The organism is Haloarcula mannanilytica, from assembly GCF_005406125.1.
Lineage (GTDB): Archaea > Halobacteriota > Halobacteria > Halobacteriales > Haloarculaceae > Haloarcula > Haloarcula mannanilytica.
Genome location: NZ_BIXZ01000001.1, coordinates 1282292 through 1336283, shown reverse-complemented (window position 1 = coordinate 1336283; position 53992 = coordinate 1282292). Strand labels below are relative to the sequence as shown.

General features: G+C 65.6%; 66 protein-coding genes (2 of these 66 cut by a window edge). 39 read left to right on the top strand and 27 right to left on the bottom strand.

Translation table 11 applies throughout. From position 1 onward, the window contains the following. The 3 genes from Harman_RS06855 to Harman_RS06845 all read right to left on the bottom strand — a co-directional run. On the bottom strand, positions 1–487 hold the 5' portion of the coding sequence (locus tag Harman_RS06855) for an ABC transporter ATP-binding protein (RefSeq protein WP_137683045.1). 446 nt of this gene lie to the left of the window's left edge; the window shows 487 of its 933 coding nt (coding positions 1–487); its start codon is at positions 485–487; the stop codon falls past the left edge of the window. A gap of 94 nt (positions 488–581) precedes the next feature. Then, entirely contained in the window at positions 582–857 is a 276-nt protein-coding gene (locus tag Harman_RS06850; protein WP_137683044.1) for a hypothetical protein, read from the bottom strand. A 56-nt stretch (positions 858–913) separates the two neighbouring features. After that, on the bottom strand, positions 914–2281 hold the full coding sequence (locus Harman_RS06845) for a right-handed parallel beta-helix repeat-containing protein (RefSeq protein ID WP_268812792.1): 1368 nt from the start codon (positions 2279–2281) through the stop codon (positions 914–916). A gap of 237 nt (positions 2282–2518) precedes the next feature. Here Harman_RS06845 and Harman_RS06840 point away from each other — a divergent pair, with 237 nt between their 5' ends. The 5 genes from Harman_RS06840 to Harman_RS06820 are packed head-to-tail and all read left to right on the top strand — an operon-like array spanning position 2519 to position 9366. Beyond that, positions 2519–5299: a transglutaminase TgpA family protein gene (locus Harman_RS06840; RefSeq protein ID WP_137683043.1), complete on the top strand. Its 2781-nt coding sequence runs from the start codon at positions 2519–2521 to the stop codon at positions 5297–5299. After that, positions 5299–5898 (top strand): DUF7269 family protein, encoded by a 600-nt coding sequence (locus Harman_RS06835; protein ID WP_137683042.1) that lies wholly within the window; start codon positions 5299–5301, stop codon positions 5896–5898. Before Harman_RS06840 ends, Harman_RS06835 begins: the two co-directional genes overlap by 1 nt. Positions 5899–5900: 2 nt before the next feature. Beyond that, on the top strand, positions 5901–7286 hold the full coding sequence (locus Harman_RS06830) for a DUF58 domain-containing protein (RefSeq protein ID WP_137683041.1): 1386 nt from the start codon (positions 5901–5903) through the stop codon (positions 7284–7286). A 2-nt stretch (positions 7287–7288) separates the two neighbouring features. Then, positions 7289–8902: a DUF7519 family protein gene (locus Harman_RS06825; protein ID WP_137683040.1), complete on the top strand. Its 1614-nt coding sequence runs from the start codon at positions 7289–7291 to the stop codon at positions 8900–8902. 44 nt (positions 8903–8946) lie between these two features. After that, a complete protein-coding gene (locus Harman_RS06820) occupies positions 8947–9366 on the top strand; it encodes an SHOCT domain-containing protein (RefSeq protein WP_137683039.1) in 420 nt (139 codons plus the stop codon). Between the two features lie 3 nt (positions 9367–9369). Here the strand turns inward: Harman_RS06820 and Harman_RS06815 are convergent, their stop codons facing one another. Further along, positions 9370–10323 (bottom strand): AAA family ATPase, encoded by a 954-nt coding sequence (locus tag Harman_RS06815; RefSeq protein WP_137683038.1) that lies wholly within the window; start codon positions 10321–10323, stop codon positions 9370–9372. Between the two features lie 143 nt (positions 10324–10466). Here Harman_RS06815 and Harman_RS06810 point away from each other — a divergent pair, with 143 nt between their 5' ends. From Harman_RS06810 to Harman_RS06800, 3 genes are all read left to right on the top strand, one after another. Beyond that, positions 10467–11753 (top strand): O-acetylhomoserine aminocarboxypropyltransferase/cysteine synthase family protein, encoded by a 1287-nt coding sequence (locus tag Harman_RS06810; RefSeq protein ID WP_137683037.1) that lies wholly within the window; start codon positions 10467–10469, stop codon positions 11751–11753. Then, positions 11750–12958, top strand: a complete 1209-nt coding sequence (metX, locus tag Harman_RS06805; protein WP_137683036.1) for a homoserine O-acetyltransferase MetX — start codon at positions 11750–11752, stop codon at positions 12956–12958. Before Harman_RS06810 ends, metX begins: the two co-directional genes overlap by 4 nt. Before the next feature lie 119 nt (positions 12959–13077). Then, positions 13078–13380 carry a DUF7130 family rubredoxin-like protein gene (locus tag Harman_RS06800; protein WP_137683035.1) on the top strand — a complete coding sequence of 101 codons (303 nt, stop codon included), beginning with the start codon at positions 13078–13080 and terminating at the stop codon, positions 13378–13380. A 22-nt stretch (positions 13381–13402) separates the two neighbouring features. On the opposite strand, the gene Harman_RS06795 is transcribed toward Harman_RS06800, so the two are convergent. Beyond that, the gene (locus Harman_RS06795) at positions 13403–13960 is read right to left on the bottom strand and encodes a hypothetical protein (protein WP_137683034.1); all 558 of its coding nucleotides are present in this window, start codon (positions 13958–13960) and stop codon (positions 13403–13405) included. Between the two features lie 86 nt (positions 13961–14046). Here Harman_RS06795 and Harman_RS06790 point away from each other — a divergent pair, with 86 nt between their 5' ends. The 3 genes from Harman_RS06790 to Harman_RS06780 all read left to right on the top strand — a co-directional run bounded on the left by Harman_RS06790 (position 14047) and on the right by Harman_RS06780 (position 17102). After that, positions 14047–14931 (top strand): ketopantoate reductase family protein, encoded by an 885-nt coding sequence (locus tag Harman_RS06790; protein ID WP_137683033.1) that lies wholly within the window; start codon positions 14047–14049, stop codon positions 14929–14931. Positions 14932–15144: 213 nt separating this feature from the next. Then, complete coding sequence (gene dgoD, locus Harman_RS06785) at positions 15145–16320, top strand: galactonate dehydratase (RefSeq protein WP_137683032.1); 1176 nt, start codon at positions 15145–15147, stop codon at positions 16318–16320. A 122-nt stretch (positions 16321–16442) separates the two neighbouring features. Then, positions 16443–17102 carry a DUF502 domain-containing protein gene (locus Harman_RS06780; protein ID WP_137683031.1) on the top strand — a complete coding sequence of 220 codons (660 nt, stop codon included), beginning with the start codon at positions 16443–16445 and terminating at the stop codon, positions 17100–17102. A gap of 17 nt (positions 17103–17119) precedes the next feature. On the opposite strand, the gene Harman_RS06775 is transcribed toward Harman_RS06780, so the two are convergent. After that, on the bottom strand, positions 17120–18052 hold the full coding sequence (locus Harman_RS06775; RefSeq protein WP_200830838.1) for a branched-chain amino acid transaminase: 933 nt from the start codon (positions 18050–18052) through the stop codon (positions 17120–17122). A 206-nt stretch (positions 18053–18258) separates the two neighbouring features. Between Harman_RS06775 and Harman_RS06770 the strand changes: the two genes are divergently transcribed. Further along, positions 18259–18495 (top strand): hypothetical protein, encoded by a 237-nt coding sequence (locus tag Harman_RS06770; RefSeq protein WP_137683030.1) that lies wholly within the window; start codon positions 18259–18261, stop codon positions 18493–18495. Positions 18496–18508: 13 nt separating this feature from the next. On the opposite strand, the gene ribB is transcribed toward Harman_RS06770, so the two are convergent. The 4 genes from ribB to Harman_RS21445 form a co-directional block, all read right to left on the bottom strand. Then, a complete protein-coding gene (gene ribB / locus Harman_RS06765; protein WP_137683029.1) occupies positions 18509–19183 on the bottom strand; it encodes a 3,4-dihydroxy-2-butanone-4-phosphate synthase in 675 nt (224 codons plus the stop codon). Then, on the bottom strand, positions 19170–19868 hold the full coding sequence (locus Harman_RS06760) for a DUF120 domain-containing protein (RefSeq protein WP_137683028.1): 699 nt from the start codon (positions 19866–19868) through the stop codon (positions 19170–19172). Before Harman_RS06760 ends, ribB begins: the two co-directional genes overlap by 14 nt. A 371-nt stretch (positions 19869–20239) precedes the next feature. Further along, positions 20240–21220 (bottom strand): 4-demethylwyosine synthase TYW1, encoded by a 981-nt coding sequence (gene twy1 / locus Harman_RS06755; RefSeq protein ID WP_137683027.1) that lies wholly within the window; start codon positions 21218–21220, stop codon positions 20240–20242. Positions 21221–21289: 69 nt separating this feature from the next. Continuing rightward, positions 21290–21427: a hypothetical protein gene (locus Harman_RS21445; protein WP_200830837.1), complete on the bottom strand. Its 138-nt coding sequence runs from the start codon at positions 21425–21427 to the stop codon at positions 21290–21292. Between the two features lie 143 nt (positions 21428–21570). On the opposite strand from Harman_RS21445, the gene Harman_RS06750 reads away from it, so the two are divergent. After that, a complete protein-coding gene (locus Harman_RS06750) occupies positions 21571–21738 on the top strand; it encodes an FmdB family zinc ribbon protein (protein ID WP_137683026.1) in 168 nt (55 codons plus the stop codon). Positions 21739–21761: 23 nt separating this feature from the next. Here Harman_RS06750 and Harman_RS06745 read toward each other — a convergent pair whose 3' ends face one another. Then, positions 21762–22334 (bottom strand): peroxidase-related enzyme, encoded by a 573-nt coding sequence (locus Harman_RS06745; RefSeq protein WP_137683025.1) that lies wholly within the window; start codon positions 22332–22334, stop codon positions 21762–21764. A gap of 148 nt (positions 22335–22482) precedes the next feature. On the opposite strand from Harman_RS06745, the gene Harman_RS06740 reads away from it, so the two are divergent. Beyond that, positions 22483–22956 (top strand): DUF6789 family protein, encoded by a 474-nt coding sequence (locus Harman_RS06740; RefSeq protein ID WP_137683024.1) that lies wholly within the window; start codon positions 22483–22485, stop codon positions 22954–22956. Positions 22957–22972: 16 nt separating this feature from the next. On the opposite strand, the gene Harman_RS06735 is transcribed toward Harman_RS06740, so the two are convergent. Then, entirely contained in the window at positions 22973–23497 is a 525-nt protein-coding gene (locus Harman_RS06735) for a helix-turn-helix domain-containing protein (RefSeq protein WP_137683023.1), read from the bottom strand. A gap of 144 nt (positions 23498–23641) precedes the next feature. On the opposite strand from Harman_RS06735, the gene Harman_RS06730 reads away from it, so the two are divergent. The 6 genes from Harman_RS06730 to Harman_RS06705 all read left to right on the top strand — a co-directional run bounded on the left by Harman_RS06730 (position 23642) and on the right by Harman_RS06705 (position 27779). Then, positions 23642–24016, top strand: coding sequence for a NifU family protein (locus Harman_RS06730; RefSeq protein ID WP_137683022.1), 375 nt, complete (start codon positions 23642–23644; stop codon positions 24014–24016). A 120-nt stretch (positions 24017–24136) separates the two neighbouring features. Further along, positions 24137–24682, top strand: coding sequence for a CDP-2,3-bis-(O-geranylgeranyl)-sn-glycerol synthase (locus Harman_RS06725; protein ID WP_137683021.1), 546 nt, complete (start codon positions 24137–24139; stop codon positions 24680–24682). Positions 24683–24734: 52 nt separating this feature from the next. Further along, positions 24735–25007, top strand: coding sequence for a hypothetical protein (locus Harman_RS06720; protein WP_137683020.1), 273 nt, complete (start codon positions 24735–24737; stop codon positions 25005–25007). A gap of 56 nt (positions 25008–25063) precedes the next feature. Next, positions 25064–26215: a hydroxymethylbilane synthase gene (gene hemC, locus Harman_RS06715; protein ID WP_137683019.1), complete on the top strand. Its 1152-nt coding sequence runs from the start codon at positions 25064–25066 to the stop codon at positions 26213–26215. Next, positions 26215–26976, top strand: coding sequence for a uroporphyrinogen-III C-methyltransferase (gene cobA / locus Harman_RS06710; protein ID WP_137683018.1), 762 nt, complete (start codon positions 26215–26217; stop codon positions 26974–26976). The genes hemC and cobA overlap by 1 nt, the downstream gene beginning before the upstream one ends. Next, positions 26976–27779, top strand: a complete 804-nt coding sequence (locus Harman_RS06705; protein WP_137683017.1) for a uroporphyrinogen-III synthase — start codon at positions 26976–26978, stop codon at positions 27777–27779. Before cobA ends, Harman_RS06705 begins: the two co-directional genes overlap by 1 nt. Positions 27780–27812: 33 nt before the next feature. On the opposite strand, the gene Harman_RS06700 is transcribed toward Harman_RS06705, so the two are convergent. Beyond that, on the bottom strand, positions 27813–28538 hold the full coding sequence (locus Harman_RS06700) for a PspA/IM30 family protein (protein WP_137683016.1): 726 nt from the start codon (positions 28536–28538) through the stop codon (positions 27813–27815). 215 nt (positions 28539–28753) lie between these two features. On the opposite strand from Harman_RS06700, the gene Harman_RS21215 reads away from it, so the two are divergent. From Harman_RS21215 to Harman_RS06680, 5 genes are all read left to right on the top strand, one after another. Continuing rightward, positions 28754–28903 carry a hypothetical protein gene (locus Harman_RS21215; RefSeq protein ID WP_160140677.1) on the top strand — a complete coding sequence of 50 codons (150 nt, stop codon included), beginning with the start codon at positions 28754–28756 and terminating at the stop codon, positions 28901–28903. Between the two features lie 4 nt (positions 28904–28907). Then, positions 28908–29456 (top strand): hypothetical protein, encoded by a 549-nt coding sequence (locus Harman_RS06695; RefSeq protein ID WP_137683015.1) that lies wholly within the window; start codon positions 28908–28910, stop codon positions 29454–29456. 78 nt (positions 29457–29534) lie between these two features. Further along, positions 29535–30995, top strand: a complete 1461-nt coding sequence (locus tag Harman_RS06690; RefSeq protein ID WP_137683014.1) for a single-stranded-DNA-specific exonuclease RecJ — start codon at positions 29535–29537, stop codon at positions 30993–30995. 96 nt (positions 30996–31091) lie between these two features. Beyond that, positions 31092–31325, top strand: coding sequence for a hypothetical protein (locus Harman_RS06685; protein WP_137683013.1), 234 nt, complete (start codon positions 31092–31094; stop codon positions 31323–31325). Between the two features lie 42 nt (positions 31326–31367). Continuing rightward, entirely contained in the window at positions 31368–31685 is a 318-nt protein-coding gene (locus tag Harman_RS06680) for a DUF5783 family protein (protein WP_137683012.1), read from the top strand. A 78-nt stretch (positions 31686–31763) separates the two neighbouring features. Here the strand turns inward: Harman_RS06680 and Harman_RS06675 are convergent, their stop codons facing one another. Together Harman_RS06675 and Harman_RS06670 are read right to left on the bottom strand one after the other, a co-directional pair. Next, positions 31764–32855, bottom strand: coding sequence for a DUF4350 domain-containing protein (locus Harman_RS06675; protein WP_137683011.1), 1092 nt, complete (start codon positions 32853–32855; stop codon positions 31764–31766). A gap of 1 nt (position 32856) precedes the next feature. Next, positions 32857–33783, bottom strand: coding sequence for a S49 family peptidase (locus Harman_RS06670; RefSeq protein ID WP_137683010.1), 927 nt, complete (start codon positions 33781–33783; stop codon positions 32857–32859). A gap of 123 nt (positions 33784–33906) precedes the next feature. On the opposite strand from Harman_RS06670, the gene Harman_RS06665 reads away from it, so the two are divergent. Continuing rightward, positions 33907–35946 carry a heme-binding protein gene (locus tag Harman_RS06665; RefSeq protein ID WP_137683009.1) on the top strand — a complete coding sequence of 680 codons (2040 nt, stop codon included), beginning with the start codon at positions 33907–33909 and terminating at the stop codon, positions 35944–35946. Positions 35947–35971: 25 nt separating this feature from the next. Here Harman_RS06665 and Harman_RS06660 read toward each other — a convergent pair whose 3' ends face one another. The 6 genes from Harman_RS06660 to Harman_RS06635 form a co-directional block, all read right to left on the bottom strand. Then, positions 35972–36733 carry a methyltransferase domain-containing protein gene (locus tag Harman_RS06660; RefSeq protein ID WP_137683008.1) on the bottom strand — a complete coding sequence of 254 codons (762 nt, stop codon included), beginning with the start codon at positions 36731–36733 and terminating at the stop codon, positions 35972–35974. An 83-nt stretch (positions 36734–36816) separates the two neighbouring features. Then, positions 36817–37245: an iron-sulfur cluster assembly scaffold protein gene (locus tag Harman_RS06655; RefSeq protein ID WP_137683007.1), complete on the bottom strand. Its 429-nt coding sequence runs from the start codon at positions 37243–37245 to the stop codon at positions 36817–36819. 242 nt (positions 37246–37487) lie between these two features. Then, positions 37488–38735 carry an aminotransferase class V-fold PLP-dependent enzyme gene (locus tag Harman_RS06650; protein WP_137683006.1) on the bottom strand — a complete coding sequence of 416 codons (1248 nt, stop codon included), beginning with the start codon at positions 38733–38735 and terminating at the stop codon, positions 37488–37490. 72 nt (positions 38736–38807) lie between these two features. Continuing rightward, the gene (locus Harman_RS06645; protein WP_137683005.1) at positions 38808–39263 is read right to left on the bottom strand and encodes a hypothetical protein; all 456 of its coding nucleotides are present in this window, start codon (positions 39261–39263) and stop codon (positions 38808–38810) included. 64 nt (positions 39264–39327) lie between these two features. Further along, complete coding sequence (locus Harman_RS06640; RefSeq protein ID WP_137683004.1) at positions 39328–39618, bottom strand: DUF424 domain-containing protein; 291 nt, start codon at positions 39616–39618, stop codon at positions 39328–39330. Then, complete coding sequence (locus Harman_RS06635) at positions 39615–40343, bottom strand: tetratricopeptide repeat protein (RefSeq protein WP_137683003.1); 729 nt, start codon at positions 40341–40343, stop codon at positions 39615–39617. Before Harman_RS06635 ends, Harman_RS06640 begins: the two co-directional genes overlap by 4 nt. A 174-nt stretch (positions 40344–40517) precedes the next feature. Here Harman_RS06635 and thpR point away from each other — a divergent pair, with 174 nt between their 5' ends. Next, positions 40518–41081: an RNA 2',3'-cyclic phosphodiesterase gene (gene thpR / locus Harman_RS06630; RefSeq protein WP_137683002.1), complete on the top strand. Its 564-nt coding sequence runs from the start codon at positions 40518–40520 to the stop codon at positions 41079–41081. A gap of 13 nt (positions 41082–41094) precedes the next feature. Here the strand turns inward: thpR and Harman_RS06625 are convergent, their stop codons facing one another. After that, complete coding sequence (locus Harman_RS06625; RefSeq protein ID WP_137683001.1) at positions 41095–41280, bottom strand: hypothetical protein; 186 nt, start codon at positions 41278–41280, stop codon at positions 41095–41097. Between the two features lie 250 nt (positions 41281–41530). On the opposite strand from Harman_RS06625, the gene Harman_RS06620 reads away from it, so the two are divergent. Continuing rightward, positions 41531–42343 (top strand): ZIP family metal transporter, encoded by an 813-nt coding sequence (locus Harman_RS06620; protein ID WP_137683000.1) that lies wholly within the window; start codon positions 41531–41533, stop codon positions 42341–42343. On the opposite strand, the gene Harman_RS06615 is transcribed toward Harman_RS06620, so the two are convergent. Continuing rightward, positions 42340–42792 (bottom strand): hypothetical protein, encoded by a 453-nt coding sequence (locus Harman_RS06615; protein ID WP_137683140.1) that lies wholly within the window; start codon positions 42790–42792, stop codon positions 42340–42342. The two genes, Harman_RS06620 and Harman_RS06615, sit on opposite strands and share 4 nt — an antisense overlap. A gap of 186 nt (positions 42793–42978) precedes the next feature. Between Harman_RS06615 and Harman_RS06610 the strand changes: the two genes are divergently transcribed. The 3 genes from Harman_RS06610 to Harman_RS06600 are packed head-to-tail and all read left to right on the top strand — an operon-like array spanning position 42979 to position 44077. Beyond that, positions 42979–43131 (top strand): 50S ribosomal protein L39e, encoded by a 153-nt coding sequence (locus tag Harman_RS06610; protein ID WP_004518346.1) that lies wholly within the window; start codon positions 42979–42981, stop codon positions 43129–43131. Then, on the top strand, positions 43131–43409 hold the full coding sequence (locus Harman_RS06605; RefSeq protein WP_137682999.1) for a 50S ribosomal protein L31e: 279 nt from the start codon (positions 43131–43133) through the stop codon (positions 43407–43409). Before Harman_RS06610 ends, Harman_RS06605 begins: the two co-directional genes overlap by 1 nt. A 2-nt stretch (positions 43410–43411) precedes the next feature. Then, the gene (locus tag Harman_RS06600; protein WP_137682998.1) at positions 43412–44077 is read left to right on the top strand and encodes a translation initiation factor IF-6; all 666 of its coding nucleotides are present in this window, start codon (positions 43412–43414) and stop codon (positions 44075–44077) included. 31 nt (positions 44078–44108) lie between these two features. Here Harman_RS06600 and Harman_RS21440 read toward each other — a convergent pair whose 3' ends face one another. After that, positions 44109–44273, bottom strand: coding sequence for a hypothetical protein (locus tag Harman_RS21440; RefSeq protein WP_200830836.1), 165 nt, complete (start codon positions 44271–44273; stop codon positions 44109–44111). 96 nt (positions 44274–44369) lie between these two features. On the opposite strand from Harman_RS21440, the gene Harman_RS21435 reads away from it, so the two are divergent. The 7 genes from Harman_RS21435 (at position 44370) to Harman_RS21210 (ending at position 51198) form a co-directional block, all read left to right on the top strand. Beyond that, positions 44370–44507 (top strand): hypothetical protein, encoded by a 138-nt coding sequence (locus tag Harman_RS21435; RefSeq protein ID WP_200830835.1) that lies wholly within the window; start codon positions 44370–44372, stop codon positions 44505–44507. A gap of 147 nt (positions 44508–44654) precedes the next feature. Beyond that, entirely contained in the window at positions 44655–44828 is a 174-nt protein-coding gene (gene rpl18a, locus Harman_RS06595) for a 50S ribosomal protein L18Ae (protein ID WP_004594032.1), read from the top strand. Next, complete coding sequence (gene pfdA, locus Harman_RS06590; protein ID WP_137683139.1) at positions 44828–45289, top strand: prefoldin subunit alpha; 462 nt, start codon at positions 44828–44830, stop codon at positions 45287–45289. The genes rpl18a and pfdA overlap by 1 nt, the downstream gene beginning before the upstream one ends. Before the next feature lie 6 nt (positions 45290–45295). After that, positions 45296–46591: a signal recognition particle-docking protein FtsY gene (gene ftsY, locus Harman_RS06585; RefSeq protein ID WP_137682997.1), complete on the top strand. Its 1296-nt coding sequence runs from the start codon at positions 45296–45298 to the stop codon at positions 46589–46591. Positions 46592–46821: 230 nt separating this feature from the next. Beyond that, complete coding sequence (locus tag Harman_RS06580; RefSeq protein ID WP_137682996.1) at positions 46822–48561, top strand: nitrite/sulfite reductase; 1740 nt, start codon at positions 46822–46824, stop codon at positions 48559–48561. Continuing rightward, the gene (locus Harman_RS06575) at positions 48554–50137 is read left to right on the top strand and encodes a Coenzyme F420 hydrogenase/dehydrogenase, beta subunit C-terminal domain (protein ID WP_137682995.1); all 1584 of its coding nucleotides are present in this window, start codon (positions 48554–48556) and stop codon (positions 50135–50137) included. Before Harman_RS06580 ends, Harman_RS06575 begins: the two co-directional genes overlap by 8 nt. A 551-nt stretch (positions 50138–50688) precedes the next feature. After that, entirely contained in the window at positions 50689–51198 is a 510-nt protein-coding gene (locus tag Harman_RS21210) for a cell wall anchor protein (protein ID WP_160140676.1), read from the top strand. Between the two features lie 60 nt (positions 51199–51258). On the opposite strand, the gene Harman_RS06565 is transcribed toward Harman_RS21210, so the two are convergent. The 3 genes from Harman_RS06565 to Harman_RS06555 are packed head-to-tail and all read right to left on the bottom strand — an operon-like array spanning position 51259 to position 53294. Beyond that, positions 51259–51909, bottom strand: coding sequence for a bifunctional 4-hydroxy-2-oxoglutarate aldolase/2-dehydro-3-deoxy-phosphogluconate aldolase (locus Harman_RS06565; protein ID WP_137682993.1), 651 nt, complete (start codon positions 51907–51909; stop codon positions 51259–51261). Between the two features lie 56 nt (positions 51910–51965). After that, the gene (locus tag Harman_RS06560) at positions 51966–52340 is read right to left on the bottom strand and encodes a cupin domain-containing protein (protein WP_137682992.1); all 375 of its coding nucleotides are present in this window, start codon (positions 52338–52340) and stop codon (positions 51966–51968) included. A gap of 45 nt (positions 52341–52385) precedes the next feature. Continuing rightward, on the bottom strand, positions 52386–53294 hold the full coding sequence (locus Harman_RS06555) for an AEC family transporter (RefSeq protein ID WP_137682991.1): 909 nt from the start codon (positions 53292–53294) through the stop codon (positions 52386–52388). 130 nt (positions 53295–53424) lie between these two features. On the opposite strand from Harman_RS06555, the gene Harman_RS06550 reads away from it, so the two are divergent. Beyond that, a protein-coding gene (locus Harman_RS06550) for a signal recognition particle protein Srp54 (RefSeq protein WP_137682990.1) crosses the window boundary here: on the top strand, positions 53425–53992 show its start. 845 nt of this gene lie beyond the right edge of the window; 568 of the gene's 1413 nt are visible here — the first part of the coding sequence; the start codon lies at positions 53425–53427; its stop codon lies off the right edge, out of view.

Below are 53992 nucleotides of genomic sequence, written 5' to 3'. Positions count from 1 at the left end.
TGGGGTCGAGCCCGGTCGTCGGCTCGTCCAGAATGAGGAGATCCGGTTCGCCGACGAGCGCCATCGCCAACACGAGGCGCTGTTGCATCCCTTTGGAGTAGCCCCCGGCCTTGCGGTCGATTGCATCGGCGATGCCGACCCGCTCGGCTAACGTGTCGGGGTCGTTGTCTGCGCCTTTCGATTCGATGACAAAGGAGAGATGCTGGCGACCGGTGAGCCGGTCGTACACGTCGTAGCCTTCGGGGAGGACACCAGTGCGGGCACGGATCTGCTTCGGTTCTTCGTGGATGTCGTGGCCGAGCACCGTCGCCGACCCGTCGGTCGCGCGGACGAAATCTAGGAGGATGTTGATCGTCGTCGACTTCCCGGCCCCGTTCGGGCCGAGGAAGCCGAAGATTTCGCCCTCCTCGACGGTGAGGTCGACCCCTTGCAGCGCGGTGAGACTCCCGAACTGCTTGGTGACGCCATCCAGTTCTATCGCTGCCATACGGCCGGTTTGTGACGGCCGCGTGTATAGTCTTTCGTGTTCCAGTTATCACGCAAAAAAGTCAGAACGCGGGCTCAGCCCGTCTCGGGGCCGCTTACACTTCGGCCTCGGGGTCGTGGCGCTCGGCCATCCGCTGGGCCTCCGTGGCATAGCGCTCCCGGGTCTCCTCGTCATTTATCGGTTCCAACCGTTCGGGTTCGACATCGATGGCCGCCGTAATCCGTTTGCGCCTGAGCAGGTTCGGCGAGAGCTGTTTGGTCAGGTGGCGGTCGCCCTCGGGCGGCGCGTAGATGAGCGTCACCATGCGCTCGTCGCCGAAACTAGAGCGTTCGACCAGCCAGCACTGGACCGTCTCCTCGTCGTCGGTCATTGCCGTGTCGTTTGCGGGCCGGCGGTTTATATCTTACAACCCCCTCCCGAACCGCCTCAACGGGTGACGTTCAGTCCCTGCTCGATGCCTGCAGTGTACTCCGTGTCGATGTCGATAGCAGTCCCGGCGTTGCGGACCGTGTTCGTCGCCACCACGCCAGCGTCGCCCGAGCGGAGTCGGATGCCGGCCGCCGACGCGTCGGTGACCGTGTTACCCGTGATTGTGAAACTGTACGGTCGCTTCTCGGTCCGTGCCTCGGTGTTGTCCGCGTCCGCCGGGACCGTCCGCGCGAGGATGCCGACCGGACAGCTGTCGACCTGATTGCCCGAGATCGTGATGTCTGACGACCGGGCTTCGGGGGTTCCGGCCACCTCGTCTCGGAGGTGCGTTTCCTTGTACTCGATTTCGATGCCGGCCTCGCCGCCGGGGTCGGGCGCGAACTCGGTCAGGTCCCGACAGACGTTCCCGACGATGGTTCCGCGCTGGGCCGGCGAGCAGGCGATGAGGCTGTGGCCGCCGTCGACGGCGACGTTCCCGATGACGGCGAAGTTCGAGACGTTGTACGGGGCGATGTTGTTGAACTTCACGCCGACGACGCGGTTGCCGGCGATGACAACGTCGCTGGATTGCCGGAGGTCCCGGTCGCTGCCGGTCGGTGCGGCACGGCTGGTGATGCCGTACCAGTTCGGATTGAGGACTTCGTTGTGCGCGACGGTTACGCCCGTACAGCGCGTGAACGACAGCGCCATCTGGAAGCCGTTCACCGTGCGGTTGCGGGCGATGTAGACGCTGTCACACTGGTCGGCCTGGATGGCCTGATTGCTCAGTTGCGTGCCGTTGGCGTCGAACTCGATGTCGGTGACAGCAGTGTTGTTACCGCGCACGCGAATGAGGTCGTGCCCGGTCGCCAGCGGGTTCGACTGGGACTCCGACGGCGCGGGGTCCTCGTCCGTTCCGGTCTGTGTGGCGACGAAGCGAGTCCCCTGCTGACCGGTCAGCGCGGTGTTGTCGCCCATCGTCGCCGGCCCACCGAAGTGGAAGGTGTCGGCGCTGGCGATGACGGCTCCGCCGCTGTCCGGGACGTTGTCGAAGGCGTACTGAAACGCCTCGTCAGCGGTGCCGCCGGTCGTGAACGCGACCTTGCCGCGGCCGCTGTCGAGTACCAGATACTCCGTGCCGTTGCCGTTCCCGTTTCCGTTGCCGTTGGCATTTCCGTTCCCTCCCCCGTTCGACTGTCCGGCTCCGGTCGTGACGAAGAACAGCGCCCCTGCGCCCGGTAGTCCAGCGCCCGCCTGTGCCTGCTCGCTGCCGCTGAACAGTCCGATGCCCGCCGCGGCACCGATACTCGATAGCACGGACCGGCGCGACGCCTGCCAGTCCGATTGTCGCGACGCAGTACCAGCTCCGTTGGTGTCAGTCTGCATGCACGTTCGGCTGCCCGGCCGCCCGCAATAACCGCTTATAATACTCGTCTGACCGGTACGTACCCCTTAATACCTGAACTGTCCGGTCCGACACAGTGGGTCAGTCCGCCGGCGTGTGGCTCGTTCGATGCCGGCCGACACGGGACGCCCGTCTCCAGAACGCGACGAGCGGTACGCCGTCCCCGCCACTGACAGCAGATTTATGCCGACAGCGCCGGGACGATACGGTAATCCGACGTGGTCTCCGACGACTCGCCCTTCGAAGATGTATCGGCAGACAGGGACTACCTCCGGGTCCTGCTCACCGCCGTGTGTGTCGTCGCCGTGGTGCTGGCGACGGCGATGCTCCCGGTTCTGTCCCCCGGTGGGACACAGAGCCCGATGGAGTCCCTTATCCCCCTCCCACAGGAGAACCCGTTCGGGGAGGCCGGGGGGACCTCGACCGGGGGCAGCGGGGGCCAACTCGGCGCACTGAACCCAGGAAGCCAGACTAGCGTCGGTGGCTCACTCGACAGCGGCGACAGTCCGTACCAGTCTCAGAACACGGAGCCACATTTCACCGTCACGAGCTCCGAACCGGCCTATTGGCGGACGGGCGCGTACGAAACCTACACCGGCACGGGATGGGACGGCCGTGCGGACCCGCAGGCCTACGAGGGGGCGATGGCGGTCGATGGAATGACCGACTCGACGGTCGATTACGAGGTGCGACTGGCCAAGTCCGCCACGTCGTTGCCGACCGTCTGGCGGCCGAAATCCGTCTCGCGTGAGAACGTGCTGGTCACCGAGTACGGCGCAGTCACGTCCGAACGACCGCTGCCAGCCGGAACGACCTACAGTGCGACCAGCGTGACGCCGCCCGACGACCCCGAGGTGCTACAGACGAGTGGCCGTGACTACCCCGACGAAATCGAATCGCGCTACACGGGCGTGCCGGCGTCGACCTCGGCCCAGGTGGGACCGTTCACCGACCGGCTGACCGAAGACAGCGACTCGCCCTACGAGACGGCGGTGACCATCGAGCAGTGGCTGGAGGCGAACAAGAACTACTCGCTGAACGTCAGCCAGCCGCCCGAGGACGACGTGGCCACTGAGTTCATCTTCCAGATGGACGAGGGGTACTGCGAGTACTTCGCCACCTCGATGGCGGTGATGCTGCGGAGCCAGGACATCCCGGCCCGATACGTCGTCGGCTACTCGACCGGCGAGCGGACCGGCCAGAACGAGTACACCGTCCGCGGGATGAACGCCCACGCGTGGGTCGAGGTGTACTTCGAGGGCGTCGGCTGGGTGCAGTTCGATCCGACGCCGGGCCGGGAACGCCTGGAATCCGAACAGCAGGCGATGCAAAACAGCAGCCAGGAATACAGCGCCTCTGAGTCCGGAAGTCCCGGCGAGGAGTTCGCCGTCGGCACGCCGACGGACGAGACGCCGACAGACGAGACAACGACCGGTGTGGACGGCCAGGAGTCACAGAGCGAGGAATCGACGGGCACTGAGACGAGTGCAGACGAGACCGGTGATGGCGATGGAGCCAGCGACTCGGGCGAGGGACAGACCGTTTCCGAGTCCGGCGAGTTCGTCGTCGAACTCAACCGGACGGCGACACCGGGTGCGGCGGTGGCAGCGACGGTGACCCGTGACGGCGCGCCGGTCGAAGGTGCCGACGTGTCCTTCAACGGCGAGCCGGTCGGGACGACGGGACCGGACGGCACCGTCTCCGGGACGGTCCCCTACGATGACGAACTGACGATAACCGTCGATGCACCCGATGACGAGGCATCGCTCGCCGTTCCGTCGGTACCGCGGGATAGCGGACGCTCCTTTGCTGTCGCTGGTCCGCAGGCCCAGCAGTCGACGAACGCGAGCTACGAACTGAACACCACCGTGTCGGTGAGTGTCACCGGCGAGCAGGTCACCGGTGGCGAGGTGACCGTCACCGCAACCGTCGACGGCGTCCCGGTGCGTGACGGCGACGTGTTGCTCGACGGCGAGCAGGTAGCGACGACGGACCGGCAGGGGCGTGCAGCGGTCACGCTTCCGACCGAACCCGGTAACGTCTCGATTGCCGTCGAGCGGGAGGCCGTCAGTGGCAACACGACCGTCGCGCTCGAACGGCTCTCCGTGGCGACGACGCCGACGCTGCCCCTGGCGCTGCCCGTCAGCGGCCAGACGGTGAACGCGACGATGGGCGGCGAGCCGGTCACGAACGCCACGGTCGCGGTCGGCGGGGAGCCGATGACTCGGACCGGTGCGACCGGCCGGGCGACGGTCGGCCTGCCGCTCGCGTCCAGTACCACGATTGCGGTCTCGAAGTACGGCCAGACGGCCACGACGACTGTCGGCGGCCTGTTCGTCAACGCCGCGGCCGTCGCGGCCGCTCTCGGTGCGCTCATCGCCGGAACCGTCGTCGGCGCTCGTCGGCGGAACGTCACGGCGGAGACGCTGTGGGAGTGGCTTCGGTCCGCACGCGAACTCGCTGTCGGGGCGCTGGTCGGTGTCGCTGTGGTGCTCGACGACCTGCTGGGCCGCTTTCGCACGCGACTCGCATTCACTCTCACGGCGCTGCGGGATTTGCTCGCCGGCCGCCGGTCGCCGGCGGCGCTGCTGGACGCACTGCGGGCGTGGGTTGATACCCGCCTTTCGGCGGCCGGAGACGCGGCCAGCGGCGCGGTGACGGCCGTCTCCGCGACCGAACCAAACGGCGACGACGGGACGCCCGCGGCCCGCGTCACCATCCGCGAGGCGTGGACGCGGTTCCTGACCCACGTCTCGCTCCGACGGTACTGGACGCGGACGCCCGGCGAGATTGCGACCCACGCCATCGAACGGGACGGCCTCCCGCCGGCCGCGGTTCGGACGGTCCGGGACGCCTTCCGGGCGGTCGAGTACGGCCAGCGGGACCCACAGGAGCACGTGGCGGCCGTCGAGGACGCGATTCGGACCATCGAAGCGGCCGCCAGGCAGCAGTCCGGCGCGACCGACGACACCGACGACCCAACGGAGGGACGGGCCTGATGCACCTACGAACGGTCGTCTTCGGGACTGTGGGGCTGCTGGCGACCGCTGTCGCGGCCGCCCTCGTTTTCGCGCCGATGGTCGCCGGCGAATCGCTGGTCGCGCTGCTCGCCGCTGTTACCCCGACGACCGCCCTCCTCGCCGGGAGCCTGGTCGTCGGGCTCTGTGCGGTTCTCGCCGGCTGGCTCGGTGGACTCCTCGGCGGTGGCTCGGCGACCGCCTTCGATGTGGCCGTCGACAGCCCGCCCGAGGCCGTCACAGCGACGGAGGGGCGGCTGTTCGCCGCCGACATCGACGCGGCTATCGACGACGCGGTTGCGGGCGACGATTCGGCGATGGACACCGTCACCGAGCGGCTCGCAACGGCGGCGACGACGGCCTACGCTATCGGTGTCGGCGTTTCGCAGGCGGAGGCCCGCCAAGCCGTGCGGGCGGGGACCTGGACCGACGATGCTGTCGCGGCGGCGCTGCTCTCGCCGACGGACCCCCAGTCGCTGCTGGCCCGGCTCCGCCTGTGGCTCGACCCCGAGAGCGAGCGCCGTCGCCGCATCCGCCGGACGGTCGACGCTATCGAGCGGGTGTCGGGGGGTGAACGCTGACGATGCACCGTCGTGTTCGCCGCTGGAGCGGTGGCCTCGCAGCCGCGCTGTTTCTCGTTAGCGTCTCGCTGCTGACCGCGGAGCCGCTGTTGCTCGCGGCGACCGCGATACCGCTCATCTACGTCGCCTACGGCGCACTGTCGCGGGTGCCGGCGGGGACCGACTTGCAGGCGGCCCGTTCCGTCTCCGACGCTCAGCCGACACCGGGCGAACCGGTCGAAATCGAACTCACGCTTACGAACACCGGCAGCGGTTCGCTGACCGACGTGCGGGTCATCGACGGCGTGCCCGAGGAACTGGCCGTCGTCGACGGGTCGCCACGTCTCTGTACCTCGCTGCGGCCCAACGAGAGCGCGACGCTGTCCTACGCCGTGATGGCAAAGCGCGGGAGTTACACCTTCGACGCCGCCGCGGTGCGGGTGCGGACGCTGTCGGCCAGCGACGAGGTGACCGTCGACCTCCCCGTCGCCGGCGACGGGACGCTGACCTGCTCGAACACCGTCTCTGAGGTGCCGATGGCCGACGCGACGCTCCCGCGGGCGGGGACGCTCCCCACCGACACCGGCGGGAGCGGGCTGGAGTTCCACTCGACGCGGAGCTACCAGCCCGGTGACCCGGTCAACCGCATCGACTGGCGGCGCTACGCCAAGACCGACGAACTGACCACAATCGACTACCGCGAGGAACAGGCCGTCAGGACCGTGCTGGTCGTGGACGCGCGGCCGCCGGCCCGCGTGACGCCGGAGCCGGGGTTCCCGACCGGTGCCGAACTGTCGGCCTACGCTGCCGAGCGCCTGTTTGACGCCCTCTCCCGGACTAGCGTCGTCGCGAGCGTCTGTGCCGTCGGATTGGCTGAATCGGATGTCCCCGGCGGGCTCGGTCCTGACGGGCTGGCGTGGGTCGACGCCTCGGGCGGCCACGCGGCCGCCCACGCGAGACAGGTGTTCGACAGCGTGGGCCGCGCGGCGGCCCGGCAGTCGGAGGCTGACGCGGCCGGTGACGCTGACGTGTCTGGAACCAAGTCCCGCCAGCCCCCTGGGGACGACACACAGGTGACGACGGCCGACGGGGGCACAGTCGATGACCCGGACCTGCTGGCGGTGCTCGCCCGCCTGCCGCCGACCGCGCAGGTCGTCGTGTTTTCGCCGGCCGCCGACGACTGGCCCGTCTCGCTGGTGTCGTCGCTCGCGGTCCGTGACTACCCGACGACGCTGGTCAGTCCGTCGCTGGCTCGCGGCGACTCACTCGGGGCGGCCGTCGCCGGCGTCGAACGCACCGCTCGGCTCCAGCGGGCCGAACTGTCCGGCGCGACCGTCATCGACTGGGACCTCGACAGCCCCATCGACGTGGCGCTGCGGGCCTCGCTCGCGGACCTGTTCAGCGTGTAACCATGGACGACAACACCACACTCTCGACCCGGATGCCCTGGACCAGCCTCGCCACCGTCGTCGGCGTGACGGCGCTGCTGGTCGCGGCACTGCTGGGAACCGTCTCCGCTGACCGGGCCGCCCTCGTCGGTGCGGCGACCGGCGTCCTGCTGGCGCTGTCGCTGTGGCTGAGCGGCTGGGACCGATGGCGGGCGGTCGGCACCGTCCTCGCCAGCATCCTCTCGCTGCCGGTCGCTGTCGGACTCTCGGTCGCCAGCGCCGGCGCGGTCGTCTCGCTCGGTGCCGAACTGTTCCCGGTCTCCTCACAGACCGGCATCCGCCCGGCGGTCGTCACGCTGCTGTCGCAGGTGTTCGTCGTTCTCGGCTGTCTCACTGCCGTTTTCGGCGCGAGCGCGGCCACCCATGGCGTCGTCGACACCGACCGCGTTGGGACCTATGGCGGCGTCGTCGTACGGACGACCGTCGTTCCGTTCGCCGTCGCCCTGGCGCTGTTCGCGCGCGGAGCCGTCGACTATTTGCAGTCCAACGCCGGGACCCCTGGCGTCCAGCAATTGCTGGGTGAGGCCCTCACACAGGTGCTGGGGCCGGTGTTCGACCCGGTTCCCGGGCGGACGCACATCGCCATCTTCAGTCTGTTGCTCGCCCTCGCCGCCGCGGCGCTGGCCCGGGGCATCGATTCCCTGCCGCTTGCCGAACTCGTCCCGGAGACGAGCGAAGCGCCCGATATCAAGGGGCCTCTTGCCGCCGCCGAGCGAACGCTCCGGTGGACGGGCCGACTCGCCCTGCTGGTCGCGCCGGTCGCCGGGCTGTTCGAACTGGGCCTCGGCCAGGAATCCGTGGCCGAACTGCTCCCGCGTGTCCTGTATGACCTCATCGTCGCAGTCACGGCTGCACCGGGTCTCCGTGGCCTCCTCTGGTGGCTGTTCCTCGGCGCGACGGCTGTCTCGCTGGCCGTCTGGTTCCTCCGGCGGACAGTCCAGAGTTCGGCCGACCGCGTCGGGACCGTTCTCGCGCCGTATGTCGGCGGCGGCGTCATCACGCTCGCCGCGGTGGCGGTCGCGGGCCCGGCAGTCGGAGCCATCGAGACGGCGCTCCGAGCGACGCCGGCCGCGGCGGCCGTCGAGCAGTTCCTCGTTCCAATACTGGACGTGTACGGGGCCGAGACCGTTACGCTGGTGCTAATCGTCCTGGCGCTGTTTGCGGTCATCAGCGCCACGGGACAGCTGTGGATCGCATTGGTGACGAGCTATCTCCGCGAGCGGACGGCCGGCGTCACGCTCGCCGCCGCCGGGCTGTTCGGGGCGAGCGCCTTTGCCGCGACGCTTGACACCCCGACCTGGCTGGTGCTCGCGGGCCTTGTGGGTGCCGTCGTCGTCTGGGACGCCGGCTCGTTCGGGACGACGCTCGGACGCGAGGTCGGCACTGGGGCCGCGACGCGTCGCACGGAACTCGTCCACACCGGCGGGACCGTCGCGGTCGGCGGTGTCGGCGCGGCGGCGACGTTGGGGCTGTCCGGTATCGCACAGGGTTCTATCGTCGTGGAACCGTCGGTCGCCGTTGCGGGGCTCGTGGTCTGTCTCGTTGCCGTCCTTGCGTTAGTGGCCGCGATCCGATAGCACGCACCGAACAAGCCTTTGTGCAGTGCTGTCAAGCCAACAGTATGACTGACCGGTCCCCACGCGAACGGGCCAGAGCCAACGCGACGGAACTCGCTTCGCTGGCTGTCACCGGGTTCTGGCTCGTAGCCCTCGTCACCGGCCAGGAGTGGTGGCTCGCGGCACTGCTCGTCGGCTACGTCGTGGTCGTCCCCTTGGTCGAACTGCTGTACGGCGATGCGGACGAGGAGGCGGCGGAATCGAGCGTCGACGCGACAGCGGCGACACAGCCGTCATCGACTGAGACCGACGAGACGCCGCTGGAGCGCCTGCGCCGCCGCTACGCAGACGGGGAACTGACTGACGAACAGTTCGAGCGGAAACTGGAACGACTGCTCGAAACGGAGACGCTGGAGGATATCGAAGACAGCGCGGCGCTTCGAGACCAAGAGTGGGACCCACAGCACGAGACCGAGCGGACCTAAGAGTCAGGGACTGACCGCCGGCACCTCGACGCGGTCCAGCACGTCGTCGACGACGGTCGCCGGGTCGACGCCGCGGACCCCCGCGTCGGCGGTCAGGACGAGTCGGTGGGCAAACGCCTCCTCGACGACCTTTTTCACGTCGTCGGGGACGGCGTAGTCGCGGCCGTCGAGGACTGCAGCCGCGCGGGTGGCCTCGAATAGCCGCTGGATACCACGGGGTGAGACACCGACATCGACGCGGTCGTCCTCGCGGGTGGCTCGACCGAGTTCGACCACGTAGTCTCGGAGCGTGCCGTCGACGGTGACTGATTCGACGGTCCGCTGGAGCGCTGGGAGTCGGTCGCCGTCGATGACGCTCGTGACGCTCGGGGCCTGGGCCGTCCGGTCGGCCCGCCGGTCGATGAGTTCGCGTTCACCGCCGAAGTCGGGGTAGCCCATCGCCGTCTTGAGGATGAAGCGGTCCCGCTGGGCCTCGGGCAGGCCGAAGGTCCCCTCCTGCTCGACGGGGTTCTGCGTGGCGATGACGAAGAACGGGTCGGGTAGTTCGTGAGTCACGCCGTCGACGGTCACCTGCTTCTCGCCCATCGCCTCCAGCAGGGCGGCCTGGGTCTTTGGCGGCGCGCGGTTGATTTCGTCGGCCAGCACGACGTTGGCGAAGACGGGACCGGGCTGGAAGTCGAACTCGCCGGTGGCCTCGTTGTACACGTTCGAGCCGGTGATGTCGGCCGGCAGCAGGTCCGGCGTGAACTGCACCCGCTTGAACGACAGGTCGAGTGCCGTGGCGAACGACTGGGCGGTCAGCGTCTTCCCCGTGCCCGGCACGTCTTCCAGCAGGACGTGACCCCGGGCGAGAATCCCGGTCATGACGGTTTCGAGGAAGTGGTCGTCGGCGATGACGGCACTGCCGACGGCGTCGAGGATCTGTCGGCTGGTTCGTCCGGCAGTGTCGTGGTCCATACCGGCGTGTAGACAGCCACCGACAAATACCCTCTCCCTCGGTTTCGCCGGCCGGCGGACCGGTGGAGTGACAAACAGTCACAATCAGAGAGTATTGCCGTAACTCTGAGTTATAGATAGCTAGAGAGATATGCATACTGCACATGACTACCGACTACGGATTCGGGACGCGCTGTGTTCACGCCGGCCAGGAGGAGCCGGACCCGGCGACAGGGGCGCGCGCACCGCCCATCTACCAGACCTCGTCGTACGTCTTCGAGGACGCCGACACCGCGGCCGACCGGTACGCGCTGGAGGACGACGGCAACGTGTACTCGCGGTTCGACAACCCGACGGTGCGGATGCTCGAAAACCGCATCGCGTCGCTGGAAAACGCCGTCGACGCCGTTGCGACCGGGTCGGGGATGGCCGCGCTCGACGCCGGGACGTTCGTCCTCGCGTCCAACGGCGACAACATCGTGACGGCCGCCTCCATCTACGGCGGCACACACTCCTATTTCTCGAAGACCGCCAGCCGGCGGGGTATCGAGACGCGCTTTGTCGACACGCTCGACCCGGACGCCTACGCCGCGGCCATCGACGAGGATACGGCCTACGTCCACTTCGAGACCATCGGCAACCCCTCCCTCGTGACCCCGCCGATGGAGGAGATCGCCGAGGTGGCCCACGATCACGGCGTGCCCGTCTTCGTCGACAACACGTTCGGGACGCCGGCGCTCTGTAACCCGCTCGACCACGGCGTCGACGTTCTCTGGGAGTCGACGACGAAGTGGATTCACGGCTCCGGGACGACCGTCGGCGGCGTCCTCGTCGACGGCGGCTCGTTCCCCTGGGACGAGTACCCCGAGAAGTTCCCGGAACTGGGCGGCGAGAATGAGGCCTTCGGCAAGAACTTCACCGATGCCTTCGGCGACCGGGCGTTCTCCGTCGCCGCCCGTCAGCGCGCGCTCCGCTCGCTCGGCGACGGCCAGAAACCGTTCGACGCCTGGGCGACCCTCCAGGGGACAGAGACGCTCTCACTGCGGATGGACCGCCACTGCGAGAATGCGATGACTGTCGCACAGCACCTCGAAGACCACCCCGAGGTCGCCTGGGTCACCTATCCCGGGCTGGAGAGCCACGAGACCCACGATCTGGCACAGCAGTACCTCTCCGGCGGGTTCGGCGGCATCGTCACTTTCGGGCTGGAAGCCGGCTACGACGCCGGGCGGCAGTTCTGCGAGGAGACGGACCTCGCGCAGTTCCTCGCCAACATCGGCGACGCCAAGACGCTGGTCATCCATCCGGCCTCGACAACCCACGCCCAACTCAGCGAGGAGGAACAGCGCGCCAGCGGCGTCACGCCGGACCTCCTCCGGTTCAGCGTCGGCATCGAGGACCCCGAGGACATCATCGCAGATATCGACGCTACAATCGACCGTGTGACATGAACGTCGACCACGACACCCTCTCGCTGGGCGAGTTCGAGTTCGACTCCGGGGAGTCGATTCCGGACCTCGAAATCACCTACGAGGCTTACGGGGAGTTCGACGGCCACAACGCGGTGCTGGTCTGTCACGCGCTGACCGGCAGCGCCCACGTCGCCGGCCGCGACCGTGTCGACAGCGCCGACCAGGCCCGCGCCTGGTGGGACGACATCGTCGGGCCGGGCAAGGCCATCGATACCACGGAGTACTACGTCGTCTGTGCGAACGTGCCGGGCTCCTGTTACGGCTCGACAGGACCGAAAAGCGAGAATCCGGAGACGGGCGATCCCTACGGCACCGACTTCCCGCCGGTCACCGTCGGCGACTGGACCGAGGCCCAGCGCGCCCTGCTGGACGAACTCGGGATTCCCCACCTCCACGCCGTCGTCGGCGGCAGCGTCGGCGGCATGAACGTCCTGGAGTGGGCCAAGCGCCATCCGGATCACGTCGACCGCATCGTCCCCATCGCCGCCGCCGCGCGACTGGACACGCAGTGTCTCGCGCTGGATGCCATCGCCCGGCGGGCCATCACGACCGACCCGAACTGGAACCAGGGCCACTACTACGGCGAGGACGACGACCCGCCGAGCGACGGCCTGGCGCTGGCCCGCCAACTGGGCCACGTGATGTACCTCTCGAAAGCGTCGATGGAGCGACGGTTCGGCCGCCGCGCCGCCGGCCGGGACGCCGTCCGCACGTTCCCCACCGACGCCGCGGGCGCGTTCTTCCCGTACCGCGACGTGGAGTCGTACCTCGATTACAACGCTGAGAAGTTCACCGAGCGGTTCGACGCCAACAGCTACCTCTACCTGACGCGGGCGATGGACAACTATGACCTCGCCGCGGGGTTCGAGTCCGACGCCGACGCGCTGGCGGCTTTTGACGGCGACGCGCTGGTGATGTCCTTTACCGCCGACTGGCACTTCACCACCCAGCAGGCCGAGGCGCTGGCCGACTCGCTTCGGGAGGCCGACGCGAACGTCGCCCATCACGTCATCGATTCCGACCACGGCCACGACGCGTTCCTCGTCGAACCGGACAACGTGGGGCCGCCGCTGTCTGACTTCCTCGACGCGGGCGTCGACGGCAAGGCTGTCACCGACTCGGTGGTTGAGGACTCCCAAGAGAGCGACTTCGCGCCGGTCCACAACAGCCTGTTCTCGCGGTAAGGATTCGAGAGTACCGTCCGTCGGTGTGCGGGTCTGATGGCTCCTGATTCGTCCTGTCAATCATGCATATCCTGATACACGGTAGCATTTAACACATACCGACTCGACTATCTCTATGTATGGCCGACATGACCACGAACATCGAAAGCGAGGAGTATTCGTTCGGACAGACGGTGTACGACGAGGACGGCAACGAACTCGGAACCATCCGCGGCTTCGACGAACACGGGTTCTACGTCACTGTCGAGGACGGCATCGAGGCGCTGTCGAGCGAGCACCTCAGCGCCGGGGCCGCGGGCGAGGCCGAACTGATGTGGCGCTGCTGGGAATGTGGCGAGATGGGACAGATCGAGGACATCCCCGAGGAATGTCCGTCCTGTGGCGCACAGAAAGAGGATATCTACTACTGGCAGGAGGACTGAGACGGCCCCCGAGGGGCCGGGGCTACGCCCGCTCGAACCGCTCGGCGACGGCCGGCCCGACCGCCTCACGGACGGTTTCAAACGCCGGTTCGGGAAGTGAGACCGTCAGCGTCGTCCAGTCCCGTTCGAGAATCGCCCGCCCGTCGCCGTCACTGACGACCACGTACACCAGCGGTTTCCCGTAGACTCGCGCCAGCGCGTCGAACGTCTCCGCCGTCATCGGGACCGTCCCGGTGGTGTGGGTGTCGGTCGCTGAAACGTCGGTGTGGCCCGCGAGCCTCTCGACGGCGAACCGTTCGCCGCCGGGGTTGTCTCGCCGCCCCACTCCGAGGTGGACGAACGCCTCTGTGGGGGTTCGGGGGGACGCGTCCAGCACTGCCGCGAGCAGGTCCAATCCGACCGCTTCGTCGGGTTCGGACAGTTCAACTCGCCGTGTGGTCTCGTCTTCCGGCCAGGTGGGTCCCGGTTCGACGCCGTCACCGATGCCTTCCCACGCCGTGACGATTGTCTCGGTCAGCCGGTCGATGCCGATTTCGTCGATGGCCCGAACTACCGCCTCGGCGTCGTCGGAGTCGCCCATACTGTCTCGTTCGTCGCTCGCGGCCAAGTGCGTGCTGATTCGCCGCCGGTGATGGGTTTTTGTCCGGGCCCGTCCTGCTCGTCGGTATGGATATCGTCGTCGTCGGAGCCGGGAGCCTCGGAAGCCTCGTCGGTGGTCTGCTCGCCCGCGAACACGACGTGACGCTCGTCGGCCGCGAGCCACACGTCGGTACCGTCGCCGAGTCAGGCCTCTCGGTCGTCGGAACCGAACAGTTTCGGGTCCATCCGAACGCGCAGACGACGGTCCCGGTCAGCGCCGACCTCGCGGTGGTGACGGTCAAGGCCTACGACACCGCCGCCGTAGCGACCGACCTCGCGGACTGTACGCTCGACGCCTGCCTCTCGCTGCAGAACGGGATGGGCAACGAGGCGCAACTGGCGGCCACACTCGACTGTCCGGTGCTCGCGGGGACCTGTTCCTACGGCGCGAATCTCCGGGAACCGGGTACCGTCGCGTTCACGGGCCGCGGCGAAATCGTGCTGGGGGACCGCAACGGCGGCCGGTCCGCAGTCGCCGACGACGTTGGGGCAGCGTTCCGCGCGGCCGGCATTGAGACGACCGTCGCCACGGACATGCCGACCCGCCTCTGGGAGAAACTCGCGGTCAATGCCGGCATCAACGCGGTGACGGCGCTCGCCCGCGTGGAAAACGGCGCGCTGGTCGATTCGCTGGCCGACACTATCGCCGCGGACGCCGCCCGAGAGACGGCCGCTGTCGCCCGCAAGCAAGGGATTGCCCTCTCGGACGAGCGCGCGGTCTCGCTCGTCGAGCGTGTCGTCCGAGAGACTGCTGCCAATCACTCGTCGATGTTACAGGACGTTTCGGCCGGCCAACAGACGGAGATCGACGCCATCAACGGCTACGTCGTCGGTACCGCGACGGAGCCGGTCCCCGTCAACGAGACGCTTACTCGTCTCGTTCGCACGTGGGAGCGACACCGCGAGGGGTAGGGCCGTCATATCGGCGCGACGGAGGTGTTGGTGCTAGCTGCTCTAGTTCTACACGTCGGGAAAATCGACGACTGCCGCCTCGGAATGACACAACGACTAAATAAGTGTCACCTATGGTCTCGCATATGCTCGGACAAACCACGGTACAGCGTCTCAGAACGCCACATAGTGTGGCCGGGACTGCTCTGCGCGACACGACGGGGGGACAGTAGCATGACAGCGGACGACGCGGATGGGAACCGTATCGTCGACTACGAACTGTTTGAAGTGCCGCCGCGCTGGCTCTTCCTCCGCTTGGAGACGGCCGACGGCACCGTCGGCTGGGGCGAACCCGTCGTCGAGGGCCGCGCCCACACTGTGCGTGCCGCCGTCGAGGAACTGCTGGACAGCTATCTCGTCGGACAGAATCCCGAGAACATCCAGGACCACTGGCAGGCGATGTACCGCGGCGGCTTCTACCGCGGCGGCCCGGTCCTGATGTCGGCCATCGCCGGCATCGACCAGGCGCTGTGGGACATCAAGGGCAAGCAACTCGGCGCGCCGGTCCACCAGTTGCTGGGCGGCCAAGCCCGAGACCGGATTCGGGTGTACCAGTGGATCGGCGGCGACGAACCCTCAGACGTGGCCGATGCCGCACGCGAGCAGGTCGACGCCGGGTTCACAGCGCTGAAGATGAACGCGACGCCGGAAATCGAGCGCATCGACGACCCTGCGACGGTCGAGGCGGCCGCGACGCGCCTGCGTGAGGTCCGCGAGGCCGTCGGTCCAGAGGTCGACATCGGCGTTGACTTCCACGGTCGGGTCACGAAGCCGATGGTCAAGCGGCTGGCCTCGGCGATGGAACCGTACGACCCGATGTTCATCGAGGAGCCGGTCCTCCCGGAGCACAACGACGCCCTGCCGGCCATCGCCGCCCACACCGAGATTCCCATCGCGACCGGCGAGCGGATGTACTCGCGCTGGGACTACAAGGAGGTGTTCGAGAACGGTGCCGTCGACCTCATCCAACCGGACCTCTCCCACGCCGGCGGCATCACCGAGGTGTACAAGATCGCGTCGATGGCCGAGGCCTACGACGTGGCGATGGCCCCCCACTGCCCGCTCGGCCCGGTCGCGCTGGCGTCGTGTGTGCAGGTCGACGCCTGCTCGCCAAACGCCCTCATCCAGGAGCAGAGCATCAACATTCACTACAACGAGACTTCGGATGTGCTTGACTACCTGGCCGACCCATCGGTGTTCGACTACGAGGACGGCTTCGTTACCGTGCCCACTGACCCCGGCCTGGGTATCGATATCAACGAGGACTTCCTCCGGGAGCAGTCCCAGCAGGAGGTCGACTGGCACAACCCCGTCTGGCGACACGACGACGGCAGTGTCGCCGAGTGGTAGCCCGGCTGCTCCTCCGCATTAACGACCGGCTATCCACCGTCTTCATCTCGTTGCTATAGACCGTGAGACCGGTGTCACAGACAAAGGAAAGGGCTCATATCCCGCGCCCGACACGTACCTGTATGGCCTCGTCAACGTCGTGGAAGCGCGATTTCGCGAGCGGCCTCATCGTCCTGTTGCCCCTGCTGGTGACGATTTACGTTATCTTCTATCTCTACTCCATTCTCGCGTCCGCAGCGGTCATCCCGGCGATCGACGCCGAACTCCTGTCGGCGCTCGGACTTCCGTCGAGCGCCGGGTTCGAGACGTTCGCACGGGTGTTCACGACGCTGATCATCTTCATCCTGATCGTCTTCTCCATCGGCTACCTGATGCGAACGGCGTTCGGCGATCTCGTCGAGCGGGCCATCGACGACGTGATGAACCACGTGCCCGGGCTTCGGGTGGTGTACAACGCCTCGAAGATGGCGGTCGAAACGGCCGTCTCAGGAACTGAAGATCTCCAGGCGCCGGTGAAGCTCGAAGTGTGGGACGGGATGCGGATGACGGCGTTCAAAACGGGACAGACGACCGATGACGGGCGTGACGTGCTCTTCCTGCCGACCGCGCCGAACATCACGACGGGCTACGTCGTCGAGGTCGAACCCCACCGCTACGAGGAAGTCGACGAGCGCGTCGAGGAAGCACTGACACGCATTCTCAGCGCTGGCTTCGGTGATACGGACCGCAGCACCGCCACGCCGATTCCGGTTGCCGACGAGGAAGAACTCGCGGACGACTGACGCCGCTCAGTGCGCCATCAGATGTAGCGGAACCACTCTTCGCGCTCGCCGCTCTCTATCACATCGAAGAAGGCCGACTGGATGTCGTCGGTGACCGGCCCCTTTGTCCCTTCGCCGATCTCGTTGTCGTCGACGCTCCGGATTGGCGTGACTTCCGCTGCAGTCCCGGTGAAGAACAGCTCGTCAGCGGTGTACAGCTCACCGCGGGAGATGGTCGCTTCCTCGTGGACGGTGTAGCCCATCTCTTCGGCAAGCGTGATCGCGGTGTTGCGGGTGATACCTTCGAGGATGCTCTCGGCCAGTCCGGGGGTGTAGATTTCGCCGTCCCGAACCATGAAGATGTTCTCGCCGGGGCCTTCGGCGACGTTGCCCTCCTTGTTCAGGACGATAGCCTCGGTGTAGCCGTTCCGGCGGGCTTCTTCGCCGGCGAGCATGCTGTTGACGTACAGGCCGGTCGTCTTGATGTTGGTCGGAATCTGGCTGGAGGCGTGCTTGCGCCAGGACGACACCATCACGTCGACGCCCTCCTCCAGGGCTTCCTCGCCGAGATACGCACCCCACGGCCACGCCGCGATGGTGGTCTTCGTCGGGCAGCTCTTCGGACTCACGCCCAGCGAGTCGAAGCCGTAGTAGACGATGGGGCGGATGTAACAGGATTCGAACCCTTCCGTCTCGATGAGTTCCGTTGTCGCCTCGGTGAGTTCCTCCTTGCTGAACCCGATGTCGAGGTCGTAGGGCTTTGCGGACTTGTACAGGCGGTCCAGGTGCTCCTCCCAGCGGAAGATGGCCGGCCCCTGCTCGGTGTCGTAACAGCGGACGCCCTCGAAGACGCCGGTGCCGTAGTGCAGCGCGTGGGTTAGGACGTGGGTCTGTGCGTCCTCGAAGTCGACGAACTCGCCGTCCATCCAGATGCGGTCGGCCCCCTCGAACATCTCCGGACGGTCGCTCATCGCGCGACCCCCCCGGTGTGTCGACAGTCACGGTGCCCGCGGGTGATTCCCCCTGCTGTCTCGTCGTGTGTCATATCTACTCCATTGATGTCCGTGTTTAAGAGTGTTGACGGTCGGCTCGCGGGCCTGTGCTCCCGAGGTGCGGACAGCGTCGGATGCCCGCGAGTGAGTAAACACTATACCGACCACAATCGTGTGGCTCCGGTATGTCAGAGTCCGCTCTGCAACGGTCTCTCCATCGGGGCGTCGCGATGCTGCTGGTCCCGCTGGGACTGCTCCTTATCCAGATTGAGGTCGTCACGCGAAACCTGTCCGGCGTCGTCGAATCGCCGCTCCCCGGCGTTTCGCGGGCAGTCGGGACTGTTGTCGTCGTCGGTGCGGGTCTGTATCTCCTCGCGAGCGTCGCGCGACAGGTGTACGAGGCGGCCGACACTCCCTTCTAAACCGACCTCGCGGTCAGTCGAACCGCTCCAGCAGACTGGCCCCTTCGACGTACACCAGCCCTTCGCGCTCGGCGTAGGCCCGCGCCGCCGCCGGGGGCAGCGCCGCGCCGGTCTCGTCGTCTAACATCTCACAGACGACGGCAGCTTCGGGCAGGTCGGCCGCGGCCGCAAGCGCGAGCGCGAGTTCGGTGTGGCCCTCGCGGTCGGCCAGGCCGTCCGGGGCCGCACGGAGGAGGTGGACGTGCCCCGGCGACCGGAACGCCTCGCTGAAGGCCTCGGGGTCAGGGTCCGTCGCGACGGCGGCCAGTTCCCGGATCGTCAGCGAGCGGTCGTCGTCGGTGATGCCGGTGAAGGTGTCGCGGTGGTTCACCGTCAGCGAGAACGAGGAGCGCTCGTCGTAGGCGAGGTCGTGGTCGGCCGCCGTTGGGTGGTCCAGCACGTCCTGCATGAACGGTAATTCCAGCGCCTCGGCGACGCGGTCCGAGAGGGCGACACAGACGAGGCCGCCGGCGTCGTTTCGCATCCGTGCGACGGCCTCGGGCGTGACGGCACCGGCCGGATAGACGAGGTCCGTCTCGCCCTCGCGGTCGGCGGCGTCGTGGACCAGTACCGGCTCGCCGCGGGCGAACGCCGCGACGGCATCGGCCACGCTGTCGGCGTCGATGGCGGCGTCCTCACTCCGAGACATGCACGACCACCTCGTCGCCGTCGGCCAGTTCCAGAACTTCGCGGAGCTTCTCCGGTGCGATGACTTCCAGTTGCTCCTCGCCGTGGTGGGTCCGCTCGGGCGCGATGACGTGGGCCGGCTCGTACTCGCCGTCGCTGCCCTCTATCGAGGCGGGGTAGCAGTACGCGGGGCCGTAGGTCCGTTCGTCGTCTTCCCAGCCCTCGATGGTGACTGGCTCGATGGCGCTCATCCGCGCCCGCTTGCGGACGCTCTCGGCCGTGAGTTCGAGATTGAGCGTGCCCGCGAACGGCTCGTACCCCAGCCGCTCGATGAACTGCTCCATGTAGCCCGGCAGCGTGATGTAGTGTCGCCCCTCGCCCATCCCGGAGGTGACGACGCCGGTCAGGTCGACGCTGGCGTCGGACTCGAAGATCCGCCGGTAGTCGGCGTATTCGGACTGGAGCCGGCGCTCGCCGTCACCGGTCAGTTCGATCTCCTGCCCGTCGCTGACGATGTTCCGGGTCAGCAGTCCGGCGTCTTCGAGCCGCTGGAGCCGCCGCGAGGCGGTCTGGTTCGAGGCGTCCAGTCGTTCAGCAAGGTCGGCACAGGACACTTTCGTCGACTCATCGAGCGCGCCGTCGAGGGCGAGCAGTTTCAGCGTCGCCAACTCGTCCCGGCCGACGCCCTGTCCCGTTGATTCAGCCATGCACCGACGTAGGGATTCCCGCCGGATAAGCATACCGAAGGTGGAATGCATTCCACTTTTGGAACGACGAAAAACTAGTATAGGGTTGGTAGCAGAAGCGTACCATGTTGTTTTCACCCGATACAATTCAAACCACTGCCTAACACGTTCCCCCATCGCGCTGCTGTGATGATGCCGTCTCGTCGCCGTCGTAATTAGTACTCAACGAGCGCGTCTTGTTCCCGAGACCACCTTGTTCCGCTTCGGTGCGCGGAGCGCACCACTCGCGCAAAAACGTGGTCTTGCTGAGCGAAGCGAAGCAAGGCTCGAAAGACGAGCGCAGCGTGTCTTTCGGTGGCGAAAAAGCGGCTCGCTTTGCTCGCCGTCACGCCTCAGTACTCCACGAACTCGTCCTGCTCCCAGAACTCGCTCGATTTCTCCAGTTTCGGGACCCACGTGTTCTCGTCCTCGGCGAGCATCGCCACGCGGGAGTCTTCGACCTCCTTCAGGACATCGTGGTCGGGGAGGTACTCGCCCATCTCCTGCGTGAACTCTCGGACTTCGCTGTGGTCGGGCATCGAATCCCGGTCGAGACGGCCCCGCGAATGGCCGACGTGCATGTACGCCTTCATCTCGACGAAGTCCGCGTCGGCCCGGTCGCACATCGCCGCGTACCACTCGGGGTGGTGCATGTTGTGGCCCTTGACCAGCGTGGTCCGGATGACGGTTCGGGTGTCGTCCTTCGCGGCCAGTACGTCCAGCGTGTCGATGAGCGAGTCCCAGGCGTCGTCCTCCATCGCCTGCACCGTCGAATCGAACGTCTGGCGGTCGGCGGCGTCGACGGAGACGTAGAGTTGGGTCGGGTCACACCGCTCCAGCATCTCCGTGTTGGTCCCGTTGGAGACGAGGAACGTGGTGATGTCGCGGTCGTGGAACTCCTCGATGAGTTCCGGCAGGTGCGGGTACAGCGTGGGTTCGCCGTCCAGCGAGATGGCGACGTGGCGCGGTTCCATCGCCTGGTCGAACACCTCGCGCGGGACTTCGTCGTTCCCGCCGAAGCCGGAGAGGAGTTTCCGCTGGAGTTCCACGGAGGCGTCGGCGACCGCCGCGGGGTCGTCCCACTCCACGTCGCCGAGTTCGTACGCGTGGCCGGCGTGGTCGCGCCAGCAGAAGACACAGCGCTCGTTGCATTTGACGACTGGCGTCATCTGGATGCAACGGTGGGACTCGATACCATAGAAGATGTACTTGTAACACTTCCCCTCCCCGCGCAGGGCGTTTTTGGTCCAGCCGCAGGTCTGGGCGGCCGTGTGGTTCTCGCTGTGGTAGGCCGGGTCCGAGACCTGCTTCGGACCGCCGTCGGCGTCACTCATTGCTGTCGGGTTCAACAGCCAGCGGCAAAAACTCCCGGATGTTGTGCGTCAACCGGTTCGGTGTAGAACTTACGTCAGCTTGACGATGGGGTTGCTCATGTGGTGGCCGACGACGTTGCCGTTCTCCATGATTCGGTCGTAGCCATCGTCGTCGACTTCGATTCGGGTTTCGCTGTCCTTCTGCATCAGGTAGAGTGTTTTGTGCATACACCTGTGGATGCCCCTGATAGGCAAGACCAGAACTACTAGGTGTATAGATGCGCGCTGTGATGTATGCTATATGTATCAAACCCCGGCGGAGATGTATCTCAGCCGGAAGATTTTGGGGGGTCGACGATGAGTACATTAGTATGGGAGTAATTGACACAGTCTCCGAGCTGTTCGGCTCCGGAGAACGACACTACCGGTTCCGCTGTGACGACTGCGGGACCGAGTTCGCACAGCGCGCGGCGACGGACGAGGACCTGACCTGTCCTGAATGTGGCGCTGGGGCGGTGCGACCGGCCGAGGCGGCGTAAGACGGGTCGCGGGCGACACGCACCTAACGGCCGAGGTCGTAGAACTCCTCGTTCGGGCGGATGTCGGCGAGCTGTGCCAGGCGGTTCGAGAGGTTGAAGAAGGCGGCGACACTGCCGATGTCCCAGATCGCACGGCGGCTGTAGCCGTACTCCTCCAGCCGTTCGAGGTCCTCGTCCTCAATGCGGGCTGGCGACTCTGTTAGCTTCACCGCGAAATCGAGCATCGCCCTGTGGGTCTCGTTGATGTCGGCCGTCCGGTGGTTCGCGGCGACCTGCTCGGCGAGTTTGGGCGCGTCGGCGTAGATGCGAAGCAACGCGCCGTGGGCAACGATACAGTAGAGGCAGTCGTTGACGCCGCTGACCGCGACGATAATCATCTCTATCTCCTCGCGCTCCAGTGCTGTCTCTTCGACCAGCGCGTCGTGGTAGGCAAAAAACGCCCGGAAGTGCGAGGGACGGTACGCCATTGCCTGGAAGATGTTCGGGGTGAAGCCGGCGCGGTCGGTCTCCTCTTCGATGCGCTCCTGTATGTCCTCGGGGAGGGAATCGATGTCCGGCGCGTCGAACCGACTCATTATCGTGTCGGAGTCTACCATATCGTACGTCGGACCGCCCTCGGCTTGAAAGTTCGCCGCCTGCCCGGTCATGGCCGGAAAGAGATGGTGTATAGCTTTTGGGGGGACGTGGTAGGAAGTCGAACAGCCCCGCCGTCGCTTTTGACACCCGACGTGACCAGTCGAACGCATGTCAACGACGACAGAAACGACACAAACCTACGATTTCGGCACTGGCAACTGGAAAGCGGGCGTGCTCGGCGGCATCATCGGGAGCGCCGTCATGGGGGCGCTGATACTGGTGATGAACCCCCCGACACTTGCCGTTGCGATTCCCTCGCTGTACGGGCTTGCGCCGCCGCCGAGTCCGGGGGCCGGTCTCGTCGTCCACCTCTCGCACGGCGCGGTGATGGGCGTGATATTTGCGGGGCTGGCGAGTCTGCTGAACGCGGAGTCGTCCGAAAAACTGCTCGGACTCGGCGTCGGCTGGGGTGTCGTTACGTGGGCCGTCTTCGCGGCGCTGGTGATGCCGGTCTGGCTCGGCGTCGTCGGCTCGCCGGCCTCGCCGCCGTTCCCGAACTTCGCGCCGCCGTCGCTGCTGTGGCACGTCGTCTACGGCGTTGTTCTCGGCGGCGTGTACGCCGTCACTGCGGACCGGCTCTGAACCGTCACACCTGCCGCTACTGCTCCTGAAACACGGTCCACTGGCGCTCGTCGGTCTCGGCGTCGGCGATTGCTTCGACCTTCTCGCGCTGCAGGTCGCCCAACTGCGCTGTCGCCAGCAGCACCCACGACAGGAACTCCCCACGGAGTCGCTCCCGGACTGTTTCGGGCGGCTGTGGCGTGTAGACGTACACGTGGCCGCCTTCCGGCCTGATGCGCCGACGCTTCTCGACGACGCCGAGGTCGGCGAGGTGGTTGAGATGCCGGGCAACGACGCTCCGGTCGTAGCCGATCTGCTCTGCCAGAGCCGCGACAGTCAGTTCACCGCCCTCCATCACGCAGAGACAGACATCCAGTTCCGTGCCGGACATATCGAAGACGGTCCGTAGCAGGGTTTCGAGGGACGGCTCGCTGACCGCTGTCTCCGCTGTCTCGGCCGCGGCCATCGGCCCGCCACAGCAGGTCGGGCGGTTTCGCCCGATACCGACGCCACCGCAGGCCGCACACTCGAACAGTCGTAGTTCATCAGCGGATATTGTCATAAAATGACGTACTCACCCCGCCGATAGAAGCTTCAGGTATGTTGGGGGTAACTGACATGCCCGCTCGTGGGCCGCGTTTTTCGCCCTGTGATATAGATGTTAGTCCAAAGGTCTAAGCCCTCCCGGGACCGAATACAAGTCACTATGAGCACTGAAACCGAGGACGCCAACGACCTGCGCGAGCGAATCACGAACTTCCTGCGCCGCAACTTCCCCCAGATCCAGATGCACGGCGGGAGCGCGGCCATCGAGGAAATCGACCGCGAGGAAGGCAGCGTCACGATCCGCCTCGGTGGGGCCTGTTCCGGCTGTGGCATCTCACCGATGACCATCCAGGCCATCAAGACGCGCATGACCAAGGAGATCCCGGAGATCAACGAGGTCACCGCGCGCACTGGGATGGACCAGCAGGAAGGCATGGCCGGCGGCAGCGGCGGCATGAGCCCCTCTTTCCCCGGCGAGTCCCGCGGCGGCGATGTCGGCGGCGACGAAGACGAAGGCCCCGAAGCGCCGTTCTGAGGCCAGTTCTCATCCGTTTTTTGAAAGTGGGTAGCCGCAGGTGCGGAAGCGTCTGCGCGGTCGTCGGTACTGCACCAGCGAGCCACACAGATTAAGACGACGGGGACAGACGGCGGGGATATGGAGACGGTCGATACAGTTGTCTGGGCGCTGTGGGCGATGTTGCCGGCGTACATTCCGAACAACGCCGCGGTACTGGCCGGCGGCGGCAGACCGATAGACGGCGGCCGAACGTGGGGCGGGCGGCGGGTGCTCGGCGACGGCAAGACCTGGCGCGGGACGCTCATCGGCACGCTTGCCGGCACGCTGCTCGCGCTCGGGCTGACTCAGATTGCGCCCAGCGCGAGCGCCGCGCTGGGGGCCGACCTCCCGACGTTTTCCCTCCGTGCGGGACTCGGACTCGCCTTCGGCGCGATGCTCGGGGACATCGGGGCCTCCTTCCTCAAACGCCGGACGGGACGGGAGCGCGGGGCCGCATTCCCTGGGCTGGACCAGCTAGATTTCGTCGTCGGGGCGTTGCTCTGTGCGTTCGTGGCCGCGCCGTCGTGGTTCACTGAGACATTCACGCTCCCGGTACTGGTCGTCGTCGTCGTGGCGACACCGGTATTACATATCGTAACCAACGGCATCGCCTACGTGTTCGGCCTGAAAAACGAGCCGTGGTAACGTACCGTCGTCTCCCCAGAAGCTACATATCTAGCGGCCGAAACCGCTCTTGATGGCCCTGACAAATCCCTTCCCGACCGTCACGCGCGGCCCTCCAGTCGTTAAACGCGCGACGGTCACCGGCGTGGTCTGTGCGGCGATATTTCTGCCGGTCATGTACGTGCTCCTGCACGCGTTCGTAGTGATAACAATAAGCGTCGGTCCCGTCCATACGCTCAACCGACTCATCGACTTCGCCCTCGTCGCCGGCGGTTTGACGACGTTCGTCGCGGGGTTCGCGTCGCAGGTCCTGTTCGAGGCTGTCCTCGCCGAGTCGTCCTCGTAACTCCAGCGAACCGACGAAGAAGTGCGTTTTTACGCGCTGACCGAGGAGTGACGGGTATGACAACACGCGGGGAGACACTGCAACTGGCGACGCGGGGGTCGGACCTCGCGTTACGCCAAGCGGAGACGGTCCGGGACGCGCTGAGCAGTCGCCGGCTCTCGGTCGAACTCGTCGAGGTGGAGACGACGGGCGACCAGATCCGGGACGAACTGATTCATCGGCTCGGCAAGACCGGCGCGTTCGTCCGCAGCCTCGACGAGAAGGTGCTCGACGGTGACCTCGACGCGGCGGTCCACTCGATGAAGGACATGCCGACCGAGCGGCCCGACCGCCTCGTCGTCGCGGGGGTCCCCGAGCGGGCCGCCGCCGAGGACGTGCTGGTGACGCCGGATGGCCGCTCGCTCGATGAACTCCCGGAGGGCGCGACCGTCGGCACGTCGAGCCTGCGGCGCAAGGCGCAGTTGCTCGCCGAACGTGACGACCTCACCGTGGAACCGCTGCGGGGCAACGTCGACACGCGCATCGCGAAACTGCTGGCCCCGTCGCTCCAGCAGGAACACCAGGAGCGCCACGAGGCCGAACAGGAGCGGAAGGGCGACGCCGGTGACCCCGACACTGACGAGGATGAGGAACACCCCTACGACCGCACCGTCGAGGAGTGGTTCGACGACCTCACCGAGTTCGAGCGGCGGGCGATGGAGCGGGACCCGGACACCGAGTACGATGCCATCGTGCTGGCGAAGGCGGGCCTCCACCGGGCCGGCCTCACGCGCTACGTCGGGATGTCTGACCTTGACCCCGACCGGTTCGTGCCGGCCCCGGGCCAGGGCGCGCTGGCGGTGACCGCCGTCGACGGCGACCTCGCGCTGGACATCAAGGACCGGCTCGATGACCCCCAGACCCGCGTCGAGACGACTGTCGAGCGGACGATTCTGGAAGAACTCGGCGGCGGCTGTGTCGCCCCCATCGGTGTCCACGCCCATCTCGAAGGTGCAGTCGTCCACACGCGGGTCCGCGTCCTCTCACAGGACGGGACCGAGGAGGTGTCCGTCGCGCGGGACCTCCCGGCCGAGTACCACATCGACGCGGCACAGGACCTCGCGGCCGAACTCGCCGAACAGGGCGCTGACGACCTCATCGCCGAGGCAAAGCGGGACTCGACGGGGGCCGACGACGACGCATCGACGGCGCGGGAGGAAGACGAATAATGGCGGACACCGCGCCCGGGAAGGTGTACCTGGTCGGTTCCGGCCCCGGCGACCCGGACCTGTTGACGGTCAAGGCAAAGCGCCTGCTGGAGGAGGCCGATGTCGTGTTACATGACAAGCTCCCCGGCCCCGAAATCATCGGGATGATTCCCGAGGAGAAGCGCGAGGACGTGGGCAAACGCGCCGGCGGCGAGTGGACGCCCCAGGAGTACACGAACGCCCGGCTGGTCGAACTCGCCGAGGACGGCAACACCGTCGTCCGGCTGAAAGGCGGCGACCCGACGGTCTTTGGCCGCGGCGGCGAGGAACTGGCCCACCTCGCGGAGAACGGGATTCCAGTCGAGATCGTCCCCGGCATCACGAGCGCCATCGCCGGCGCGGAAGCCGCCGGGATTCCGGTCACCCATCGCGATTACACTTCCTCGGTCTCGTTCGTCACGGGCCACGAGGACCCCACGAAGGACGAGTCGGCCGTCGACTGGGACGCGCTCGCGGCGACCGGCGGCACGCTCGTCGTCCTGATGGGCGTCGGCAAACTGCCACAGTACACCGAGGCCCTGCGCGACGCGGGGATGGACCCCGACACGCCGGTCGCGCTCATCGAACGCGCGACTTGGCCCGACCAGCAGGTCGCCACCGGAACGCTCGACACTATCGTCTCGGTCCGCGACGAAGCCGGCATCGAGCCCCCCGCTATCACCGTCATCGGCGAGGTGGCGGGCGAACGCGAGCGGGTGGTGGAGTTCCTGGAGGGATACTGATGCGCGAGGAACCGCGCCTCCGCGTGGCCGCCTTCCGCCCCGACGACGACCGACTCGACGACGCGGTCGAGCTGCTGGAATCGCTCGGTGCCGACCCGGTTCCGGACCCGATGCTTGCGGTCGACCCGGCGACGGTGGCTGAGGGCAGTGATGCCACCGAGGACGAGGACGGCGATGAAACCCCGGTCACGCCGCGAACCGACGCTGACTTCGTTATCCTGACGAGCAAGACCGGCGTCGAACTCGCCGCCGCGGCCGACTGGGACCCCGGTGAGGCGACGGTGTGCGCCATCGGCCAGTCGACGGCAGAAGCGCTCCACGAGGCCGGCTACGGCGTCGATGTCATCCCCGCCGAGTACTCTTCGTCGGGACTTGTTGAGGCGCTGGCCGACGCGGTGGACGGTACGAAGGTCGAAGTCGCCCGGTCGGACCACGGCTCCGCGGTGCTGACCGACGGGCTGGAGGCCGCCGGTGCGTACGTCCACGAAACCATACTGTATCGGCTGGTCAGGCCGGAAGGGGCGGGCGAATCAGCGACACTAGCGGCCGACGGCAATCTCGACGCGGCGCTGTTCACCTCCTCACTCACGGTCGAACACTTCCTCGATGCGGCCACGGACCGCGGGGTCCGCGACGACGCCATCGACGGGCTGAACGAGGCGACCGTCGGCGCTATCGGTGCGCCGACGCGAGAAACGGCCGAGGATGCCGGCATCTCGGTTGATGTCGTTCCCGACCAAGCCGACTTCGAAGCGCTGGCCTGCGAGACCGTCGAAGCGGCGGCTCCGACACACCACGAGTAGCGACTCCGGCGCGGTTTCGTCGGCTCTCCGGGGTTACTCCGCGGCTTCTTCGACGGCTTCGCGCTCGTCCATCTCGGCACGTAGCGTCGCCAGTTCGTTCTCGACGGCCCGTTCGCTGGAGAGGCGGTCGAGTTCCTGGTCGATGGAGTCGCTCCCGTCGAGGACGGATTCGATCTGGCCGCTCTCTTCGAGTTCCTCCAGCGCGGCCGCCCGCGCTTCCATCTGCTCGGTGCGCTCCGTCGCGCGCTCGATGGAGCGATGCACGTCGGCCATCGTATCGCCAGCGCCGGTAAAGGCCTCTGAGACCCGGGCCGACGCCTCGGCGGCCTGATAGCGGGCCTTCATCGTCTCCTTTTTCGTGCGGAACTGCTCTATCTGGCTGCTGAGTTCGGCCCGCTTGCCGACCAGCCGGTCCTGGGTCTCCTGTAAGTCGTCTATCTGGCCTGTTAGCTCCGTTATCTGGCTGACGTTGATCTGCTTTTTCTCCAGCGCTCGACGTGCGAGGTCGTCGCGTCCCTCTTGGAGGGCGGCTCGGGCCTGCGTGTCGTGTTTCTCGACGTTCGAGCGCAACCGCTGGCGGTGTATCTCCAGGCGTTTCTTCTGTGTCGTCACGTCGGCGATACCGCGGGTCACGTCCTGGAGTTCGTCCCGCATCTGTTCGTAGGAGTAGTCTAGTTCTGCCGCCGGGTCCGAAGTTCGATTGAGCAGGGCGTTGAGTTTGGCGCGAACTGCGAACGCGAACCGTCGGAGAAGGCTCATCGCGCTCGCTCCGGTCGGCAGGTGGCTCGAAGCGATACTGACTGCGGCGCGGTCGTGACAGCGAACATATACTCTCGTATGGCTGATACCACTATAATAACAGGGTGTCATCCAGTTTAATACGGACTTACTCGGCGACAACGACGGAAATCCGTGGCTTATCGACCTTACCGTCTGGCTACTTGATGGGTGGGCGGATCAATGAACGGATAACGATGACACGACCCCTCCTGTTGACGGTCGGCACGCTGGCACTCGCACCGGCACTCCTGACGGTGGTGGCCGCGGCCGTGCCCGTAGCGGATGACGGTGACACCGGTCCGGGGAGGGATGTGAATGAGATGGTGCCGGGAGCCGGTCGGTAGGCCCATGTACGAGAAGTCATTTGCCCTCCTCGGCGTCTTCCTGCTCCTGCTTTCGGGGGGTGGCGCTGCGTACGTCACCGGTATCGGCCCGTTTCAGGCGGAGAGCAGCGGCGACGGCATCTCGGAGTTCCCGACGGAGACGACCGAAGTCGCCGAGACTGACGCCGCAGGCGGCGACAGTGACCCGTCAGCCGGCGGAGCCGCCAGTTCGCCACCGTTCGATTTCACCGTCGGTGCCATCGAGGAGTGTGGCCGCACCTGCCGTGACGTGACCTCGACGCTGACGAACCAGCAAAACAGCACGGCCGAGCGCATCACCGTCTACACGCGGATTTATGCCGGGAACACCACCGACGGCGACGCGGTCTGGGAGGGGTCCGAGGATGTCGGGACACTCGAAGCAGATGACTCTTACACCACGACCCGCCGCGTCGACCTGTCGTTCGGTGACGCCTACACTATTGAACGGGCTGATGGCTGGATAACCGTCCAGACGACCGTCGAGACGGCCGACCGGACTGTCACGCTCAGCGAGCAGCGGAAAGTGGCCTGACGGGTCACACCGGACAGCCGCTGGGAGTGGCCGCACGTCTGAACGTTTTTATCCCGGAGCGCACCTATCCCCGGTACGATGACTACGACCGGCCCCGTGCCAGCGCTCGCCGACCGCGCGGCCGCCTGTGCTGACCGCCTCCGGGCGGCCGACCGCGTGTTGCTGGCCTCCCACATCGACGCCGACGGGCTGACCAGCGCCGCCATCGCCACCGCGGCGCTGTCGCGGGCCGGTATCCCCGTCGAGACCGTATTCAAAAAGCAACTCGACGCCGCCGAAATAGAGAGCATCGCGGCCCGTGAGTACGACACTGTCTTGTTCACCGACTTCGGCTCGGGCCAGCTTGATGTCATTTCCGAGCACATCGCCGCGGGGGACTTCGAGGCGGTCATCGCCGACCATCACCAGCCCGCCTCGCCCGACGACTGCCACCCCGACGCGGTTGTCGACACCGACGGCTACGCCGACTTCGACGCCCACCTGAATCCCCTGCTTGAGGGCCTCAACGGTGCATCGGAGCTCTCGGGTGCTGGTGCGGCGTACGTCCTCGCCCGCGCGCTCGCCGACGGCGACACCGACAACCGCGACCTCGCCGCGCTGGCGGTCGTCGGCGCAGTGGGCGATATGCAGGCCGTCGGCGGCGAACTCGTCGGGGCCAACGCCGGTCTCGTCGAGGAGGGCATCGACGCCGATGTGCTTGAGGAAGGGACCGACCTCTCGCTGTACGGCAAGCAGACCCGGCCGCTGCCGAAGCTGCTTGAGTACGCCACGGAAGTCCCGATACCGGGCATCTCGAACGACCAGGCCGGCGCGACTCGGTTTCTGGAAGATCTCGGACTGGACCTGAAAGCCGACGGCGACTGGCGGACGTGGGCGGACCTCTCTGATGACGAGCGCCAGACCGTCGCCAGCGGGCTGGTCCAACGAGCCGTCGAGCGCGGCGTGCCGGCGGACAAGATCGAGACGCTCGTCGGGACGACCTACACGCTGACGGCGGAACCGCGCGGGACGGAACTCCGGGATGCCAGCGAGTTCTCGACGCTGTTGAACGCCACCGCCCGCTACGAGCGGGCGGACGTGGGGCTGGCGGTGTGTCTCGGCGAGCGGGACGCCCCGCTCGAACGCGCGCGGACGCTGCTGTCGAACCACCGCCGAAATCTCTCCGAGGGACTCTCGCTCGTTCAGGAGCGCGGCGTCACACAGGCCGGTTCCGTTCAGTGGTTCGATGCCGGTGACGCCATCCGCGAGACCATCGTCGGCATCGTTGCCGGGATGGCGCTGGGGACTGACGGCGTCGATTCGGACAAACCCATCATCGCCTTTGCCAGTACCGACGACGAGACGAAGGTCTCATCGCGGGCAACCGGCCCGCTGGTCGGCCGGGGCGTCGACCTCTCGGTCGTGATGCGTGAGGCCGCCCAATCGGTCGGCGGCGACGGCGGCGGCCACGACATCGCAGCGGGTGCGACCATCCCCGCCGGCGAGGAGTCGGCGTTCATTGAGGCGGCTGACGAGATTATCAGTGAGCAACTCTCGTAGCCGAACCGACGCAAACAGAGCGGGAGTGCGGTTTATGACACTTCGTACCAGTATCGGCAATAAAAGCTATACGTCCGCTTCTCCGAACACCCGACGATGGACTCTCGGGGCCTGTTCGATATCGCACTCGTCGTCGTTGCTGGCCTGTTAGCTTACACTGAGACGTTTGGATTCGCAAACCCGCGGACGACACTTGAAGAGATTATCACGGCAATTGCCGCACTGGATATCCGCGTGTTTCTCGTGCTGGGCGGTATCTTCGGTATCTGCTTTGTCGCGTATCTCACGGTGTATCTCCCCCAGAAGAACGCGCGTACGATCCAACGCTGAATATCGGGCCATCTTTATCCCCAGCCCCGTACCCTTCTGGCAATGACCGAGTTCGACCCCGAGAAGTTCGAGGACAAGTACGCGAACTACTTCACGGAGCTCCAGAAGGCCTACAAGAACGCCTTCGAGCGGATGAACGACACGTACGACTCCGAACTGGTCCACGCCATCGACCAGCAGATCCTCAACGAGTCAGAACCGTTCTACGAGGACGGCGAGTTCACTGTCGAACTGCCCGAGAACCCGACTGAGCGGCTGTCGGCGATTATCGTCGACGACGAGAAACTCGACGCCGTCCTCTCCGAATACGTTGACGAGATCGAGCGCGAACTCCGCCGCGTGTTCGATATCGACGACTGAGTTCGGGGTTGCCTTTCCCGTGGTTCGGCAGCTACACTTCTCCGTTTCGTTCTGATTGGCTACCCGCGCGGTGACGCCTTATTCGCCGGGCGTCGGGGTCGGCGTTGCAGTGCCGTTCGGTTTCGGTGTGGGGGGCGACTCCGGTTCTGGGGTCGGTTCCGGTGCGGCTGGCGGAACGCTGCCACCGCCACCGGTACCTGGGAGTGCGCCACTAGGTCCGGACGCTCCGGATTCTGCTGGCTGTGGCGCGCCAGCGGGCGATTTCTCCCCCGTGACGAGGAAATCGAGCAGGTTCCCGACCAGTTGCTCGTTGTCGGCCCGGTAGAGGAACTCCTGGGTGAGGACGTTCGTGTCCCCGACAGCGACGACGTTCCCCGAGCGGGTGACGATGCCGTACGTCCCTTGTCGCCGGGTCTGTGAGAGCGTGGTCCGTTCTGTCGCCGAGACAGCAGTGTCACCGCCCTGTACGGGGATGGCGGCGTAGAAGACCGTCCGGTCGACACCGTCCGTGAGCGCCGAGTCACCCGTCGGTGTCGCGTAGACGCTCCGGTAGTTGGTGTCGTACTCGTGCATGTTGTAGAGGTAGCCGTTCCCGTACGAGAGCCCGTACTGACTCAGTAGCGGGGCCATCGGCTTGGTCACGCTCTCCGAGGTAGTCGGACTGAGCAGTCCCACTCCGACGGCACTCGCCTGTGCGGGTTCGTTCAGCAGAAGGACCCGACCGCCGGCGTCGGTGAACGCGGTCAGGCCGTTCAGTTCGCTCTCGGTGTAGCGTTGCTCCGCACCGAGGACGACGAAGGCATCAGCCGAGCGAAGCGACGCGTTGAGCGGGCGACCGTTCTGTCGCTCACCGACGTGGTACCGCACCGTCGCACCGTTTTCCGTCAGTGTCGATACGAGCGGCGTGAGGGCCTCGCGGTCGATACTCCCGGCGTGGGCCACGTCGATAACGACAACCTTCCCGGATGCGTCGGCCGACATCGAGAGTTCACCGCTCTCCTCGGGCGGTGTCGCGACGGCCTCGTCGCTGTTGAACGACGCGGCGTTCAGTTGGGATACCTCGGGGGCTGTGTGGCTCCCCCCGCCAATCGCCGCGGTTCCGACGACCGCCGCGAGGACGACCACGGCGGCGAAAAAGCCTGCACGGGCGATGGCACTCGTCGCACTCATCTCAGGCACCTCCCTGTGTGGTGCTGTTGTAGACGACCTCTTGGTTCTCCGGCGTGCCGTATATCATGAGGAAGTGGACAGAATCGACGCCGCGGAAGGTGTAGGGCGCGCCCTCGGCGGTGACAGTGGCGTTCCCGCTGGCACCACTGCCCCCGGTGAGGACGAGCAGTCCCTGCGAGCCCGCGGGATTGTGGTACACGACCTGATACTCCGAGAGATCGGCGGCCTCGGCGGCACCGGCGATTGCGGCTTCGAGCCCGCCGACCTCGTCGGCATAGCCGGTCTGGACCGCGCGGCCGCCGTTGTAGACCGACGCCTCGGCGACGGTCTCCCGAGACACGTTGAGCCTGTCACCGCGCTCGGTCATGACCGCACCGACGAACGAGCGCTTCATCGATTCGAGGCTCGCGTAGTATTCGTCCCGCGTCATGCCCTGATGGGCTTTGTCCGGTCCGGACGTGGCCGACGAACTCAGCCCGTCGCTGGGTGCGGTTCCGATGACGCCGACGTGCCCGACGATACTGGCCGGCGTCACGTAGATGCGGTCGCTCGGGACCGCGGTGTAGTACGCACCGGAGGCGGCGTACTGGTCGACGCTCGTGTACACTGGCTTCTCCGCTGAGAGCCGCTTGACGGCCAGATACATCGACTCGCTGGAGGATGCGCTCCCGCCGGGACTGGACACCCGCAGGACGACCGCCTTCACCGACTCGTTGGTACGGAGTTCACGGAGCTGTTGTATCGTGTCCTGTGTGCTGGTGCCGGTGATCGTTTCGTCGATGTTGACCACAGCGACGTACTGTTCGTCCTCCGCCGTAACGGACGCCGCATACGGTACCACGGCGGCGCCGACGAGGATGGCGATCACCGCCAGTACCGTATACGACTGGAGGGCAGTCGCGACCCGTCTGTCGATTGGATTGTTCATGGGACCACATCGGCTCGCTGACACGACGACCTAATAAAAACATAGCCTGAACTGCAGGGCCAGAAGTCGCCCGACCGGAACGACATGGGAAGTTTCCTTAGTATCGACCTGTAACCGCCCCATATGGACCAACGCAAACCCCCAGCCACGGAAGAGGGCTGGTACGCCCTGCACGACTGCCGGAGCATTGACTGGGACGCCTGGCGTGAGGCACCCCAGCGAGTCCGCGACCGTGCGCTGTCGGAGGGTATCGACTTCCTCGACGCGTACGAGGCTGTCGAAGACGCCGAGGAGGGGCAGACGGCGGTGTACACCGTCATGGGTCACAAGGCCGACATCATGATCCTCCACTTGCGGCCGACGATGGGTGACCTCGATGCGGCGGAACGGCACTTCGAGCAGACGGAGTTCGCCGCCTTCACCGAGCGGGAGTTCTCCTACGTCTCCGTGACGGAGGCCTCGGGCTACACCGAGAAGTCCCGCGAGTACTTCGAGGGCGACGTGGACGACGACTCCGGGCTGGCCCAGTACATCCAAGCCCGGCTCCACCCTGACGTGCCCGACGACGAGTTCGTCTGCTTCTACCCGATGAGCAAGCGCCGCCAGCCCGACCAGAACTGGTACGACACCTCCTTTGAGGAGCGGGCGGCCCACATCAAGCGCCACGGCGACATCGGCCGCACCTACGGCGGCGACGTGAACCAGATGATCGCCGGCTCCATCGGCTTCGATGACTGGGAGTGGGGCATCACGCTCTGGAGCGACGACATGCGCCACATCAAGGAACTGCTGACCGAGATGCGCTTTGACCCCTCGACCTCGCAGTTCGCCGACTTCGGCCCCTTCTACGTCGGCCGGAAGTTCGATCCGTCGGAGCTGCCGGCCGTCCTGGCTGGCCAGCGAGTACCGACCGACGACGAGTCGGTCCCGGACACACCGGCGGAGGGTGCCGGCCACGAACACGCTCCGGCCGGTGCCGGCGCGAGTCACGGCCACGCGGACGAATCGACTGCAAGCGACGCGCAGGCAGGGACACACGCCGGCGGCGACACCGGCGGCCACGGCGGTGCGCATCCGGGTAGCGCCGGTGAGGGCGATCACCCGCACTCGGAGGAGTCGGCCGAGGCGGACGACCACCCGAGTGAATCAGAGTCGTCGAGCGAAACGAGCGGCGGCCGACCGGACGTGTCCGCCGACTTCGAGGAGATAGACGACGCCACGCAGCGGCTCGGTCGACTGGGGCTGTACGAGGGCGACGCCTACGACGCCGGCGACTACGCGCTGGTGTTTCACTCTTCAGCGGATGCGGAGGACATCGTTGACGACGTTTCAGAACTGAGCGAGAGCTTCGACCACTACGACCGCCACGTCCAGACGGCCGTGCGCGCCGACAGCGGCCAGACCTACGTCGTCAGCATCTGGACGGCGAAAGACGCCGCCGAGACGGCGGCCGGGTTCCTGACGGATATCGACGGCATCGAACGGACGATGGGCGGCCCGCTCGGCGAGGCAGCCGAGGACGGCGATGTCGAGGACAGCGGTGACGCTGCTGCTGGCGGCTCGCAGGCCGCCGAATCTTCCCAATCCATCCGCGAGACGCTCGAAGCCGAGGGCGTCTACGCCGGTCAGCCACACGGCGAGGACGTGTACGCTCTCGTAGTGTACTCGGAGGCCGACGCGGGGACGCTCGACGACGAGGTGGCGGACCTCCGAAGCGCGTTCGAACGCTACGACACCCACGTCCGGACGACGGTGTACGGGGCCAGCGACGCCGGCGTCTCGGCCGTTGCATCGCTGTGGGACACCGCGGACGCCGCCGAAACCGCCGGCGACTACCTGACCGACCTCCCCGGCGTCGTCGGCCGCCACGGCGAGGGCGACGGCTTCGGAACGATGGGGATGTTCTACACGGTCAAGCCCGAGTACCGCACGGACTTCGTCGAGAAGTTCGACGCGGTCGGTGACCTGCTCGCGGAGATGGACGGTCACCGCGAGACCTCGCTGCTGTTCAACCACGACGACGAGAACGACATGTTCATCGCCAGCCAGTGGGACTCACAGGAGGACGCGATGGCCTTCTTCCGCTCCGACGAGTTCTCGGAGACTGTCAGCTGGGGCCGGGACGTGCTGGCCGACCGACCGCGCCACGTGTTCCTGGCCTGACGAACGCTCTCCTCCGGCCTCTCCGCTATCGAACTGCGACGAGCCGCAGCCGTCGGTAGTCGGCCACCCAGGTGTCGCCGTCGAACAGTTCCGGCCGGAGCCGGTCCTCGACGGCCGCCAGAATCGCACCCCGTTCCTCGTCGTCAACGTCGGCGAAGAACTCGTCGCCGAACATCCCGAGCCAGTTTCGGAGCCCGTCCTCGCCGCCGTCGAGCGGCGTCGGCCGGTCGAACAGCCGCGAGAACCGCAGTTCGAACCCGTGTGCTTCGACCCGCGGCGCGTACTCGCCGATACTCGGGAAGTACCAGGGATGGTCGACCGCGTAGCCGCGGGCGTCGAGTTCGGCGATGAGCGCGTCGGTTATCGCCGCCACGTTGCCCGTCCCGCCGAACTCCGCGACGAACCGCCCGTCGTCGGTCAGCACGTCGGCGACCGTCGACAGCACCGCGTCGTGATCGCCGCCGGGTATCCAGTGCAGCGCCGCGTTCGAAAACACCGCGTCGAACGGCCTGTCAGCGGTGTAGGTCCGAACGTCCGCTTCCTCGAACGTCAGGTTCGGATAGGCGTCCCGCGCCTGTGTGACCATTTCCGCCGACGTGTCGATGCCGACCACTTCGGCTCCGCTGTCGGCGATCTCCGCCGTCAGGTGGCCCGTGCCACAGCCGACATCTAGCACCCGCTCGCCCGGCTGGGGGTCCAGCAGGTCGACAACTGACTGGCCGTGTTCGTGGACGAACTCGTGGTGGTCGTCGTAGTCGTCGGGGTTCCAGTCGTTCCCGCCAGCCATGTCTCGGATGTGTGGCTCCGTCGGCTAAAAGTATACGTGCGAGCGGCGTTTGGCTACACGACTGCCGGAAAACAGTTGTTGTCTCAGTCGTCGTCTTCGGTGGTCGTCCGGTCGATGTCCTTCTCGCCGAAGTAGATTTCCGCCCCGTCCTGTGCCACCTTCTCGGCGAGCACGGCGCATTTGACCCGCATCGGCGAGATGTCGACGCCGAGCATATCCGTGATGTCGTCCCGATCCATCGCCTGCAGGTCCTCGACCGCCATCCCCGCCAGTTCCTGTGAGAGCATCGACGCAGAAGCTTGGGAGATGGCACAGCCGTCGCCCTGGAAGGCGACCCGCTCGATGGTCTCCTCGCTCTCGTCGAGGACAACGTCCATCCGTATCTCGTCGCCGCACATCGGATTCTCCCCGATGTGGGTAAACGTGGGGTCCTCGATCTCCCCGTAGTTCCGGGGATTCTTGTAGTGATCGAGGATCTGCTGCCGGTACATGTCCGAGCCACCGATACCCATAATTGAACTATGATACGACTGTCAGCCGGAAAAGGCTTCCGAGCCACCTTTTTCAGCGTCGCCGTTCCTCGCTCGCTTCGCTCGCTACGGGGACGGCTCCTCGAAAAACGTGGTCCTCGTGAGCGGAGCGAACGAGGGCTCGAAAGACGAGCGAAGCGAGTCTTTCGGTGGCGAAAAAGGCCGGACGCTCACTTTGTTCGCGTCCGGGGAACCGCGCGCCGATGGCGCGCGGTAGAGATTGACTACGCGAACAGCTGCCGGGCGTCGTCGATAGCGTCGACCAGTTTGTCCACCTCTTCTTTCGTGTTGTAGATGTAGAAGGACGCACGTGCAGAAGCGGGGACGCCCATCTTGTCGTGGAGGGGCTGGGTGCAGTGGTCGCCGGCGCGGATGGCAACGGCGGAGTCGTTGAGTATCGAGGAGAGGTCGTGGGCGTGGACCGATTCGAGGTTGAACGCGACGAGGCCGCCCCGCTCAGTTCCCGCTGCCGGGCCGTAGATGTCCACGTCGCCCTCGTCCTGCAGTTGTTCCAGCGCGTACTGGGCGAGCTGTTCCTCGTGGCGCTGGATCCGCTCCATCCCGATGTCGTCGAGGTAGTCACAGGCCTCGGCCAGCGCGATGCCCTGGCAGATGACGGGCGTGCCGGCCTCAAACTTCCAGGGGAGGTCGTTCCAGGTGGCGTCCTCGAAGGTGACCTTCTTTATCATCTCACCGCCGTACAGGTACGGCTCCATCTCCTCCAGCAGATGCTTCTTGCCGTAGAGGACGCCGATGCCGGTCGGACCAGCCATCTTGTGGCCCGAAAAGGCCAGGAAGTCGGCGTCGATTTCTTCCACGTCGACAGGCCGGTTCGGGACCGATTGCGCGCCGTCGACGAAGATATACGAATCGTGGTCGTGGGCGATGTCCGCCAGTTCCGAGACGGGATTGACCGTCCCGAGCGTGTTCGAGACGTGGACGACGCTGACCATCGCCGTGTCGTCGGTGATGATCTCGCGGGCGTGGTCCATATCGAGCGTACCGTCCTCGTCGACGCGGATGTAGCGACACGTCGCACCGGTCTTCTTGGCGATCTGCTGCCACGTTACGAGAGAGGCGTGGTGTTCCATTTCCGTCAGGACCACCTCGTCCTCCGGCCCGAGTTCGTTCAGGCCCCAGGCGTAGGCGACGAGGTTCTCGCTCTCCGTGGTGTTCTTGGTGAAGATAATCTCCTCGCGCTCGCCGGAGGCCCCGATGAACTCGGCGACGCGGTCGTGGGCGTTCTCGTAGGCGACGCTGGCCTCCTGGCTCAGTTGGTGAAGGCCGCGGTGGACGTTGGCGTTGGTCGTCCGGTAGTAGTCAGCGATGGTCTCGACGACGGGTTCGGGCGTCTGCGTGGTGGCCGCGTTGTCGAGATACACCACCTGCTCGCCGTCGAACTCGCGCTGGAGGATGGGGAAGTCCTCGCGGATACGCTCCACGTCGAGCAATTCAGATTCGGAATGTCCCATTAGCTCTGTACAGGGACTCGACAGGCAACATTCCTTCGGTTCACCTAGAACTCCCGTCTCCGGCGGCCGACGCTACTCACGCTGTCCGGCGTCGGCTGCGGCGGCCTTCGCGTGCTGTTCCTGGTAGGTCTCAAGCAGGTAGTTGTCCCAGATGAGGTCCCCGAGGACGTGGGCGTACAGGACGAGTGCGGTAAACAGCGCCAGCGGCTCGGAGACGAGCCAGAGGCCGCCCACGACTACACCGCCGATGAGATGGTGGCTGAGGAGCCGCTGGAGCGGCCAGAGGTCCTGCGGGTCGAAGATCTCGTCCTGATCGAGCACCGCAATCGTCGGGTTTCGGAGGCAGCGCCGGAGCGCGGCCCAGTCGCCGGTTTCCAGTCGAGCCACGGCGAAGTGGTCGAAATCGATAGCGACCCCGACGACGATCGCGTAGCCGACGGCGGCCCACCAGGGGACGGGGACCGGCAGGACGGCGACGCCGGCAGCCCCGACGGCGGCAGAGACGATAGCGTGGTCTCTGGAATACATACGTGTCCCTCTCGATGGGCGTGTGCAAAGACTCTCGGGGTCAGGCTCGTAGCAGCGTCACCGGCTACATCCAGAGCAACTGTGCGTGCCGGGTCTCGCCCAGGTCGAGGACGTTCTCCTCGTCGACGAAACCGTGTTCGACGGCGACGCTGACGGCGTCATCACCGACGATGTTGGCGACGGAACAGCGGGCGAGGCTGTCGACGATCTCGTCTTCCGTGGCCGATTCGCCGCCGTAGAACTCCTCGTTGACGGTGAGCGACACGGGGCCGTTCTCGAACGTTTCGCCCATGATATCGGGGTCACAGACGGAGACGAGCAGCCCCTCGTCGGTGTCGCGTTCGTTGAGTATCATTCAAGCAGCTGCTGTTCGGCCTCCTCGCGCATCTCGTCGACTTCCTCGGCCAGTTCCTCCGCGCGGTCGAACTCGCCGACCTCTTCGAGGGCGCGGGCCTTCTCTTCGAGCACGTCGGCGTTGCGGAAGCCCAGGCGGACGGCGTTGTCGAAGGCGTCGATGGCCTCGTCGGCCAGCCCGCGTTCGAGCAGGAAGAAGCCGCGGTTGTACCAGCCCTCGCCGAAGCGGGGGTCGATCTCGACGGCGCGTTCGGCGTGTTCGAGCGCCTGCTCGGAGCGGCCGGACTTCCAGAGCGCGTACGCGAGGTTCGTCTCGGCGGTGGCGGCGTGGTCGGATTCCTCGTCGAAGTTGAGCGCTTCCTTGTACGCGCCGATAGCGGCGTCCCACTCTTCGAGTTCCGCGTGGGCCGCGCCCTTGTTCGTCCAGGCTTCCTGTTTGAGCCGGTCGTCGTCCGTGTACTGGGCGACGCGCTCGAAGGTCTCGGCGGCCTGTTCGTGGCGGTTGATGTGCATGTACTCCAGGCCGACATCGAGCAGTTGCTCGGGGTCGACGGCATCGGAGGAGATGTTCCGCTGGTCCAGCAGGTCGGTGACGACACGCGAGTCGACGGGGTCGACCTTGTCCGGGTCCACCTCGAACTCCGGCGGTTCGAGGTCGAACCCCTCGTAGGGGTCGTCGAACCCCTGGCCTTCGGAGAAGGCGTGGTCGTCGTCGTTGTCTGTCATACCTCCTGATTGACGGCCAATCCGGTTAAGGGCTACGTCCACGGCTCGCTGGGATAGCGGCGGCAAGTGACCGGATTTCGGGCCATGCGGAATCCGCTGTGCTGGATGCGTTTACCGCAGTATCCACTCCGAGTGCCCGGTGCTTTCTTGCGGACCGAACCGCAACCTCCAGCCATGTCCAAGCGCCTGTTCGTCAGCGTCGACCTCGACGGACTCGGGGACGCTGTGGCGGCCGTGCAGGACCGCTTCGACGGCGTCTCCGGCCTTCGGCTGACCGACCCCGAGCAAGCCCACGTCACGCTGAAGTTCCTCGGCGACACCGACCCGGACCGCGTTGGCGATATCGTCGGTGCCCTCGAAACAGCCGTCGAGGCCAGCGGCGTCGCCCCGTTCGAAGCCGAGTTCGGCGGGCTCGGCGTCTTTCCGTCGCTGTCCTACATCAGCGTCGTCTGGGTCGGCGTCCGTGACGGGCAGGGCGACGCAGAACTGACCGCGCTGCACGAAGCCGTCGAAAACAGGACCACTGCCCTGGGATTCGACCCGGAGGAGCACGACTTTACGCCGCACGCAACCATCGCCAGGATGGACCACGCCGGTGGCAAGGAGACGGTACAGAACGCTGTCGAGAACGAAAACCCGGATGTTGGCAGTCTACAGGTCGAAGAAATCCGCCTGAAAGAAAGTGAGCTGGGGCCCGACGGCCCGACGTATCGGACCGTCGGATCGGTGTCGCTGTGAGCGTGGGCCGCGGTTACTGGCCCAGTCCGATGCGCGGTGGTGCGCCGGGAAGATGTCGGGTCACGGCCCAGCGGTCGCCGTCGGCAGCTACCGGCGCGAGTTCCACACGAACGGTACTACCGGGGCCACGAGCCTGTAGCTTTTCTGCCAGGATAGCGTCGGCGTAGTCGACGATATCGTAACATCGCCCGGTGTTCACGTCACGAAGCGTTAGTTCGACATCTGCTGGACTATTCCCCTCTACAATGTATGAATTTGAATTATTTCGCTCAACTGCTTTTGATATACACGACAATTTTGCGTTCTGGTGTATAAACGTACTCCACTAGCAGGTATCGAGTTGTGATATTATATAAGGAGTATTACGTCGTTCCGGTCAGCTGTCTAGGTCCGCCAAAACCACTCAAGTTCGTGATAATTCTTATCGGGACGAGCGGCGTAGCATCAATATGGTCGCTGTCGAGAACGTCGCCTTCGTGTTCCTCGCGGGGTTGCTTACGGCACTGGCCACCGGCCTCGGCGCGATACCGTTCTTCCTCGTCGATGAGTTCTCGGACCGGTGGAACGTGTTGCTGTGGGGACTGGCTTCCGGGATTATGGTCGCCGCCTCGCTGTTCGGACTCGTCCGCGAGGGGCTAGCCTACGGGTCGCCGGTCCTCATGGTTCCCGGCATCGTCGCCGGCGTCGTGCTTGTTGTCGCGGCACACGAACTCTTAGACGATTTCGACCGCTCCCCGAAACAGTTCGAACAGGCGAATTTCAAGAAGCTCCTGTTGATTCTGGGCATTCTGACCGTCCACAGTTTCCCGGAGGGCGTGGCTGTCGGTGTCTCCTTCGCGGAACTCGGGCTGGAATCGGCCACGCCCGACTCCGCTGTGGGCGTTCTCGGCGTCTCCGTTCCGCTGCTGGCAGTGTTCATGACTGTGGCTATCTCAATTCACAACGTCCCGGAAGGGACTGCTATCGCTATCCCACTTCGCTCGCTGGGTGTCAGCGAGTGGAAAATGGTCTGGTGGGCGGTGTTCTCCTCGCTGCCACAGCCCATCGGGGCCGTTATCGCGTACTACTTCGTCACGCTGGCGAAGGCGTTTCTCCCCTTTGGCTTTGGCTTCGCCGCCGGGGCGATGGTGTATCTCGTCCTCACGGAGTTCGTTCCTGAGGCGCTGGAGTACGGGGACAGCTTGCCGGGGGGCGGCAAGCGCGAACTGACTGCTGGCATCGCTGTCGGCGTGCTTGCGATGATACCGCTGGCGTTCGTTTAGAAGGGAAGTTTGCTCCGAATGACGGTGAGGTCGACGAACGCTTTCAACGGGTCGTCGTAGTCGTCGACGCGGGTCTCCATCCGGTAGTTCGAGTGGTCGACGGCGAAGAAATACGGACCGGGTTCGTCGAGTGATTCGCGTGCGCCGCCGTTGTCCGTCGACGCCTCGTAGATATCTGACCCTTCGGGCTGGACCGCTGTCTGACTGAATTTGGGATTCCCTGGCGGTGTCTCGTCGGGCTCTCGTCCCTTGATGTAGGTGTCGTACTGCTCGAAGTTCTCCTGGTCAGTGAAAAAGTACACGTTGAACGGGATGTCCGCCTTGACGATGTACTGTAGCTCACCCCCGGGATCGGACACGTCCGGGATCGCCTCCTGTATCCACGCTCCATGCGGATTGACTCTGACATCTTTCTGTACGCTGACGACGACATCGCCGCCACCGCCCATGCAGCCCGACCCGACGGCTGTTGCACCCACACCTACTGTTTGGAGGAATCTCCGGCGCTTCATCCATTGATAATCAGGGCAGCACTCGACTTAGTTCTACGTCCGCAGTTATAGCCGCTGATAACGGGCTGTGACCGGCTCGAAAAGGAAGGAATTTAAACCACGGCGCGGAACAAGCACCATACCATGGGTAAGAAATCGAAGGCTACGAAGAAGCGACTGGCCAAACTCGACAACCAGAACAGTCGAGTCCCGGCCTGGGTCATGCTCAAGACGGACCGCGAGGTCCAGCGCAACCACAAGCGACGCCACTGGCGGCGCAACGACACTGACGAATAATGAGCGCCAGTGACTTCGAGGAGCGTGTCGTCACAATTCCGCTCCGAGACGCGCGAGCCGAACCGAACCACAAGCGCGCAGACAAAGCGATGGTCCTCATCCGCGAGCACCTCGCCAAGCACTTCTCGGTCGAGGAGAGCGCCGTCCGTCTGGACCCCTCCATCAACGAGGCGGCCTGGGCCCGCGGTCGCGCCAACACGCCGAGCAAGATCCGTGTTCGCGCCGCCCGCTTCGAGGAAGAGGGCGAAGCCATCGTCGAAGCAGAGACCGCAGAGTAACGTTGCTCCGCGCGGCTTTCTCCGGGTCGTCGTACGTGGGTGTGTTCGCCCGTGCGACCGACGACTGTGTGCTGGTTCGCCCAGACTTAGACGAATCGCTGCTCGATGACCTGAGCGACGAACTCGACGTGCCGGCCGTGCCGACGACCGTCGGTCGCTCCGGGACCGTCGGGGCGCTTGCGACCGGCAACGAGAACGGGCTGGTCGTCTCCGAACGCGTCCGCGAGACCGAAATCGAACGGATTCAAGACGTGGTCGACGTGCCCGTCACGCGGCTCCCCGGCCGGATCAACGCCGCCGGCAACGTCGTCTGCTGTAACGACTACGGCGCGTACGTCCACCCCGACCTCTCGCGGGACGCCGTCCAGGCGATCAAAGACGGGCTGGACGTGCCCGTCGAGCGCGGCGTCATCGCCGGTGTCACCACCGTCGGGACCGCCGCCGTCGCCACCAACAAGGGCGTGCTCTGCCATCCGAAAGCCACGGACGGCGAACTCGACGCGCTTGAGGACATCCTCGACGTGCCAGCCGACATCGGGACAATCAACTACGGCGGCCCGCTCGTCGGTTCCGGGCTGATCGCCAACGACCACGGCTACATCTGTGGCTCGGACACTTCCGGGCCGGAACTGGGCCGTATTGATGCGGCGCTCGGCTACATCGACTGACGCGGTCTTTTTCCTGACACGCGCTGCCCGCTCAGGACGGATGCTGGTGGCTGAGCTTCTCTGCCACCACGCCCGGAACGGGCAGTCCGCAGTCGCCACACGCCCAGGACCGGCTGGTCCCACCACGCTCCAGCGTCAGATCCTGTCTGTATCGCAGGGTCGCGCCGCACTGGCACTGGTAGGTCGTCTGGCTCATAGCTCGGCGTTTGCACCGCCCGGACAAATCCGTCGGGGTCCTCGACCATGATACACCGTGTCAAAGAATAATATAGTGTGTCGTCTACTAGCATGTATGGCCCAGCAAAACCCAGCCGCCGACGACCAGAACCGACTCGTCTGCCGGAAGTGTGACTACTCGACAGCGGTGCTTCGCCCGTCCTGTCCGGAGTGTGGCGGCGACATGGTGTACGCAGCGGGGACAGAGGAGTAAGGACTGAGACACTCGTTTTTAGACTCTTGAACCAGCCGATACGGGCCGGACAGCGGCGAATATCTCTTGGCCCTGTCGCGGATAGGAGCTTCACTCGAAAAAGCCGGAAGGGGAAGATACTTCCCTGCCCTGCCCGCACCTGCGTGTATGAGCACGTACACTGTTCGCGGTAGTTTCCCGGCCCGAGACGGCCCACAGCAGTTCGAGAAGGAGGTCGACGCGCCAAACGAGAACGTCGCTGAGGAGCGCGTTTACAGCGACTTCGGCTCCCAGCACAACCTCAAGCGCACACAGATCACGATCGAGGAGGTGGCAGCATGATGGGCGGTGGCGGCGGTGGCGGCGGTGGCGGTCAGATGCAGCAGGTTGCACAGGAGATCGAGCAGATGGAGCAGGAAGTCGACGCTATCGACGAGGAAATCGAGCGCCTCCGCGAGAAGCAGACGGACATCGACGAGGCCATCGAGGCCATCGAGACGCTCGACTCCGGCTCCACGGTGCAGGTCCCGCTCGGCGGCGACGCCTACATCCGCGCGACTATCGAGGATATCGACGAGGTCGTCGTCTCCCTCGGTGGTGGCTACTCCGCAGAGCGCGAGCAGGAGGGCGCTGTCAGCACGCTGGAAACCAAGAAGGAGACGCTGGACGACCACATCAGCGACCTGGAGGACGAGAAGGCCGAAGTCGAGACCGAGATGGAGGAGCTCGAACAGCAGGCCCAGCAGATGCAACAGCAGCAGATGCAGCAGATGATGCAACAGCAAGAGCAGGAAGACGAGTAAGGCCGCATGTTCGACGGACTGAAGGACAAACTCAGCGGGTTCACGAGTGACGTCGAAGAGGACGTTGACGACGAGGCACTCGACGCGGAGGACGAACCGGACGCTGATGAGGCAGACGGGGACGCGCCCGCCGACCAGCCAGCCAACGGCGAGTCCACAGCGGACACACAGTCATCCGAAGACACGGAGGCGGCTGCTGGGGAGTCACCGACCGCGGACGATCAGTCCGGGGCCGGTTTTGCACCGCAAGCCGCTGACTCCGAGGCGATAGACGAGCCAGCTACGGCATCGTCCGCGGCAGCCGAGGACCTAGATACAGGGGCCGAGGAAGCGTCCGAGTCGGACGACGCCGCGGCCGACGACTCGGGGTCCGAAGCCGAAGCCGATTCGGAGTCCGAAGCGGACGACGATGACGGTCGCGGCCTCGCCGCGAAAGCGAAGCTCATGGCGACCGGGAAGACGGTCATCGAGGAGGAGGACCTGCAGGGGCACCTCGACGACCTCGAACTGGCACTTTTGTCGAGCGACGTGGAGATGAGCGTCGCCAACGAGATCCTCGACGGCGTCAAGGAGAACCTCACGGGCCAGACCCGTCGACGGCTCTCCAGTACGGGGAACCTCGTTCGGGACGCGCTCCGTGAGTCGCTGTACGACGTTATCAACGTCGGCCAGTTCGACTTCGACGAGCGCGTTCAGCAGGCCGACAAGCCGGTCACTATCGTGTTCACCGGGGTCAACGGCGTCGGAAAAACGACCTCGATAGCGAAGCTCGCCCGGTACTTCGAGGAGCGCGGGCTCTCGACGGTGCTCGCCAACGGCGACACCTACCGCGCCGGTGCGAACGAGCAACTCGAAAAGCACGCCCAGAACCTCGGCAAGAAGATCATCACCCACGAGCAGGGCTCGGACCCGACGGCTGTTATCTACGACGCCGTCGAGTACGCCAAGGCAAACGACATCGACGTGGTGCTTGGCGATACGGCCGGCCGGCTCCACACTTCGGACGACCTGATGGCCCAACTGGAGAAGATCGACCGCAACATCGACCCGGACATGACGCTGTTCGTCGACGAGGCGGTCGCGGGCCAGGACGCTGTTAATCGAGCGCGTGAGTTCAACGACGCGGCCGAGATTGACGGCGCAATCCTGACGAAAGCCGACGCTGACCCGCAGGGCGGCGCGGCTATCTCTGTCGCCCACGTCACCGGAAAGCCGATCCTCTTCCTGGGGACCGGCCAGGACTACGGTGACCTCGAACCGTTCGACCCCGAGGAAATCGTCGACAGCCTCATCGGCGAGTAAGCCTCGGACTTCGCGGATATTTTTGCTGCTACCTTTGGGCTGTGAGATGACAGCGTCGACCCTGATTGTGTGGAACCCGGAGAGTCCGCACCGTCTCGATGGGACCGCGCTGCGAATAATGCGGTAAATGTTACCACATCGAGGGAGGTGTGGTCGTTTTCGCCGGCAGGGGCGCGTTGAAGGCGTTCGTTGTTCATCATCAATACACACAGTATTGTGGTGTGATATCTATGAACACAGTTGAACGCTGGAAACAGGAGAAGCATCCGCTGGATGTCATCGAAGATGTCGAGCGGTACGCGGCCGAGGAGTTGAGTTTCGAAGAAATCGAGGCCCGGGCCGGTGACGGCGAGTGGGAGCGGCTGAAGTGGGCCGGGCTGTACGCCCACGGCCGCCAGGACGGCTATTTCATGATGCGGACCAAAGTCCCGGGCGGCTACCTCTCGCCCGAACAGGCCGAAGTCATCGGTGCGGTGGCCGACGAGTACGCCACCGCGCCCGAGGAATTCGGCGGCGAGGAACAGAACGACATCTGGGGCGACGCCTTCCTCGATATCACGACCCGCCAGGACATCCAGATGCACTGGATCGAAATCGAGGACGTGCCCGAAATCTGGCAACGCTACGACGAGGTCGGCCTGACGACGGTCCAGGGCTGTGGCGACTCTGCTCGGAACGTCCTCGGCTGTCCCGCCGCCGGGCTGGACGACCACGAGTGCTTCGACGCCCAGCCCGTGGTTGACGCCGTCTCGGACTTTTTCACGAAAAACCGGGAGTATGCGAACCTCCCGCGGAAGTTCAAGCTGACCATCACCGGCTGTCGGCAGGACTGCGCGCAGTCCCAGATCAACGACGTGGGGCTGACGCCGGCCCGTCGCGAGGTCGACGGCGAGCAGTACTACGGCTTCCACGTCAGGGTCGGCGGCGGCCTCTCGGACGGCCCGCGGATGGCATCGGACCTGGATGTGTTTATTTCGCCGGAAGACACCGTGGAGTTCTGCCGGGCGGTCGCCCAGACGTTCAAGGAACTGGGCGACCGCAACAACCGCGGCGTCTGCCGGATGCGCTATCTCGTCCAGCAGATGGGGGCCGAGAAGTTTGAGGAAGCAGTCCGTGACCGCTGTGCGGTCGATCTGCCGACTCGCGGGACCGACTGCTCGGAGGGGTATCGGGGCGACCACGTCGGCGTCCACGACCAGCGCGAGGACGGCCTGAAATACGTCGGCTTCAACGTCATCGCCGGCCGGATGGGCGGCGACGAGTTCCGGCGGGCCGCCCACGCAGCGAGCGAGTACGGCACCGACGACGCCTCGGTCCGACTGGCGACCGACCAGAACTTTCTCATCACACATGTTCCCGAGCAAAACATCGGCGACCTGCTGAACACGCCGTTCGCTCGGAAGTACCAGCCCGATCCCGGCCCATTCTCGCGGGGCGCGGTCGGCTGTACCGGCTCCGAGTTCTGCAACTACGGCATCATCGAGACGAAAAACCGGGTCCAACGGTGGGCGAAAGCGCTTGACCGCCGCATCGACGTGCCCGAGGAAATCGACGTGGTCCGGATGCACATGTCCGGCTGCTCGGCGTCCTGCGCCCAGCCACAGATAGCCGACATCGGTTTCCGGGGTGAAACGGTACAGATCGACGACCCCGAGGGGACCACCAACGAGGAAGGCGACAACATCGTCGAGGGAATGGACTTCGGCCTCGGCGGCAGCCTCGGTGCGGACAACGAATTCCTCGACTGGGTCGAACACGCCGTCCCGGCGGATGCCGTGATTCCGGCGCTGGAAGAACTGTTCGAGGCCTACGCCGACGAGCGTGACGATGGCGAGCGGTTCTACGAGTGGTGCCGTCGCGTCGGCAACGACCGACTTCGCGCTGTGATGCAGCGGGCCGACGCGAACGTTTCGGGTGGAACCGCACACGGCGACGGCGGCGGTCGCGGGGAGGTGGCCGACGATGACTGACCGGCGCTACTGGCGACAGGTCGCCCCAGCCGACGCCGCACCTGAGTTCGTTGAGCCAACAGCGGACACTACCGCCGGCCGCGACGACGTGGACCCGCCGCTGGTGACCGACGGGGGCCGGCCGATGCCCGGCGTCCCGGGGGACGAGAGCGACGACTGCGGCTGCGGGGAGTCGTGTGGCTGTGGCGGCGAGAGTCGAGGCGACGAACGGCGCGCTCGGCCGGACGGCGGTACCGGCGCGGCGAACGTCGATCCGAACGGCCAGCTCAAACCCATCCAGTTCACGAAACCAGCGACGGGAACCAGCCAGAACGTCGACGACGGCCGGCCCGACGAGCGGGTGGACGTTCCGGAGGGCGTCGACCTCGACACGCCCGGCTACGGCATCCGCGCGGAGATGAGTGACATCGAGGAACCCGAGGGCAAGACGTGGTTCATGGAACTCGACGAGGCCGTTATCCAGGCCGACCGCTGTATCCAGTGTGGAACCTGCGTCGCGGCCTGTCCCAGCGACTCCATCGGCGTCGGGGACGACGACCTCCCCGAACTCGTGAAGATGTGTACCGGCTGCTCACTGTGCTGGGACATGTGCCCCAGGGGTGGCCTCCGGTACGAGCGCCAGTGGAAGATCACCGGCGGCGACGACAACGTCAAGGGCGCGGGCGACCCCATCACGGAGTTCTCCGCGAAGGTCGAGGACGACTGGCGCGAGAACGCACAGGACGGCGGCCTCGTGACCTCGGTCCTGTGTCACTTGCTGGAAGCCGGCGAAATCGACGGCGCGCTCATCGCGACAGAGAGCGACGACGCCGAGTGGAAGGCCGAATCGTTCCTCGCGACGACGCCCGAGGAGTGCATCGACAACGCCGGGAGCTTCTACAACCAGACGCTCGCGCTCGGGAACCTCGACCTCGAACGCTGGGCGCACAAGCTCGACGTGCCACTCTCCGAGGCGTCGCTCGCACTCGTCGGCACGCCCTGTGAAATCGAGGGGATTCGCGCCCTGCAGGACTTCGACTGGGATTACGCCGCCCAGGAAGAGGGCGTCCGCGCCATCGACTACACCATCGCGCTGATGTGTACGAAGAACTTCAATTACTACTCGCTCATCGGCGAACTCCTCGAGGAGGAGCGCGGCATCGACCGCGCCGACATCGGCAAGATGGACGTGCTCCACGGGAAGATGATGGTCTACGGCGAGGACGGCGAGATGCTACTGGAGGAAGATGTCGAGAACTTCCACGATGCCGCCCTCAAGGGCTGTGACGAGTGCGCCGACTTCACGGGCTACTGTGCCGACCTCACCGTCGGCTCCGTCGGCTCCAGCGACGAGTACTCCTCGGTCATCGTCCGCACCGAAACCGGCCTGCGGGCGTGGGAACTGACCGAGCCCGACCTGGACTACCACGACCTCGAAGACCGCTCGGCTGTCGGCAAGCTCCAGGGCTGGGACAAAAAGAAGGCCTTCGACGCGCTGCAACGGCCCTTCGACCCCGACGCCCCCCGGTTCATCGACTACGCCGACCACGCCGAGAACTACGGGACGGAACTTCACCCGCACGAGAGCGACCACTGAAACGGACGTATCGTGATACCGTGTCGCGCTCCCACGCACTGGTGTTATACCGTTGCTAAACTGCGGTCAAGCGGATTTTGACCGTAAATCCGATTCGGCAGCCTTTCCGTTCATACTCGTTGTGTTTGGACCGCCGGTACCGCGACCCGAAACTGTACAAGCTGGTTCCGTTTGATCGACGTGGTTGCGGAGACCGGCGTCTTGGGGCGGATAATGGCCCGGCCGTGGCGTCTGCTAGCTCCGACCGCAGCTGGAACTATGCCCTTGCTAACTGTCTACCGGGAGCTTGAACCGGGGCGTAACTTCTCGTTTGCAGTCCCGTCTTGTTGGATACCGCCTTCCGATCCGCGACGTTTCCTGTTCACTCGTGAGCCCTGCCGAACCACCCGATCTGACACCACTGGTCGATCAATCATGGCTTGACGCGGACCGTTCACGTCAGTTTCACAAACGGACCAGATTTCGGGTGTGGTTAATCTGTTCCGTCATCGCTCCGTCATACGCTTAGCAGGTCATTCATAAACTGTCCCGGTGGTCTTGGGGGAAACGCTATGGACGGATCGATAAAATCTCGACGGAACGTTATCAAACTCGCAGGCGGCGCACTCGTGGCGCTGGCTGGCTGTAGTGATGCAGGCGATACCGGGACGGAGACGCCGGGCGGCGGCGCTGAAGGTCCGGGTACGGCCACGGAGGAAGAGACCGACGCGATGACCGACGCAGAAACGGAGACCGAGCCGGCGATGGAGACGGAAACGGAGATGGAGACCGAGACTGAGATGGGTGAAACCGAGACGGAGATGGGTGAAACCGAGACGGAGATGGGTGAAACCGAAACCGAACTCGGCGAAAACGAGACGGACATGCCGGGCAACGAAACCGAGATGCCGGGCAATGAAACCGGTACGGCCGGCAACGAGACTGAAATCGACGGCAACATGACCGAAAATGAGACGGCGACTGGCAACATGACCGGCAACGAGACCGACGGCAACATGACCGGCAACGAGACCGACGGCAACATGACCGGCAACGAGACGACGAACGAAACTGAAGAGTAGGCCGTTACTGTCGGCGTCTGTCACTCCGCCGGAGCAGTTCTGGCGGCTCCGACACAGTTGCTATTCTCGGGCGGCCTCGACAGCAGCGATGAACTCGGCGGCCTGTTCGCGGACGGCGTCCATGTCGTCGTTCTCGATGGCTTCGTAGTTGACCAGCGCCGAGCCAGCGCCGACAGCGACCGCGCCGGCGTCGAAGAACTCGTCGACGTTATCGACAGAGACTCCGCCAGTCGGCATGATCGGCACGTCGCCGAGCGGGCCCTGGAGCGCGCCGATGTGGCCCGGGCCGACCGTCGAGGCGGGGAACATCTTCAGGATGTCCGCGCCGGCCTCCATCGCGTCGGCGGCCTCCGTCGGTGTCATGACCCCGGGGATGGCGACGACGCCCTCGCGGTTACACACGTCGAGCACGTCCTCGTTGAGATTCGGCGCGAGGACAAACTCCGCGCCGGCCTCGATGACGTTGCGGGCGGCGGCGGCGTCCATGACCGTGCCGGCCCCGATGACGGCGTCGGTGTCGTCGAGCGCCTTGTCGACGGCGGCGATCATGTCCGAGCAGCGCTTCGCATCGGCGGTCAGTTCAAGCGCTGTCACGCCGCCCTCGTGGACCGCTTTCGCCACGTCGACCATCTTGTCTTCGGGAATCCCGCGCAGGACTGCCGTGACGCCGCTGTCGACCAGTTGCTGTTGCACCGATTGTTTGCTCGTCATGCGCGCAACTCCGATGGGGTGGCCCAAAAGCGTGTCTGAACCGTCGGACCCTGGGGCTACGTGTCGGGGTCGTACGGGCGCGCGATGTCGGTCGGCGGCGCACCGACGCCCAGGACGGTCACCGACTCGTCGGCGTCGTCGGGGTTGTGTGCGCGGTGTGGGCTTTCCGGCTCGGCGACGAACACCTCGTCGGCGGCGACCATGAACACCCCGTCGGGCGTTTCGACGTGGAGCGTCCCCTCAAGCACGTAGAACAGTTCCTCGCGCGTCTCGTGGTAGTGGTAGGTCCGCGAGAGCTCTTCGCCGGGTGCCATCTCGTAGGTGGCCGCATGGAGCGCGTGGAGTTCGGCGGCGTCGGAAATGCCCTGCCGGTCACAGGGGTAGTCCTCGGTTTCCGGGAGGTCTTCGGGATCGATCTTGTGATAGCCCATATCGTCGCTGGGGGCGTCGGCCGGCAAAAGCATGGCTACGGCGACCTAGGCGAACAGCCAGACCAGCACGGAGAGCGTCCCGACGGAGGTCACCGTCGAAATGAAGACGTTCAGCGAGGCAAACGCCGCATCGCCGCCCAGCTCCGTCGTGTAGACGTACGTCGAGACGGCCGTTGGCGCGCCGAACATCACGACTGCCGCGCCGAGCGCCGTCGTATCGACTGCCAGCGAGGAGTACACCAGCCATGCCAGCGCTGGCATCCACAGCACCTTCAGTCCGACCACGCTGACGGTTTCCTGAATATCCGACAGTGGGAGGTCTGTATCGAGCGTCGCGCCGATACACAGCAACGCGACCGGCAGCGCCAGCTCCGCCGGGACTCCGAGTACCTGAATCAGCGTCTCGGGCACTGAAAGCGAGAGGACCGAGGCCGTGATACCGGCCGTGAGCGCGATGAGCACCGGGTTTGTGAGGAGCTTCTTGCACTCGCCCAGCAGCGAGGCGTCGCTCCCGTTGATACGGACCAGCAGGAACACCGTCACCGGGACGTGGGTCACTGCGCCGATACCGAGGATGACGCTGGCGACGGCCGTCGCGTCGCTGCCCATCGTCGCCGCCACCAGCGGGAGGCCGAGAAACCCCATGTTGCTGTGGTAGGACTGGACGACCGACACGCTCCGCCGGTCCGCCGACTCCAGCCGTCTGTGGACGACCCAGCCCAGGAGGACTGTCAGCACGATGACGGCCCAGAAGCCACCGAGCAACGCCGGTGAGATAATCTCTCGGAGCGGTCGGTTGTACGTGGACCGGAAAATGAGCGCCGGTAGCGCGACGGTGAACACGAGAGAGGTAAGCAGCTCCGTCCGCCGCTCGGTCAATAGCCCGAGAGAGCCGGCGGCGACGCCGGCCGAGAGAAACGCAATCATGAACCCGAGCTGTCCGAGAACGGCCATGTTGTCGCCCAGTCGGTTCGACCTCTTGACCCTTTCGTCACGGGCAGATGTGGCGGTCACCGCCCCGATTTGGGGTCCGACAGCATGACAACAAGCCTTTACCCGCGTGGTCGCGTACCTCGGTCCAACAATGGTACTCGACGATCTTGGGAGTTCGCTCCGGGGGACGCTTGATGACCTCCGGGGGAAGTCCCGGCTCTCCGAGGAGGACATCGAGGACATCGTCAAGGAGATCCAGCGGTCGCTGTTGCAGGCCGACGTGGATGTCGGCCTCGTCCAGGATCTCTCTGACAGCATCGAGACGCGTGCGCTGGAGGAGGAACCGCCGGCCGGCACGACGCCGCGGGACTGGGTCCTGCGAATCGTCTACGAGGAACTGGTCGACCTCGTCGGCGAGTCGACCGAACTGCCCCTGGAAGAACAGACCATCATGCTCGCCGGCCTGTACGGGTCGGGGAAAACGACGACGGCCGCGAAGATGGCCTGGTGGTTCTCGACGAAGGGGCTCCGACCGGCCATCATCCAGACCGACACGGACCGGCCCGGCGCGTACGACCAGGCCAAGGAGATGGCCGAGCGCGCCGAGGTGGACTTCTACGGCGACCCCGACGAGGACGACCCCGTAAAGATCGCCCGCGAGGGGCTGGAAGCGACGGCGAATGCGGACGTTCGCATTGTCGACACGGCCGGTCGTGACG

Coding starts and splice junctions, on each gene's coding strand:
- Harman_RS06850 (WP_137683044.1), bottom strand. CDS start 857: ATGACCGACGACGAGGAGACGGTCCAGTGCTGGCTGGTCGAACGCTCT.
- Harman_RS06845 (WP_268812792.1), bottom strand. CDS start 2,281: ATGCAGACTGACACCAACGGAGCTGGTACTGCGTCGCGACAATCGGAC.
- Harman_RS06835 (WP_137683042.1), top strand. CDS start 5,299: ATGCACCTACGAACGGTCGTCTTCGGGACTGTGGGGCTGCTGGCGACC.
- Harman_RS06830 (WP_137683041.1), top strand. CDS start 5,901: ATGCACCGTCGTGTTCGCCGCTGGAGCGGTGGCCTCGCAGCCGCGCTG.
- Harman_RS06825 (WP_137683040.1), top strand. CDS start 7,289: ATGGACGACAACACCACACTCTCGACCCGGATGCCCTGGACCAGCCTC.
- Harman_RS06820 (WP_137683039.1), top strand. CDS start 8,947: ATGACTGACCGGTCCCCACGCGAACGGGCCAGAGCCAACGCGACGGAA.
- Harman_RS06815 (WP_137683038.1), bottom strand. CDS start 10,323: ATGGACCACGACACTGCCGGACGAACCAGCCGACAGATCCTCGACGCC.
- Harman_RS06810 (WP_137683037.1), top strand. CDS start 10,467: ATGACTACCGACTACGGATTCGGGACGCGCTGTGTTCACGCCGGCCAG.
- metX (WP_137683036.1), top strand. CDS start 11,750: ATGAACGTCGACCACGACACCCTCTCGCTGGGCGAGTTCGAGTTCGAC.
- Harman_RS06800 (WP_137683035.1), top strand. CDS start 13,078: ATGGCCGACATGACCACGAACATCGAAAGCGAGGAGTATTCGTTCGGA.
- Harman_RS06795 (WP_137683034.1), bottom strand. CDS start 13,960: ATGGGCGACTCCGACGACGCCGAGGCGGTAGTTCGGGCCATCGACGAA.
- Harman_RS06790 (WP_137683033.1), top strand. CDS start 14,047: ATGGATATCGTCGTCGTCGGAGCCGGGAGCCTCGGAAGCCTCGTCGGT.
- dgoD (WP_137683032.1), top strand. CDS start 15,145: ATGACAGCGGACGACGCGGATGGGAACCGTATCGTCGACTACGAACTG.
- Harman_RS06780 (WP_137683031.1), top strand. CDS start 16,443: ATGGCCTCGTCAACGTCGTGGAAGCGCGATTTCGCGAGCGGCCTCATC.
- Harman_RS06775 (WP_200830838.1), bottom strand. CDS start 18,052: ATGAGCGACCGTCCGGAGATGTTCGAGGGGGCCGACCGCATCTGGATG.
- Harman_RS06770 (WP_137683030.1), top strand. CDS start 18,259: ATGTCAGAGTCCGCTCTGCAACGGTCTCTCCATCGGGGCGTCGCGATG.
- ribB (WP_137683029.1), bottom strand. CDS start 19,183: ATGTCTCGGAGTGAGGACGCCGCCATCGACGCCGACAGCGTGGCCGAT.
- Harman_RS06760 (WP_137683028.1), bottom strand. CDS start 19,868: ATGGCTGAATCAACGGGACAGGGCGTCGGCCGGGACGAGTTGGCGACG.
- twy1 (WP_137683027.1), bottom strand. CDS start 21,220: ATGAGTGACGCCGACGGCGGTCCGAAGCAGGTCTCGGACCCGGCCTAC.
- Harman_RS21445 (WP_200830837.1), bottom strand. CDS start 21,427: ATGCACAAAACACTCTACCTGATGCAGAAGGACAGCGAAACCCGAATC.
- Harman_RS06750 (WP_137683026.1), top strand. CDS start 21,571: ATGGGAGTAATTGACACAGTCTCCGAGCTGTTCGGCTCCGGAGAACGA.
- Harman_RS06745 (WP_137683025.1), bottom strand. CDS start 22,334: ATGGTAGACTCCGACACGATAATGAGTCGGTTCGACGCGCCGGACATC.
- Harman_RS06740 (WP_137683024.1), top strand. CDS start 22,483: ATGTCAACGACGACAGAAACGACACAAACCTACGATTTCGGCACTGGC.
- Harman_RS06735 (WP_137683023.1), bottom strand. CDS start 23,497: ATGACAATATCCGCTGATGAACTACGACTGTTCGAGTGTGCGGCCTGC.
- Harman_RS06730 (WP_137683022.1), top strand. CDS start 23,642: ATGAGCACTGAAACCGAGGACGCCAACGACCTGCGCGAGCGAATCACG.
- Harman_RS06725 (WP_137683021.1), top strand. CDS start 24,137: ATGGAGACGGTCGATACAGTTGTCTGGGCGCTGTGGGCGATGTTGCCG.
- Harman_RS06720 (WP_137683020.1), top strand. CDS start 24,735: ATGGCCCTGACAAATCCCTTCCCGACCGTCACGCGCGGCCCTCCAGTC.
- hemC (WP_137683019.1), top strand. CDS start 25,064: ATGACAACACGCGGGGAGACACTGCAACTGGCGACGCGGGGGTCGGAC.
- cobA (WP_137683018.1), top strand. CDS start 26,215: ATGGCGGACACCGCGCCCGGGAAGGTGTACCTGGTCGGTTCCGGCCCC.
- Harman_RS06705 (WP_137683017.1), top strand. CDS start 26,976: ATGCGCGAGGAACCGCGCCTCCGCGTGGCCGCCTTCCGCCCCGACGAC.
- Harman_RS06700 (WP_137683016.1), bottom strand. CDS start 28,538: ATGAGCCTTCTCCGACGGTTCGCGTTCGCAGTTCGCGCCAAACTCAAC.
- Harman_RS21215 (WP_160140677.1), top strand. CDS start 28,754: ATGACACGACCCCTCCTGTTGACGGTCGGCACGCTGGCACTCGCACCG.
- Harman_RS06695 (WP_137683015.1), top strand. CDS start 28,908: ATGTACGAGAAGTCATTTGCCCTCCTCGGCGTCTTCCTGCTCCTGCTT.
- Harman_RS06690 (WP_137683014.1), top strand. CDS start 29,535: ATGACTACGACCGGCCCCGTGCCAGCGCTCGCCGACCGCGCGGCCGCC.
- Harman_RS06685 (WP_137683013.1), top strand. CDS start 31,092: ATGGACTCTCGGGGCCTGTTCGATATCGCACTCGTCGTCGTTGCTGGC.
- Harman_RS06680 (WP_137683012.1), top strand. CDS start 31,368: ATGACCGAGTTCGACCCCGAGAAGTTCGAGGACAAGTACGCGAACTAC.
- Harman_RS06675 (WP_137683011.1), bottom strand. CDS start 32,855: ATGAGTGCGACGAGTGCCATCGCCCGTGCAGGCTTTTTCGCCGCCGTG.
- Harman_RS06670 (WP_137683010.1), bottom strand. CDS start 33,783: ATGAACAATCCAATCGACAGACGGGTCGCGACTGCCCTCCAGTCGTAT.
- Harman_RS06665 (WP_137683009.1), top strand. CDS start 33,907: ATGGACCAACGCAAACCCCCAGCCACGGAAGAGGGCTGGTACGCCCTG.
- Harman_RS06660 (WP_137683008.1), bottom strand. CDS start 36,733: ATGGCTGGCGGGAACGACTGGAACCCCGACGACTACGACGACCACCAC.
- Harman_RS06655 (WP_137683007.1), bottom strand. CDS start 37,245: ATGGGTATCGGTGGCTCGGACATGTACCGGCAGCAGATCCTCGATCAC.
- Harman_RS06650 (WP_137683006.1), bottom strand. CDS start 38,735: ATGGGACATTCCGAATCTGAATTGCTCGACGTGGAGCGTATCCGCGAG.
- Harman_RS06645 (WP_137683005.1), bottom strand. CDS start 39,263: ATGTATTCCAGAGACCACGCTATCGTCTCTGCCGCCGTCGGGGCTGCC.
- Harman_RS06640 (WP_137683004.1), bottom strand. CDS start 39,618: ATGATACTCAACGAACGCGACACCGACGAGGGGCTGCTCGTCTCCGTC.
- Harman_RS06635 (WP_137683003.1), bottom strand. CDS start 40,343: ATGACAGACAACGACGACGACCACGCCTTCTCCGAAGGCCAGGGGTTC.
- thpR (WP_137683002.1), top strand. CDS start 40,518: ATGTCCAAGCGCCTGTTCGTCAGCGTCGACCTCGACGGACTCGGGGAC.
- Harman_RS06620 (WP_137683000.1), top strand. CDS start 41,531: ATGGTCGCTGTCGAGAACGTCGCCTTCGTGTTCCTCGCGGGGTTGCTT.
- Harman_RS06615 (WP_137683140.1), bottom strand. CDS start 42,792: ATGGGCGGTGGCGGCGATGTCGTCGTCAGCGTACAGAAAGATGTCAGA.
- Harman_RS06610 (WP_004518346.1), top strand. CDS start 42,979: ATGGGTAAGAAATCGAAGGCTACGAAGAAGCGACTGGCCAAACTCGAC.
- Harman_RS06605 (WP_137682999.1), top strand. CDS start 43,131: ATGAGCGCCAGTGACTTCGAGGAGCGTGTCGTCACAATTCCGCTCCGA.
- Harman_RS21440 (WP_200830836.1), bottom strand. CDS start 44,273: ATGAGCCAGACGACCTACCAGTGCCAGTGCGGCGCGACCCTGCGATAC.
- Harman_RS21435 (WP_200830835.1), top strand. CDS start 44,370: ATGGCCCAGCAAAACCCAGCCGCCGACGACCAGAACCGACTCGTCTGC.
- rpl18a (WP_004594032.1), top strand. CDS start 44,655: ATGAGCACGTACACTGTTCGCGGTAGTTTCCCGGCCCGAGACGGCCCA.
- pfdA (WP_137683139.1), top strand. CDS start 44,828: ATGGGCGGTGGCGGCGGTGGCGGCGGTGGCGGTCAGATGCAGCAGGTT.
- ftsY (WP_137682997.1), top strand. CDS start 45,296: ATGTTCGACGGACTGAAGGACAAACTCAGCGGGTTCACGAGTGACGTC.
- Harman_RS06580 (WP_137682996.1), top strand. CDS start 46,822: ATGAACACAGTTGAACGCTGGAAACAGGAGAAGCATCCGCTGGATGTC.
- Harman_RS06575 (WP_137682995.1), top strand. CDS start 48,554: ATGACTGACCGGCGCTACTGGCGACAGGTCGCCCCAGCCGACGCCGCA.
- Harman_RS21210 (WP_160140676.1), top strand. CDS start 50,689: ATGGACGGATCGATAAAATCTCGACGGAACGTTATCAAACTCGCAGGC.
- Harman_RS06565 (WP_137682993.1), bottom strand. CDS start 51,909: ATGACGAGCAAACAATCGGTGCAACAGCAACTGGTCGACAGCGGCGTC.
- Harman_RS06560 (WP_137682992.1), bottom strand. CDS start 52,340: ATGGGCTATCACAAGATCGATCCCGAAGACCTCCCGGAAACCGAGGAC.
- Harman_RS06555 (WP_137682991.1), bottom strand. CDS start 53,294: ATGGCCGTTCTCGGACAGCTCGGGTTCATGATTGCGTTTCTCTCGGCC.